The sequence below is a fragment of the Marinobacter alkalisoli genome, from assembly GCF_045449795.1.
Classification (GTDB): Bacteria; Pseudomonadota; Gammaproteobacteria; order Pseudomonadales; family Oleiphilaceae; genus Marinobacter.
Genome location: NZ_JBJJLB010000016.1, coordinates 401,950 through 459,620, shown reverse-complemented (window position 1 = coordinate 459,620; position 57,671 = coordinate 401,950). Strand labels below are relative to the sequence as shown.

At 54.7% G+C, this 57,671-nt stretch carries 50 protein-coding genes (1 of these 50 running past the window's edge); 18 read left to right on the top strand and 32 right to left on the bottom strand.

From position 1 onward, the window contains the following. Positions 1-118: 118 nt before the first annotated feature. The 8 genes from ACJO3M_RS06670 to ACJO3M_RS06635 all read right to left on the bottom strand — a co-directional run bounded on the left by ACJO3M_RS06670 (position 119) and on the right by ACJO3M_RS06635 (position 10,195). The gene (locus ACJO3M_RS06670; protein WP_407000590.1) at positions 119-850 is read right to left on the bottom strand and encodes a response regulator; all 732 of its coding nucleotides are present in this window, start codon (positions 848-850) and stop codon (positions 119-121) included. After that, the gene (locus tag ACJO3M_RS06665; protein ID WP_407000588.1) at positions 847-3,525 is read right to left on the bottom strand and encodes a DUF4118 domain-containing protein; all 2,679 of its coding nucleotides are present in this window, start codon (positions 3,523-3,525) and stop codon (positions 847-849) included. The genes ACJO3M_RS06670 and ACJO3M_RS06665 overlap by 4 nt, the downstream gene beginning before the upstream one ends. Then, the gene (gene kdpC, locus ACJO3M_RS06660) at positions 3,522-4,124 is read right to left on the bottom strand and encodes a potassium-transporting ATPase subunit KdpC (protein WP_407000587.1); all 603 of its coding nucleotides are present in this window, start codon (positions 4,122-4,124) and stop codon (positions 3,522-3,524) included. The genes ACJO3M_RS06665 and kdpC overlap by 4 nt, the downstream gene beginning before the upstream one ends. Before the next feature lie 11 nt (positions 4,125-4,135). Next, complete coding sequence (gene kdpB / locus ACJO3M_RS06655) at positions 4,136-6,154, bottom strand: potassium-transporting ATPase subunit KdpB (RefSeq protein ID WP_407000586.1); 2,019 nt, start codon at positions 6,152-6,154, stop codon at positions 4,136-4,138. A gap of 13 nt (positions 6,155-6,167) precedes the next feature. Continuing rightward, positions 6,168-7,880: a potassium-transporting ATPase subunit KdpA gene (kdpA, locus tag ACJO3M_RS06650; protein WP_407000584.1), complete on the bottom strand. Its 1,713-nt coding sequence runs from the start codon at positions 7,878-7,880 to the stop codon at positions 6,168-6,170. Between the two features lie 79 nt (positions 7,881-7,959). Beyond that, positions 7,960-8,046 carry a K(+)-transporting ATPase subunit F gene (gene kdpF / locus ACJO3M_RS06645; RefSeq protein ID WP_407000921.1) on the bottom strand — a complete coding sequence of 29 codons (87 nt, stop codon included), beginning with the start codon at positions 8,044-8,046 and terminating at the stop codon, positions 7,960-7,962. A gap of 128 nt (positions 8,047-8,174) precedes the next feature. Continuing rightward, positions 8,175-9,545, bottom strand: a complete 1,371-nt coding sequence (locus ACJO3M_RS06640; RefSeq protein ID WP_407000583.1) for a TrkH family potassium uptake protein — start codon at positions 9,543-9,545, stop codon at positions 8,175-8,177. Then, positions 9,542-10,195, bottom strand: coding sequence for a potassium channel family protein (locus ACJO3M_RS06635; protein ID WP_407000582.1), 654 nt, complete (start codon positions 10,193-10,195; stop codon positions 9,542-9,544). The genes ACJO3M_RS06640 and ACJO3M_RS06635 overlap by 4 nt, the downstream gene beginning before the upstream one ends. A 211-nt stretch (positions 10,196-10,406) precedes the next feature. On the opposite strand from ACJO3M_RS06635, the gene ACJO3M_RS06630 reads away from it, so the two are divergent. Both ACJO3M_RS06630 and ACJO3M_RS06625 read left to right on the top strand, forming a co-directional pair. Further along, positions 10,407-10,733 carry a hypothetical protein gene (locus ACJO3M_RS06630; protein ID WP_407000581.1) on the top strand — a complete coding sequence of 109 codons (327 nt, stop codon included), beginning with the start codon at positions 10,407-10,409 and terminating at the stop codon, positions 10,731-10,733. A gap of 2 nt (positions 10,734-10,735) precedes the next feature. Further along, positions 10,736-12,190 (top strand): TrkH family potassium uptake protein, encoded by a 1,455-nt coding sequence (locus ACJO3M_RS06625; RefSeq protein ID WP_407000580.1) that lies wholly within the window; start codon positions 10,736-10,738, stop codon positions 12,188-12,190. A gap of 129 nt (positions 12,191-12,319) precedes the next feature. Here ACJO3M_RS06625 and ACJO3M_RS06620 read toward each other — a convergent pair whose 3' ends face one another. Further along, complete coding sequence (locus tag ACJO3M_RS06620; RefSeq protein ID WP_407000579.1) at positions 12,320-13,207, bottom strand: LysR family transcriptional regulator; 888 nt, start codon at positions 13,205-13,207, stop codon at positions 12,320-12,322. A 116-nt stretch (positions 13,208-13,323) separates the two neighbouring features. On the opposite strand from ACJO3M_RS06620, the gene ACJO3M_RS06615 reads away from it, so the two are divergent. After that, positions 13,324-13,989, top strand: a complete 666-nt coding sequence (locus ACJO3M_RS06615) for a glutathione S-transferase family protein (protein WP_407000578.1) — start codon at positions 13,324-13,326, stop codon at positions 13,987-13,989. Here ACJO3M_RS06615 and ACJO3M_RS06610 read toward each other — a convergent pair. The 3 genes from ACJO3M_RS06610 to ACJO3M_RS06600 all read right to left on the bottom strand — a co-directional run bounded on the left by ACJO3M_RS06610 (position 13,986) and on the right by ACJO3M_RS06600 (position 16,005). After that, positions 13,986-14,255: a hypothetical protein gene (locus ACJO3M_RS06610; RefSeq protein WP_407000577.1), complete on the bottom strand. Its 270-nt coding sequence runs from the start codon at positions 14,253-14,255 to the stop codon at positions 13,986-13,988. The two genes, ACJO3M_RS06615 and ACJO3M_RS06610, sit on opposite strands and share 4 nt — an antisense overlap. Positions 14,256-14,406: 151 nt before the next feature. Further along, positions 14,407-15,564: a hypothetical protein gene (locus ACJO3M_RS06605; RefSeq protein ID WP_407000576.1), complete on the bottom strand. Its 1,158-nt coding sequence runs from the start codon at positions 15,562-15,564 to the stop codon at positions 14,407-14,409. A 189-nt stretch (positions 15,565-15,753) separates the two neighbouring features. Next, positions 15,754-16,005: a hypothetical protein gene (locus tag ACJO3M_RS06600; protein ID WP_407000575.1), complete on the bottom strand. Its 252-nt coding sequence runs from the start codon at positions 16,003-16,005 to the stop codon at positions 15,754-15,756. Positions 16,006-16,280: 275 nt separating this feature from the next. On the opposite strand from ACJO3M_RS06600, the gene trxA reads away from it, so the two are divergent. The 4 genes from trxA to ACJO3M_RS06580 all read left to right on the top strand — a co-directional run bounded on the left by trxA (position 16,281) and on the right by ACJO3M_RS06580 (position 19,983). Further along, the gene (trxA, locus tag ACJO3M_RS06595) at positions 16,281-16,604 is read left to right on the top strand and encodes a thioredoxin (RefSeq protein WP_406984583.1); all 324 of its coding nucleotides are present in this window, start codon (positions 16,281-16,283) and stop codon (positions 16,602-16,604) included. Positions 16,605-16,740: 136 nt separating this feature from the next. Beyond that, positions 16,741-17,694, top strand: coding sequence for a LysR family transcriptional regulator (locus ACJO3M_RS06590; protein WP_407000574.1), 954 nt, complete (start codon positions 16,741-16,743; stop codon positions 17,692-17,694). Positions 17,695-17,826: 132 nt separating this feature from the next. After that, the gene (locus tag ACJO3M_RS06585; RefSeq protein WP_407000573.1) at positions 17,827-18,246 is read left to right on the top strand and encodes an ACT domain-containing protein; all 420 of its coding nucleotides are present in this window, start codon (positions 17,827-17,829) and stop codon (positions 18,244-18,246) included. Positions 18,247-18,267: 21 nt separating this feature from the next. Continuing rightward, positions 18,268-19,983, top strand: a complete 1,716-nt coding sequence (locus tag ACJO3M_RS06580) for a protein adenylyltransferase SelO (protein ID WP_407000572.1) — start codon at positions 18,268-18,270, stop codon at positions 19,981-19,983. Positions 19,984-20,009: 26 nt separating this feature from the next. Here ACJO3M_RS06580 and ACJO3M_RS06575 read toward each other — a convergent pair whose 3' ends face one another. From ACJO3M_RS06575 to ACJO3M_RS06565, 3 genes are all read right to left on the bottom strand, one after another. Further along, the gene (locus ACJO3M_RS06575; protein WP_407000571.1) at positions 20,010-20,606 is read right to left on the bottom strand and encodes an NADPH-dependent FMN reductase; all 597 of its coding nucleotides are present in this window, start codon (positions 20,604-20,606) and stop codon (positions 20,010-20,012) included. A gap of 1,194 nt (positions 20,607-21,800) precedes the next feature. After that, the gene (locus ACJO3M_RS06570) at positions 21,801-22,451 is read right to left on the bottom strand and encodes a NirD/YgiW/YdeI family stress tolerance protein (RefSeq protein WP_407000570.1); all 651 of its coding nucleotides are present in this window, start codon (positions 22,449-22,451) and stop codon (positions 21,801-21,803) included. Positions 22,452-22,652: 201 nt separating this feature from the next. After that, entirely contained in the window at positions 22,653-23,615 is a 963-nt protein-coding gene (locus ACJO3M_RS06565; RefSeq protein WP_407000569.1) for a hypothetical protein, read from the bottom strand. A gap of 243 nt (positions 23,616-23,858) precedes the next feature. On the opposite strand from ACJO3M_RS06565, the gene ACJO3M_RS06560 reads away from it, so the two are divergent. Then, positions 23,859-25,814: an alkaline phosphatase D family protein gene (locus ACJO3M_RS06560; RefSeq protein WP_407000568.1), complete on the top strand. Its 1,956-nt coding sequence runs from the start codon at positions 23,859-23,861 to the stop codon at positions 25,812-25,814. 64 nt (positions 25,815-25,878) lie between these two features. Next, complete coding sequence (locus ACJO3M_RS06555) at positions 25,879-26,889, top strand: sodium:calcium antiporter (RefSeq protein ID WP_407000567.1); 1,011 nt, start codon at positions 25,879-25,881, stop codon at positions 26,887-26,889. 787 nt (positions 26,890-27,676) lie between these two features. On the opposite strand, the gene ACJO3M_RS06550 is transcribed toward ACJO3M_RS06555, so the two are convergent. After that, entirely contained in the window at positions 27,677-28,357 is a 681-nt protein-coding gene (locus ACJO3M_RS06550; RefSeq protein ID WP_407000566.1) for a site-specific integrase, read from the bottom strand. A gap of 168 nt (positions 28,358-28,525) precedes the next feature. After that, the gene (locus ACJO3M_RS06545) at positions 28,526-30,490 is read right to left on the bottom strand and encodes a hypothetical protein (RefSeq protein ID WP_407000920.1); all 1,965 of its coding nucleotides are present in this window, start codon (positions 30,488-30,490) and stop codon (positions 28,526-28,528) included. A 252-nt stretch (positions 30,491-30,742) separates the two neighbouring features. On the opposite strand from ACJO3M_RS06545, the gene ACJO3M_RS06540 reads away from it, so the two are divergent. Both ACJO3M_RS06540 and ACJO3M_RS06535 read left to right on the top strand, forming a co-directional pair. After that, positions 30,743-32,050, top strand: coding sequence for a carboxylate--amine ligase (locus tag ACJO3M_RS06540; RefSeq protein ID WP_407000565.1), 1,308 nt, complete (start codon positions 30,743-30,745; stop codon positions 32,048-32,050). A gap of 191 nt (positions 32,051-32,241) precedes the next feature. Beyond that, positions 32,242-34,371, top strand: a complete 2,130-nt coding sequence (locus tag ACJO3M_RS06535; RefSeq protein WP_407000564.1) for a TonB-dependent receptor plug domain-containing protein — start codon at positions 32,242-32,244, stop codon at positions 34,369-34,371. Positions 34,372-34,386: 15 nt separating this feature from the next. Here ACJO3M_RS06535 and ACJO3M_RS06530 read toward each other — a convergent pair whose 3' ends face one another. From ACJO3M_RS06530 to ACJO3M_RS06495, 8 genes are all read right to left on the bottom strand, one after another. Then, positions 34,387-35,184 carry a citrate synthase family protein gene (locus tag ACJO3M_RS06530; RefSeq protein ID WP_407000563.1) on the bottom strand — a complete coding sequence of 266 codons (798 nt, stop codon included), beginning with the start codon at positions 35,182-35,184 and terminating at the stop codon, positions 34,387-34,389. Beyond that, on the bottom strand, positions 35,181-36,011 hold the full coding sequence (locus ACJO3M_RS06525) for a citryl-CoA lyase (RefSeq protein ID WP_407000562.1): 831 nt from the start codon (positions 36,009-36,011) through the stop codon (positions 35,181-35,183). The genes ACJO3M_RS06530 and ACJO3M_RS06525 overlap by 4 nt, the downstream gene beginning before the upstream one ends. Before the next feature lie 15 nt (positions 36,012-36,026). Continuing rightward, complete coding sequence (locus ACJO3M_RS06520) at positions 36,027-37,763, bottom strand: thiamine pyrophosphate-binding protein (RefSeq protein ID WP_407000561.1); 1,737 nt, start codon at positions 37,761-37,763, stop codon at positions 36,027-36,029. 55 nt (positions 37,764-37,818) lie between these two features. Further along, a complete protein-coding gene (locus ACJO3M_RS06515) occupies positions 37,819-39,510 on the bottom strand; it encodes an EAL domain-containing protein (protein ID WP_407000560.1) in 1,692 nt (563 codons plus the stop codon). A 14-nt stretch (positions 39,511-39,524) separates the two neighbouring features. Next, the gene (locus ACJO3M_RS06510) at positions 39,525-39,971 is read right to left on the bottom strand and encodes a response regulator (RefSeq protein WP_407000559.1); all 447 of its coding nucleotides are present in this window, start codon (positions 39,969-39,971) and stop codon (positions 39,525-39,527) included. 56 nt (positions 39,972-40,027) lie between these two features. Continuing rightward, positions 40,028-41,482 (bottom strand): ATP-binding protein, encoded by a 1,455-nt coding sequence (locus ACJO3M_RS06505; RefSeq protein ID WP_407000558.1) that lies wholly within the window; start codon positions 41,480-41,482, stop codon positions 40,028-40,030. Then, positions 41,479-42,009: a TOL_0243 family YfiR-like periplasmic protein gene (locus tag ACJO3M_RS06500; RefSeq protein ID WP_407000557.1), complete on the bottom strand. Its 531-nt coding sequence runs from the start codon at positions 42,007-42,009 to the stop codon at positions 41,479-41,481. The genes ACJO3M_RS06505 and ACJO3M_RS06500 overlap by 4 nt, the downstream gene beginning before the upstream one ends. A gap of 120 nt (positions 42,010-42,129) precedes the next feature. After that, the gene (locus tag ACJO3M_RS06495; protein WP_407000556.1) at positions 42,130-43,047 is read right to left on the bottom strand and encodes a LysR substrate-binding domain-containing protein; all 918 of its coding nucleotides are present in this window, start codon (positions 43,045-43,047) and stop codon (positions 42,130-42,132) included. Between the two features lie 120 nt (positions 43,048-43,167). On the opposite strand from ACJO3M_RS06495, the gene ACJO3M_RS06490 reads away from it, so the two are divergent. Both ACJO3M_RS06490 and ycaC read left to right on the top strand, forming a co-directional pair. Beyond that, a complete protein-coding gene (locus tag ACJO3M_RS06490; RefSeq protein WP_407000555.1) occupies positions 43,168-44,037 on the top strand; it encodes a pirin family protein in 870 nt (289 codons plus the stop codon). Between the two features lie 87 nt (positions 44,038-44,124). Beyond that, on the top strand, positions 44,125-44,745 hold the full coding sequence (gene ycaC / locus ACJO3M_RS06485; RefSeq protein ID WP_407000554.1) for an isochorismate family cysteine hydrolase YcaC: 621 nt from the start codon (positions 44,125-44,127) through the stop codon (positions 44,743-44,745). Between the two features lie 51 nt (positions 44,746-44,796). Here the strand turns inward: ycaC and ACJO3M_RS06480 are convergent, their stop codons facing one another. Genes ACJO3M_RS06480 through ACJO3M_RS06470 form a run of 3 tightly spaced genes read right to left on the bottom strand, consistent with a single transcriptional unit; the run spans position 44,797 to position 46,568 of the window. Then, positions 44,797-45,396 (bottom strand): ATP-dependent zinc protease family protein, encoded by a 600-nt coding sequence (locus ACJO3M_RS06480; protein ID WP_407000553.1) that lies wholly within the window; start codon positions 45,394-45,396, stop codon positions 44,797-44,799. Then, positions 45,393-45,968: an acyl carrier protein phosphodiesterase gene (locus ACJO3M_RS06475; protein WP_407000552.1), complete on the bottom strand. Its 576-nt coding sequence runs from the start codon at positions 45,966-45,968 to the stop codon at positions 45,393-45,395. Before ACJO3M_RS06475 ends, ACJO3M_RS06480 begins: the two co-directional genes overlap by 4 nt. A 51-nt stretch (positions 45,969-46,019) precedes the next feature. Then, positions 46,020-46,568, bottom strand: coding sequence for a porin family protein (locus ACJO3M_RS06470; protein ID WP_407000551.1), 549 nt, complete (start codon positions 46,566-46,568; stop codon positions 46,020-46,022). A gap of 253 nt (positions 46,569-46,821) precedes the next feature. On the opposite strand from ACJO3M_RS06470, the gene ACJO3M_RS06465 reads away from it, so the two are divergent. Further along, entirely contained in the window at positions 46,822-48,237 is a 1,416-nt protein-coding gene (locus ACJO3M_RS06465; protein WP_407000550.1) for a TrkH family potassium uptake protein, read from the top strand. On the opposite strand, the gene ACJO3M_RS06460 is transcribed toward ACJO3M_RS06465, so the two are convergent. The 3 genes from ACJO3M_RS06460 to ACJO3M_RS06450 all read right to left on the bottom strand — a co-directional run bounded on the left by ACJO3M_RS06460 (position 48,234) and on the right by ACJO3M_RS06450 (position 50,566). Further along, complete coding sequence (locus ACJO3M_RS06460) at positions 48,234-48,584, bottom strand: PilZ domain-containing protein (protein WP_407000549.1); 351 nt, start codon at positions 48,582-48,584, stop codon at positions 48,234-48,236. The genes ACJO3M_RS06465 and ACJO3M_RS06460 overlap by 4 nt on opposite strands. Before the next feature lie 105 nt (positions 48,585-48,689). Next, the gene (locus tag ACJO3M_RS06455; RefSeq protein WP_407000548.1) at positions 48,690-49,352 is read right to left on the bottom strand and encodes an alpha/beta hydrolase; all 663 of its coding nucleotides are present in this window, start codon (positions 49,350-49,352) and stop codon (positions 48,690-48,692) included. Between the two features lie 8 nt (positions 49,353-49,360). Continuing rightward, the gene (locus tag ACJO3M_RS06450) at positions 49,361-50,566 is read right to left on the bottom strand and encodes a 1-acyl-sn-glycerol-3-phosphate acyltransferase (protein ID WP_407000547.1); all 1,206 of its coding nucleotides are present in this window, start codon (positions 50,564-50,566) and stop codon (positions 49,361-49,363) included. 170 nt (positions 50,567-50,736) lie between these two features. Between ACJO3M_RS06450 and recQ the strand changes: the two genes are divergently transcribed. Continuing rightward, complete coding sequence (recQ, locus tag ACJO3M_RS06445) at positions 50,737-52,593, top strand: DNA helicase RecQ (protein ID WP_407000918.1); 1,857 nt, start codon at positions 50,737-50,739, stop codon at positions 52,591-52,593. A 140-nt stretch (positions 52,594-52,733) separates the two neighbouring features. Beyond that, complete coding sequence (locus ACJO3M_RS06440) at positions 52,734-53,687, top strand: transporter substrate-binding domain-containing protein (protein ID WP_407000546.1); 954 nt, start codon at positions 52,734-52,736, stop codon at positions 53,685-53,687. On the opposite strand, the gene ACJO3M_RS06435 is transcribed toward ACJO3M_RS06440, so the two are convergent. Then, on the bottom strand, positions 53,684-55,570 hold the full coding sequence (locus ACJO3M_RS06435) for a methyl-accepting chemotaxis protein (protein ID WP_407000545.1): 1,887 nt from the start codon (positions 55,568-55,570) through the stop codon (positions 53,684-53,686). The two genes, ACJO3M_RS06440 and ACJO3M_RS06435, sit on opposite strands and share 4 nt — an antisense overlap. A gap of 171 nt (positions 55,571-55,741) precedes the next feature. On the opposite strand from ACJO3M_RS06435, the gene ACJO3M_RS06430 reads away from it, so the two are divergent. Both ACJO3M_RS06430 and ACJO3M_RS06425 read left to right on the top strand, forming a co-directional pair. Then, on the top strand, positions 55,742-57,262 hold the full coding sequence (locus tag ACJO3M_RS06430; RefSeq protein ID WP_407000544.1) for a GNAT family N-acetyltransferase: 1,521 nt from the start codon (positions 55,742-55,744) through the stop codon (positions 57,260-57,262). Between the two features lie 167 nt (positions 57,263-57,429). Continuing rightward, positions 57,430-57,671, top strand: the 5' portion of a protein-coding gene (locus ACJO3M_RS06425; protein ID WP_407000543.1) for a hypothetical protein. It continues 157 nt past the right edge of the window; 242 of the gene's 399 nt are visible here — the first part of the coding sequence; its start codon is at positions 57,430-57,432; the stop codon falls past the right edge of the window.

Here is a 57,671-nt window from a genome sequence, read left to right as displayed (position 1 = left end):
CACGAAATCCATTTAAAGCACCAAACTCTTCGTCCGAACCAGGAAAAAGGATAAGTGAGCTGAAAAGAGTTGAGCCATAGGGGAGCAAGCCGTCCTTTCTACCCTGATTGGACTCGCTTCAGGGCGTAGCGCTACTTTCTAGAAAACGGTAGCCAACACCAGGTTCCGTCTGGATATAATTCTGCTCTGTCGGGTCATCGCCGAGCTTTTGCCTGAGCCTGCCGATCAGAACGCGTAAGTAGTGGGTATCTTTTGTATGAGTCGGCCCCCAGATGTCTTTCAACAGTTGCGATTGGGTGACGATCTTGCCAGACGCGAGCATCAGAACCTTTAAAACCGCAAACTCTTTCGGAGTTAGCCTGACCGGCTCTCCATTCACCGTAATCTTTCGCATGGAAAGATCAATGTTCAGTGCGCCATCATCAAAAATAACCGATGTTTCCAGGGGCGAGACACCATTGCGCCCATAACCTCGTAACTGTGTTCTGACCCTGGCGAGTAACTCATCCACACCGAAAGGCTTGGTTACGAAGTCGTTAGCTCCCAGGTCGAGAGCTTTGACTTTTTCCAGTTCGCGGTCCCGCACTGACAGGATGATGACCGGAACTTCCGACCATTCACGTAGAGCCGCGAGTACATCGGAGCCATCCATATCGGGCAGCCCCAAGTCCAGAATGACAAGGTCCGGCGAGTTTCTGGCGCACTGAACCAGCCCGCTTTCGCCATTTTCAGCTTCCAGTAATTCGTATCCCTCGGTTTTCAGGCTGATACGCAAAAAATGCCGAATCTGGGACTCATCGTCGATGATCAGAATGCAGGGCTTGTCCCTATTTTGTGCTGTTACACTCATTCAGTGGGTTCCCGGTTGGACTCTTGTTCCGATGATTCTATCAGGGGAAGCTCTATTTCGATGGTCGCTCCCCGATTATCTGGACCTGGTAATGCCCGAATCTGACCTCCATGGGCAGAGATCATGCCGTTACAGATAGCCAGCCCAAGGCCACTGCCATGAGGGCCGCGATCACCTTCGCCGCCGGTGAAAAACATATCGAAAACCTGCTCCCGTTGCTCTTCGGGTATGCCTGGCCCCTCATCGGAAATGGCGATAATGAGTTCATCATCGATTCTGTGGGCACGAATTCTAAGGGTTGATCCATCAGGCGCAAATTTCGCTGCATTCTCCAGAACGTTTACCAGCGCTTGCTCGATCAATGCAGGATGCACAAAAAGCAAAGGCAGATCATCGGCGACATCCCGTTCTATGTGGACGTTCGTCATCAGGTTTCTGGTGCGCCTAAGAGCCGACGACAGGATGTCCGTCAATGCGATCCAGTCTCTCTCGATCTTGAGCGTTCCGTGGCCGAGTTTCGTCATGTCGAGCAGGTTGCGGATGTAGCGATCCAGCCGTTCACCCTCACCAAGAACGGAATCCAACAGACTATCCCGGTCTTCATCAGACAGCCGATTCGACATGGATTTCAGGGTGCTTGCCGACCCGATCATGGACGCAAGCGGCGTACGAAGATCGTGGGATATCGAAGAGAGCAGGGCTGAGCGCAGCCGCTCGGTTTCCTCGGCTACCTGTGAGGCGGAAAGGTTGGCCGCCAGTTTGGTTCGAAACCAAGCCAACCCAAGTTGGTGGACGTAGACGCCAATGGCAAGTCCTCGATAATACTCAGGCGTCATATCATCGATCCATAAACCAAGAACAGCGTAGATCTCCTCATCCGCCTCGATCGGTTCAAATCGCCACGACAAGCTGTTCAGCGTATCCGAGAAAGCACCACTGGGTTTTCCGTTGCGCATGGCCCAGTCGATCGCCGAGTAGGCAGCCTCATTGAGGGGATGTGCCGGTCCACCGCGAGTGACCACTTCGAGAACACCATTGTCCGGATTCTTTTGAACAATAATGAGTGGCATCTTCAATTGTGCGTAAAGCACTTCGATGGCTTCGTTCTGGACCGTTGTAATATCAGGGGCGGACGCAAGGCGACGAGTAAATTGGAGGTGCGCGTCTGTCAGGTCATTTGATGCACGTAGCATCTGAACCTGATCCCTGAGCCTTCCCGCCAGATTACCGCCACTGACCGCAATAACAAGAAAGAACACAACGGTAAGAATTTCATCCGTCTCCGTCATGTTGAAGGTGAGGCGTGGCTCGGTGAAGAAAAAATTGTAGGTCAGAAAGCTCAACAAGGCCGTGAACAACGCAGGCCGGATGCCTGTTCGCGCGGCTACCCATAGCACCGACGTCAAAAAGACCAGAGACAGGTTGCCGAGAGGCAGTACATCCTGAAGGCCCATAGACACAGCCGTCGCGGCACTAACGCTGGCTACTGCCCAGGCATAGTCGCTCCACGGCGCGCTCACGCCCGAGTCATCCATCAATTGCCGGCGCTGCTTGCGTGGCACCGGGATAAATGTGACCTCAAAGGCCTCGGCGTCTTTCAGAAGACGGCGACTGGTGGATTTACGGAAGTGCCACCAACGGTTGTGGGAGCGGCCCAGAACCAACGTGGTGACGTTCTGCTCCTTGGCGAAGGCGAGAATTTCCTGTGCCACGTCGTAACCGCGCAGCGTTCTTACCTCTGCTCCCAGCCTGGAGGCCAGATCAAATGCTTTTTCCAGGCGCTGCCGTTCTTCTGATCCCATCCGGCCATTGTCGACCGTGACTACCGTCCACGGTGATTTCCGTCGATCTGCGATGCGCCGGCCAGCCCGAACCAGTGTTTCACCCTGACCCGAGCCATCCACCGCGACCAACATCCGGGACCGAATGTGCCATGGTCCCTCGATACCCCGCGATTGCATGGTCTCGCGCACATCCGCATCCAGGCGTTCAGCGATGGCCTGAACCGCCAGTTCCCGCAGCGCCGACAGGTTCGATGGTGAGAAGTAGCCGTCCATGGCGGCGCGGGCCTGCTCGGGCACGTAGACCTTGCCCTGTCTCAGTCGCTCCAGCAATTCCGAAGGCGTGAGATCCACCAACACGATGTCCCTGGCCCGTTCCAGTATCGAATCGGGAACCGTTTCCCGCATTCGCACACCGGTTATACTGGCTACCACGTCCGAGAGGCTCTCCAGATGCTGTATGTTGATTGCGGTCCAGACGGTAACGCCCTGATCCAGTAATTCCTCAATATCCTGATAGCGGCGAGGATGACGGGTGCCCGGAATGTTCCGGTGAGCCAGTTCATCCACCAGTAGGACCTCAGGCTTGCGCTTGAGTGCTGCGTCCAGGTCGAATTCACGGAATTGTTTGTCGGAATAGTGAATCTCTTTGGCAGGCAACTGCTCAAGGCCCTCAGACAGGGCAATCGTCTCCTCGCGACCGTGGGTCTCGGCCACTCCGATAACAACATCAACACCCTGCCTACGTAGCTCGTGAGCGGCCTGAAGCATCTGGTAGGTTTTGCCGACCCCGGGTGCCGCCCCGAGAAATACCTTCAGCCCGCCGCCCGTTTCGCGCTCCTGAGTTTTCAGGAGCGCGTCGGGGTTGGGGCGATTGTGATCGCCTTGATTCAATCGGTAGTCTCCTTATCATCCAGTGCCAGGTTGATCCGCAGGACATTCACCCGGGGCTGGCCGAAAACACCCAGTGTGGGGCCTTCAGTGTGACGTTCAATCAGTTCGTCGACCTCAGTGACCGCAATATCCCGGGCGGTTGCCACGCGCTCTGCCTGCAATCGCGCCGACTCCGGAGATATGTGGGGATCGATGCCGGAACCGGAAGCCGCAAGCATGTCCACCGGGATAGAGCTTGGCTCAACTCCTTCTCTGGCGGCAACCTTGCGGGAATCTTCGGCGACGCGGTCTCCCAGGTTCGGGTTGCTGGCCGCGTAGTTAGAGCCACCGACGGAGAACGGATCGTAATCTGCTGCTGAAGGCCGACCGTGAAAGTATTCCGGGGCTTCGAACCGTTGTCCAACCAATTCTGACCCCACCACTTTTCCATCAATCTCGATCAGACTGCCAGTGGCTTGATGCGGGAAAAGTACTCCCCCTACGGTGGTGATGACCAGTGGGTAGAGGCCACCGCAAAGCAGGATGAATACGACGGCAGCCCTCGCGGCGGAAACCCACGATGCTGACCGGCTTGCAGTAACAGTGTTTGAATCAGCCATCTTCATTCTCCTTAGATTACTACCGTGAGCATGACATCCAGCGCCTTGATGGCGACGAAAGGAAGCAATAGCCCGCCCAACCCGAAAATCAGAAGGTTACGGCGCAGCAGCTGGGTCGCGCTGGCCGGCTTGAATTGAACACCCTTGAGCGCGAACGGAATCAAGGCAGGTATGATCAACGCGTTGAATATCGTGGCTGCCAGCACTGCACTCATCGGGTTCGAGAGGTTCAGTATGTTGAGCGCATCCAGTGCCGGAAGGCTGGTCACGAACAGCGCCGGCAGGATGGCGAAATACTTGGCCACATCATTAGCCAGGGAGAAGGTGGTCAGCGAGCCGCGGGTAATCAGAAGCTGCTTGCCGATCTCCACCACCTGCAGCAGTTTGCCGGGGTCTGAATCCAGATCCACCATGTTGCCGGCTTCACGGGCGGCCTGGGTACCGGAGTTCATGGCGAGCCCAAGGTCAGCTTGGGCCAGGGCAGGCGCATCGTTGGTGCCGTCACCCATCATGGCGACCATGCGCCCCTCCGCTTGCTCCTTACGGATGATATCCAGCTTCTGTTCTGGTGTGGCCTCAGCCTCGAAGTCGTCAACGCCTGCCTCTGCCGCAATTGCTGCGGCTGTCACAGGGTTGTCACCAGTGATCATCACCGTTTTGACGCCCATTTCCCGCAGTGTGGCGAACCGCTCCTTGATCCCGGATTTGATGACATCAGAAAGGGCAATAACGCCGAGTACGCGATTGCCTTCAGACACCACCAGTGGGGTGGCACCATTTTTGGCGACCCGGTCTACCAGGCGGTCGGTTTCTTGCGGATAGTGTCCGCCATTCTCGGTGACGAATTTGCGAATCGCATCTGTCGCGCCTTTGCGCAGCACCCGACCATCAGGCAAATCCACTCCGGACATGCGGGTGTTGGCGGAGAACTCGATGAACTCCGTACCTTCTGAAGCTTCAACATCTGAACCTTTGTCCCTGGCCAGAGCGACCACGGATTTTCCCTCAGGGGTAGGGTCCGCCAGGGAAGTCAGCAATGCCGCATCCCTTAATGTGCCAGGCGCAACGCCCTGCACGGTTTCAAAGGCGGTGGCTTTGCGATCACCCAGTGTGATGGTGCCGGTTTTGTCCAGCAGAAGGGTGTCGATGGAACCTGCCACCTCAACCGCTTTACCGGACTTGGCTATCACATTGGCACGCATGGCCCGATCCATGCCTGCAATACCGATGGCCGGAAGTAGCCCACCAATAGTGGTCGGAATCAGGCAAACGAGAAGCGCCACTAACACCGAGTAGGACGGTGTAGCACCGACAAATCCGCCAAAGGGCACCAGGGTGACCACCACAATCAGGAACACCAGGGTCATGGCGGCCAGCAGAACCGAGAGAGCCAGCTCGCTCGGTGTTTTCTGCCGTTTTGCACCTTCAACCAGGTCGATCATACGATCCAGCAGTGAGTTACCGGGGTCTACCGTAACTTCGACCACAACCTCATCCGAAAGCACCTTGGTACCGGCACTGACACCACTGTTATCCGTGCGTGCCTCCCGCAGCACAGGAGCCGATTCACCGGTGACAGCTGATTCGTTGATGGTTGCGGCGCCGCTGATAATTTCACCATCGGCAGGGATCAATTCGTTGGGTTTCACCAGTACCTGGTCGCCCCGGCGCAGGTCTGTCGCTGGCACTTCCTTGTGCTGGTGGCCATCCAGCTTGCGGGCTTTCAGATCTTTTCTTGTCGCCCTCAGTGCACCAGCCTGAGCCTTGCCACGCGCTTCGGCAACGGATTCTGCACCGTTAGCGAAGAGCACTGTAAATAACAAGATGGCACAGATGGCGAAATCAAGCCCAGCGGGCTCGCCCTGGGTCAGGTGGGTAAGGCCCAGAAGGAAGGTAATCAAGGTGCCGATACCGACGACCATCATGACCGGGTTGCGGGCCAGATCTTTCGGCGAAAGGCGCTTGATTGACTGGCCGACAACGCTACCGAGATCAAGCGTATCAGTCATTTTCGGGGTTTTATTGGACATCGTCGTTCTCCAATCAGGACATCAGTGCCAGGACTTCAGCGATCGGGCCAAGCATCAGCACCGGCATAAAGCTAAGCAAGGTAAACATCACAATCACCGCCAGGGTCATCAGCCCGAAGGTGGGCGTATCAATGCTCAGGCTACCGCGACCTTCAGGAGCGGACCGTTTCGCCGCGAGCGAGGCTGCAACCGCCAGGGGCGCCAGGATTGGAATGAAACGACCGAGAGCGAGGTTGACCGCGCAGGTAACGTTCCACCAGATGCTGTCATCGCCAAGACCCTCATAACCGGAGCCATTATTGGCAAACGCTGAGGTGTACTCGTAAATGACCTGACTGATGCCATGGAAGCCAGGATTGGAGTTACCGGTCAGTGCCGGGAAGGCCATCGTGATGGCACTGAAACCCAGGATCAGCAGAGGCTGGATCAACAAGGCGATACACACCAACTTCATTTCGCGGGTTTCCAGAGCCTTACCGGCAATTTCCGGAGCCCGCCCGATCATCAGTGAGCCAAGGAACGCGGCCAGTAACAGGAACAAAAGGAAGCCAATCAACCCGACCCCAATGCCGCCAAAGGTGACGTTGATGAACATGTCGATCATCGGGATCATTCCGCCAATGGGGTTGAAGCTGTCGTGCATGCCGTTCACGGAGCCGTTAGACGTCTGGGTGGTCCAACTGCCCCACAGTGCAGTAGCGGACGCTCCGAAACGCACTTCCTTACCTTCCAGGTTGGGCCCATCTGCAGCCAGGCCAGAGAAGGCTGCGTTTGGCTGGTTTTCCGACCAGATGGCCACACAGGTAAGCGAGACAGACATCACGACCATCACGCCCATAACCACCATGGCCAGGCGGCGACGACCGGTCAGAAAGCCAAGGGCAAAGACCAGGGCAGCGGGAATCAGGACAAGGGAAACCGTCTGAACGAAGTTGCTCACAGGCGTCGGGTTTTCCAGTGGCACGCTGGAGTTAGGGCCATACCAGCCACCGCCATTGGTACCGACCTGCTTGATGGCGACCATCGGAGCGACTGGCCCGATGGGGATATTCTGTTCAGCCATCTCCGTTGTCTGGTCCAGCGGAATAGCAGTGCGGGCACCTTCATAGCTATTGGGAACTCCCTGAGATGCTATGATCAAGGCAACCACAACAGCAACCGGGAGCATGACCCGGACGACAGCACGGGTTATGTCCTCATAGAAGTTGCCCACCGAAACTGGACTACCTGTAGAGACCTGCGATTTTTTGTCACCGGGACCAAGCAACGTACGAACAATGGCAACCAGGGCCGCCATGCCAGCTGCCGGCGTAACCACCTGAAGCGTGACAATACCGAAGGTATGGGCCAGGTAACTCAACTGTGCCTGGCCGGAATAGTGCTGCTGGTTGGTGTTGGTCAGGAACGAGACCGCAGTGTGCAGGGCAAGATCCCAACTCATGGCATCGATATCGTCAGGGTTCATGAACAGAAAACCCTGGGCTATCAACAGTCCGAACACGATCAGCACCAAGACCAGATGCAGTTTGAGCAGGGCCTTTCCGTAGCCTTGCCAACTCATGGGTTGTGATGGATCAACTCCAAATAGACGGTACAGTCCGCTCTCAACTGGAAGAAAGACAGCACCTGCTGTTCCCTTTACACCGCTGAAAACTCCAGCAATGTACTTGCCCAATGGCCACGCCAACAGGAGCGTGACCGCATAGATGATAATGACCTCGTTCACAGCCGTTCCTCCAGGTCAATGAACAGGAAACACAGGCCAAAAAGCCCCAGAATGATGCCGATACCGATCAGTGCCATGGTCAGAACCTCTCGGGCCAGAGCAGGGCGGCGACCAGATAGGCGCCAACTGCAAGGGATACAATTAAAAGGAAAGTAGACACGCTCATACTCCTTCAGTGAGTGTGTCTCTATGGTGCTGGGGCGGGGCGTAAAAATTCGATGACCAAATCGGGGGCTGGCCGTAAAAAGAGCGTTAAAAAAAGGGTGAAGGGTCGGGCCGGTTTCCCGTCGGTGATCAGCCTACAGGAAACTCGGTTTTGGCGTAGCGCACATGGGACTTGCGCCTTACGGTCAGGGTGTAACCCAAAGTGAGAGGGCCAAGGCGACCGATCAGCATAACGGCCATGATCAGCAATTGGCCGGTAGTGCCAAGTTCCCCGGTTGTACCGCGGGAAAGGCCAACAGTGCCGAATGCGGAGACCACTTCGAAGGCGATATTCAAGAAGTCATCTTCCACCAGAGTACTCAGGGTCAGCACCGCGACAAACACAACAGCCATGCCGATGGTCGTGGTGGCCAGAACTTTGAGAACTGTCTCGTTACTCAAAGAGCGCCTGAAAAAACTCACATTCAGGTTGCCCCGCAAAAAGGAGCGGGTTGCCGCGATCAGAATGACGAACGTGGAGATCTTGATGCCACTCGCCGTAGAGTTTGGGGCGCCACCGATGAACATTAGTAGAAGCATCAACACACTGGTTCCGGCGGTTAACGCGCCGATATCGAGTGTGTTGAAGCCAGCTGTTCGTGGTGTTACCCCTTGAAACCACGCCGCCATGAGTTTGTCCCAGAAGTTATCCAGGGCGCCTAGAGTTGCCGGGTTGCCAAACTCAAGAAGTAGAATGGCGGCGGTGGCAACCAGGTTCAGGAGCAGAGTGGCCAGCAATATCACCTTTACGTAAACAGATAACCGGGACCAGCAGCGTTTATCCGCCAGCTCCATGATCACGATATAACCCAGGCCACCGGTTATAAACAGGGCAGTGACAGACAGGCTGATGCCCGGATGATCGACATAGGCTGAGAGGCTGTCCGGTGATAACGCAAAGCCCGCGTTGTTGAACGCGGATATCGTGTAGAACAGCGCCTGATAAAGCCCTTTAGCCCAGCCGAGTTCGGGCACAAAAAACAGTCCCAGAAGAACGATGCCGATGGCCTCAGCCGTCAGGGCAAAGAGCGCGATGGAGCCGCCGGCTCGTCGAGCGGTCTGGAGTGAGATCTCATTGAACGCCTCCTGGGCGACCAGCTGATGTTGCAGGCGAAGTTTGAAGCCCAGGGCGAGGGCGGTCAGCACTGCAAACGTCATCAACCCCAGGCCACCAAGTTGAATCAGCGTCAGAATCACCAGTTGTCCGAACAAGGTAAACTGACTGCCGGTATCGACAACCACCAGACCCGTCACGGTGACAGCAGAAGTTGCTGTAAACGCAGCCTCCATCCAGGTCACGGGTTCCACCGCGGCGAAGGGCAGTTTCAATAAACACGCACCGATACCAATGAGTACCAGAAACGCTTCAAGCAGGAGCCGGGGAGGGTTGATGCGCTCCTCACGATTAAACCCGGTGCCTTTTTTCCCATGCGACACCAGATCCAGAAAATGCACTTTCATAGGTGGTTGACGAGCTCTCTCAGATCCTCAAGATGACCGCCCAGCACAACCCGGTCTCCACTGCGAATCTTCCAGGTGCGATCCGGGTGAGGGTGGGCTTCGTTCATCCGCTTCACGACCAGTGCTTCAACTGGCGCTTTGCCAATGAGTTCACCGATCGTTTTGTCGATAAGATCATCGGTAGTATGAAAATCCACTATGAAGTAATCATCGTCCAGACCCAGGTAGTCATGCACCATCGGGTAATTCAATTCCTGGGAAATTCGGACGCCCATCTCGAACTCCGGTGCGATGATACGCGATGCACCGAGACGCTCAAGAATCCGGTGGTGCTGGTTTGTCAGAGCTTTTGCCCACACTTTTTTCAGACCCAGCTCTTGAAGTTGCAGCGTTGCCAGCATGGTGGCCTCAACGTTTCTGCCAATCGCCACTACCGCAGCGTCGTAAGTGCCAGCATTCAATTCTATAAGGGCGTTTTCATCGGTTACGTCGGCAATAACGGCGTGGGTTATTTCCTCAGCCAGTCGGTCGACACACTGTTCATCCGAGTCGATACCAAGAACTTCATGACCCAGACGGGTAAGCTCCCGAGCGATTGTTGCTCCAAAAACACCAAGGCCAATGACGATGAATTGCCGTTTTCCTACCATGAGCGAGGATGACTCCCTAGCGAGTGGTTATGAAGAAGCATAATCGAAGCAAATCCTCTCACAGACCAGGCGAGGGTTCTCTTTCAGCCCCGTAAAAATACCGTAAAAATTCATCGACAACCGTCCTAAATCTGCCACGGATATGGTTTGCTTACATTTTTGAAGCAAAGCTAACTTAATGAGGAACTTATCGGCGATGGGGCCACTTCGATTGAATCAAGGTTTAATTGGCCACGCCCTCATTGCCCTTGGGTGGCTTGGATTTTTGGCAGTGGCAAACCGACAGGCCGCTCAGCCGGTTACCTCCATTTTTCCGTACCTCGCGCCAGTCGTTTTCTTTGCCTGGGTTCATGGCGCCACCTGGGGTTTTTTGTTTGCCGGCTTGGCAACGCTGGCTGCTATTCCGGGCGATTACTTTTATACGCATACGAAAACAGACTTATTCTACGCCGGTTTCTCGACATACGCACAGTTGACCGGGGCCGCAATTGGCGTTGCGTTGGCCAAAATGATTCGTGAAAGGTCCGGACGATCCTGATCATGGCACTCTTCAATTTACTGCCTGTGGTACAAATTCTTGGGTTTCTGCTGATTCTGCTCAGCTTTCTGATGACGCTGCCAGTGAATTTGTTAATGTTTGGTGACACGCCGGATTGGTTGGCGTTCGTGAAGTCCGCAAGTATCTGTTTTGGTGTTGGTTTGTTGTGTTTTGTCAGTGCGGGTCGAAAACGACATGCGCTCAAACAGCGACAGATGTTTATCCTTACCGTATCGGCGTGGATTGTCATCCCATTGTTCTCGAGTCTGCCGCTGCTGTTGAGTGACCTGGAACTCAGCATTACCGATGCCTTTTTTGAAAGTATTTCCGGTGTGACAACAACGGGCTCCACTGTTATGAGTGGCCTTGATCATCTCCCGGACGATATTTTGCTCTGGCGTTCCATAATGCAGTGGATGGGGGGAATCGGGATCATCGGAATGGCCGTCGCAATCCTCCCATTCTTGAGGATTGGTGGCATGCGATTATTCGCAACGGAATCTTCCGAATGGACCGAAAAGGCAGTTCCACGAACCAACCGGCTGGCCAGGGGGCTTGTTGTCAGTTATCTGGTTCTGACAGTCAGTTGTATTTCTGTGTATTGGCTGCTTGGAATGGATTCGTTCAACGCGCTCAACCATGCGCTTACTACAGTGTCGACCGGCGGCTATTCCACGTCAGACAGTTCGATGGGGCAGTTTGATCAGCTATCCATACTGTTTGCGTCCACCATCTTTATGATGCTGGGAGGCATTCCATTTTTTCTTTTTGTCCGACTCTTGAGTGGTCAGGGCCAGCCCTTGCTACGAGATCGCCAGGTTCAATTTTTTCTGTGGTTTTTGTTCGTTGTTGCAAGCCTCGTTGCTTTTTATCGGGTGGTGAAGGACGGAACGTTTCCGCTGGATGCCTTTGTGCATGCCTTATTTAATGTGACATCCGTAGTGACCACCACAGGATACGCCTCTCAGGATTACTCGCTATGGGGACCTTTCGTGGTGGTGTTGTTCTTTTTCCTGACGTTTGTAGGAGGTTGTTCAGGCTCCACAAGCGGTGGCATGAAGATTTTTCGCTTTCAGTTATCAATGCTGCTGTTGCGGGAGCAGGTATTAAGACTTCTGCATCCGAGCGCGGTGATTGCGAGACATTACAATGGTCGAATTATAAGTGATGAAATTGTCGCGTCCAGCGTTGCGTTTTCCTTCATATTTCTGGCGACCCTGGCCGTTGTCGCTTCAATTCTGGCGTTGCTAGGGCTTGATCTGACAACGAGCCTGAGCGGTGCTGCCACTGCACTGGCAAACGTTGGACCGGGCTTGGGTGAAATTATCGGTCCGGCAGGAAATTTCCAGCCATTACCTGATGCCGCAAAATGGGTGTTGATGCTTGCAATGCTGTTGGGGCGGTTGGAACTCCTGAGTGTGTTCGTGATGTTTTCTCGTCATTTCTGGCGTAGTTGAAAACAAGGAGAATCGCGAACTTTCTGGACCGAACATGGGGCAGGGTCATTTCAATGCATCATCCAGATCGGTATCTTGGCGTGACCAACTATATGGCGCGTCACCCCGCCAAAGATTTTGCATGACTAACTACCGGAAACCCAAGCCACCAAGACGCTGATCTTCGGAAAAAGCCTTCGAAAGGTATCGCATAACCAGTTTGATACGTTCAACGTGCCGCAGATCGGGGTGGGTCAGTAGCCACAGATTTGATGTCTTCCCCGGCGGGAAAGTAAACAAGGCTTCCAGTTCCGGTCGCTGCTGGTCGTCCGGTAGGAGGGCCAGGCCATGACCGCTCTGGGCTAGCCAGGACATGGCCACCAGGTCGTCGCTGCGGGCAGCGATGCATTGCGCCAGTGTGCGCTCCAGCCAGGAAAATGCCGGTAGTCCCTGCATGCTGCCACTAGCGCCGATCAGTAGATGGTGCTGCAAGTCGTCCAATCCTGTCGGGAAGCCATGTTTTTCCCGGTAGGTGGGGCTGCCATAAACACTCCAGCCGATGGAACACACTTGCCGGCCAACCAGATGTTCAGGCGGCACATCCGTTACCCTGACGGCGATATCTGCCTGGCGGCTGTTCATGTTGACTTCCAGATTGCTGACCAGCAATTCGACCGTGATCTCCGGATAATCCTGGTTCAACCTGGCCAGATAGTCGGGCAGGTATCGATAAGCAAGGTTGTTGGGCGCAGTAATCCGGACCTTGCCCTTTGGCTGCACATCACGACCTGCGATTCGACGCTCCATATCGTTAAAGGCGCCGTCAACGCGATTGGCGATGTCCTTCAACTCCTCGCCCAGGGGCGTTAGCGCGTAACCGCCAGGCAGGCGTTCAAATAGGCGGGCACCCAAATCTTTCTCGAAGGCGTTCAACCGCCGAAACACAGTTGAGTGGTTCACACCCAGTATTCGGGCCGCGCCAGCCAGGGAGCCACTTTGTTCGATGGCGAGAAAGACTTTGAGTGAGTTCCAGTCCACTTGATGTTCCCTGTATTTGCAAAATTGCAATTTTATCTTTCCAATTTTGCGAATGTTGCTCGCTGAGTGCAAGCGCGATACTGAACCCGATCAGAATCCAATAAGGAGAACCGTCTATGAATAACGAGTTCGAGCTAATCACTCATGTACTGTGTCCATACGTTCAACGCTCGGTCATTGTCCTGAGTGAAAAACGAATTCCCTACCGGCGCACGGACATTGACCTGGCAAACAAACCAAAGTGGTTTCAGGATATTTCCCCGTTGGGCAAGGTGCCGGTGCTCGTGGTGGGGAAACGACAATCCCTTTTTGAGTCAGCTGTGATCTGCGAATACCTCAATGAGGTGACACCAGGCACGCTGCATCCGGAGGACCCATTGGAGCGCGCCGATCACCGCGCCTGGATAGAATTCGGGTCTGGTCTGTTGAATGGCATTGCCCAATTGTATAACGCACCAACACAGGAAGAGTTTGATGCCTCACGTAACAGGTTACGGGTACGATTCGGGCAATTAGAGAATCGGCTGGGCGGCGGTCCTTATTTCTCCGGGGAGAACTTTCAGATCATTGATGCTGTCTACGGTCCGATTTTCAGGTATTTCGATGTGTTTGAGTCTGTGGTGGACCTGGGCATTCTGGAGAATGTGGAAAAGGTTCATATGTGGCGGGACCGCTTGCGGACTCGGGAGTCGGTTCGCAAGGCGGTCTCCCTTGACTATCCGGATCGTCTGTTGGCCTTTGTTCGGGGAAGGGGGAGTTTTATGTCCCTACTGATGGCTTAGGCACATCGTTCAGGTTCGGCAACCGGCAGACGTCTGGCCCTGCCGGCAATCAGGGAACCCACCACGATGAGAACACTTGCCGCGATCACGGCGCTGGTGGCTTCTCCATAACCCGCCGCGATCAGCAAAACCACGGAAATGAGGGGAGCACTGTATGCCAGGGTACCAAGCAACTGGATGTTGCCGTGCTTCACGCCATAATCCCAGGTGAAAAAGGCAATACCAACCGGGACAGAACAGAGTATGACGACCAGATCAACGCACAACTGAAGGCCACCAGATAACCGTCCAGATTACTCGCCGCAAAACCACTGCTATTCCGCCCGATCAGGTAGTGGTGGGGTGTCATCATTGGATGAGTATATTTCCACTGAATATTTTGAGACGCCAGAAAGCTTTGGAGTTTATGGAACAGTATCAGAGCTTATTATCTCGGTAGAAGGCACGGCTTTTCTCGTAAACTGTGGACATATCTATCAGTACAAATCCCAGCCCCGATTCATGTAAGAAGAAGGTGTAAGCCTCCTCTGGGGGAAGACTTTGCCAATATTCAGGGATGCTGCTTTCCCGTTGGTTGATCGCAGGATAACGGGAATGCTCAAAGTAGCCGGCTTCAGTACTGTCGTAGGCGACGGCAAGTGGTTCGGGGGAGGTTATCAATGTGTACCGCAGCAGGCCAGGATAGGTAGCCGTTATGGCGATGACGCAAAGCAGGGCAGCAAGCCCCAGGCGCTCCGCCAGGGGAGCACCTTTCCCAAGCCGGATCCCCAAGGCACCTGCCAGCAGCCCCGTAGAAACAAATGGCCAGAGTGGCAGGTCACCAGCAACGAGGTAATTGGTGAGCATCATGTAGTCAACAAGGGCATAGGTGCCAAGGCCGGCAAGAAGAATTAACTGCACGACCATGCCTTTGTGTTTCAATAAGTTGAAGTGGTTTGCCAATGGCCCGGTTCGCTCGACCGGGGTTGATGTAAAATCCGCGTTGCCTGTTATCACAGTAAGCGCTTTGACAAGAGGAGCCTCGTGGATGAGGGCTTCCACCCTCGTCTTGGGTTTCCCCAAGGCGCTGCCAAAGCTTATGCGATGATCCGGGTGGCCCTCCCTTAAAAAAAGGTAGGGCTGAAGCCGGTAGGTTCGCCTGTCAGTTACGAGGCTGAGTCTTGATTGCTGAAGAGCCTGAGCCATGTTCCGGAATCCGGTAACGGGGGTCAGTTCAATTTTCCGGATGGTGTTTAACGGAATGCGGTGGTCTCCGGTGGTGAGCCCCATGAGCCCGAGGCCGGTCAACCGCGGGATGTGAATGGTGAGGTTCTCGCTGTCCAGTTCCAACCAGACCTGGCGATTGACATACGCCACGGCGCAACCCAGCAGCAGACACAAAGCGAACAGGTACAGTTCGAAAGGCACGTTACCCTGTTCGTCCAGCAAAAGCTGGCTGAAATCCAGATCATCAACGTTAGGCAGCTCCAGTAGCAGCAGACTTCCGAGCAGAAATGTCAGCAATGCTCCGAGGACTGCAAACAAGTGGCTTGTCTTGAGGATGCTGGAGGAGTAACGAAAGCGCTGTTTACCCATGGTTCAATGTCGTCCCTGAATCTGTAAGTTAGGCGTCTATATTCTTCCTTGTCCGGTTTTGTCCTTTGGTCCTGATACAGCGCTTGAAATGCTATTGGGTGATCGGCGGGATGGCAAGCGGTTCAATTCACACCTTTCAGATAAAACGCACCGTCCCTGGTGCCAAGACGCAGATGAAACATCTAAAGATCAACCGCTGTTTTTGGAACGTACTTCACCACGGATAACGATCTGACCGCTGTACGGGGCCGGTTCGGCAGGATCATTCTTTGCGTCGCGATCCTGAATTTCACCGCGAATCACGATCTGACCGCTATAGAGAGCGGGCTGAGCCTGTTCGGAGCGGGGCTCGTCTGATTTGCGGTCTGCCAGGGTAGCGTGTGCGGGCAGGGCAGCGACGGTAACAAGTGACGCGAGGGTAAACAGTGCAATTTTGCGCATTTTAGTTTCTCCTGGGTTCGAATGATTTCAGCTGAGACCGATGTCGCCAATCGACTCGATATCAGATGAACGAAGTATGGAACCGGAGAATGGCGAGGAATAATTCTCAAACAGTATGGGGTACATCATTCCCTATGATGGGCCTTTCGCCTCTGAACGGTATGTAAAAGCACTCATCATTCTGGGAAATAGGACTTATATGGCCCCGCAATTGGTTTTTGAGCGTTCAGCGTCGCAATGTGTCACCGAGGCAATCCAGTTAAGGAGACAATGTTATGAGCAACATTATTAATGTGACAGACGCAAACTTTGAGCAAGCGGTGGTTCAGAGCGATCGGGCAGTGCTGGTGGATTTCTGGGCACCGTGGTGTGGCCCCTGTAAGACAGTCGCCCCCATGTTGGAGGAAATCGCCGATGAGTTTGGTGACGAGCTGACCATTGCCAAAGTGAACGTGGACGACAGCCCGGACATCACTGCAAAAATGCGTATTCGGGGGATTCCGACGCTGGCCCTGTTTCAGGACGGAGGGGTTATTGCCCAAAAAACTGGAGCTGGCAGCCTGGGTGAATTGAGGACCTTCGTAAAAGGGCACTTGTAACGCAGATCCAAAGCCTCCTTAACAGGAGGCTTCCTGGTATAGAAGCTCGCAAACCACACCTTTTCCGGAATTTCGTCATTGCGATCAAACTACTTGCCAGCCAGACTGATCAGGGTCCCATTTCCAGGAATGCCAAATGAAAACGCAAGAGCTTCAGTTGCTGTACATCTTCGATGCCATAATGACCGAGCGCTCAGTTACCCGCGCAGCGGATCGGCTCGCGATGACCCAGCCTGCGGTATCCAACGCGATTTCAAGAATGCGTCAGATCTGGAACGATCCACTTTTTGTCCGTAAAGGGCGGAACATTGAACCAACTTCCTATGCGGTGAGTCTTTGGCATCAGGTGGGGGATCACATATACGCTCTCACCAACGCGGTCAGCGCCACACAGTTTGAGCCGGCAACATCAAAGCGGAAATTTCGCATCGCGGTAACGGATGTAACGGTTGAGATGATCTGGCGTCAGCTGCTTGAACTGCTGGAAAGTGAGGCTCCTGGTGTGGATGTCCATGCCGTTCCGTACACCCCCGAGGGAACCTACGACGACTTGCGGGAAGCACATGTGGATCTGGCCGTGGGCATGCTGAATCAACACGACCACAGCCTGCGAAGCACATGGCTGTTCGAAGGTGGGTATGTACTGGCGATGCGTGCGGACCATCCGCTTGCGGGCCGCCAGATTACAATGGAAGAATTTCTTGATGCCCGGCACCTGCTTGTGACGATGTCCGGGGATGCTCACGGTTTCGTGGATAGCTATCTCGACCAGAAAGGCCAGAGTAGACGGATCGCCGCGACAGTGAACCATTTTTCAATTGTTCCCCGGATACTCCGGGAATCAAACCTGATTGCGTCTGTTCCCGAGTTGATCAGTCAGGATTGTGGCTTCGTGGACGGATTATGGATGGGAGAGCTTCCGTTTGAAGTGGACCCAACCAGCTTGTACCTCATCTGGCACACCCGCCATGACCGCGATCCCGGGATTGTCTGGCTCCGAAATCATGTGGAACGGCTTCTACGGGAACGCTGGCACGACATCATGACCAACTCTCCGTGCGGCTATTCGGCTACCAGAGCCATCGCTTAAGCTCTGACTCGAATCCAGACCATTACTCGAAGAAAAACTTCTGCCGGTATGTCACAGTAGTATGAGCGCTAGTTCCGACAACCAGGGGCGGAAAACAATATTTGTTCATAATAGGCCGAAGGATAGCTAGAGATGATGCGACCACAGTTTCTCCAGGATTTGATAAAACAGCTCTCGCCAAAACTGGATTCGACGTCCTATGTCTACTGCACAGTGCCAAAGGCAAAATACGGCGAATTGGAACACCTCAAGCCCATCGTCAGCATTGCCGAACTGGAAGGCCTTACCCTGGTTATTCCTCTTGAGGAGGCCAAAGCCGAGGGCCTGGACTATTACCGGGTTTTTCGTCGCATCACCCTGGAGGGCCACTCCAGCCTGGAAGCCCTGGGCCTCACATCTGTGGTAACCAGCCTGCTGGCCGAGCGGGGCATTACCACCAATGTCATCGCAGGGTTTTATCACGACCACATGTTCGTACCCAGCGATCGCATTGATGAGGCGATGGAAGCACTGAAGGAGCTCGCCAGCCAGCCGAATGTTGGCAATGATTAAACCAACGCATGAGGAGTCCCAATGATAGAGCGACGTCACCGGCAAATGCCCACAAGTGTCGCGACCCTCGACGATCTCGCACCGTTGGCAGACTATTCATTCATGGACACGCTCAACTGCGATCCTGAGGGGAAAGCAAACGGAGCTGACCACGCGCCACGACAGGTCTTCTCGGGGCACTATGTTCCGGTCAAACCCACGCCAATCGAAAACCCCGAATACGTCGCGCATGGGAAAAATCTGTTTCGCGAACTGGGTTTTGCCGACAGCATGGCGCAGTCCAGCGACTTCGTCCGCATGTTCTCCGGCGACTTATCCCGGGTTCCGGAGCCTCTGCGCAATGTCGGGTGGGCGTGTGGCTACGCACTTTCCATCTACGGCACCGAATTCTACCAGCAATGCCCGTTCCAGACCGGCAATGGCTACGGCGACGGTCGCGCTATTTCGGTGCTTGAGGCCGCCATCAACGGGCAGCGCTGGGAAATGCAGTTGAAAGGGGCAGGGCGCACACCCTACTGCCGCGGCGCGGACGGCAGGGCCGTTCTGAGATCCAGTGTGCGGGAGTTCCTGGCCCAGGAGCATATGCACGCACTCGGTGTACCTACGTCACGGTCTCTGAGTCTGTACGTGTCAAAGACCGAGCAAGTCAGGCGACCGTGGTATTCAGAGGGCTCACGCTCAATAGACCCCGATATCCTTATACTCGAGCCAGTTGCCATCTCCACGCGTGTTGCGCCGTCGTTCATTCGGGTAGGGCAGCTCGAGCTTTTTAGTCGTCGAGCCCGCAAGCAGGAACACCCGCAGGCGATGGAGGAGCTCGAGAAAATCATCCTGCACCTGATCGATCGTGAGTACGGTGACGTTATCGACCAGACACTGGCCACCGCCGAAAAAGTGGTGTTGCTTGCACGTGAGTTCCGCAGCCGACTGACGTCGCTTGTTGCGAACTGGATCCGTGTTGGCTACTGCCAGGGAAACTTCAACAGCGACAACTGTGCGGCGGGCGGCTTTACGCTCGACTATGGACCCTTTGGATTCTGCGATGTGTTTGATCCGCAGTACCAACCATGGACCGGTGGCGGACATCACTTCGCGTTCCTCAACCAACCAGCAGCGGCCGAACGCAACTTTCACTCGTTTTGTTCGGCGGTTCGGCCGTTGCTGGCAGGGCATCCAGACTGTCTGCGGCAGCTGGAAGAGATTCAAAGTGATTTCCCGAAAGTGATGCAAGCGCAAATGGAGAAGATGTGGGCTGCCAAGCTTGGACTTGACGTTTTTGAGGCGGATTTGTTCCGCGAGTTGGCAACGCTGATGATGCAAACGCCTGTTGATTACACCCTATTCTTCCGGGAACTCTCGTCGTTGCCAGATGACATTGAGCCACTCAAGAAGAGCTTCTACAAGGGCCCGACCAATGCTGCAGACCCCGAAGGGATAGACAAGCGCTGGTCAGCGTGGCTCACAAAATGGCAATCGCTCACTCAATCTCGCTCTCCTGAGGAGCTTTCGAGTCAGATGAAGCTCGTCAATCCAAAGTACAGTTTGAGGGAGTGGTTCGTTGTGCCTGCTTATCAGCAAGCGGCAGCGGGGAATTACGCTTTGCTGCGAGAACTGCAGGACGTGATGACGCAGCCATACGCCGAGCAATCGGAGGACGCAGAGAAGAAATACTACAGGCTGAAGCCGCCGGAGCTCTTTGAGGTTGGAGGGTCGTCACACTATAGCTGCTCGTCGTGACCGGGTATCACCAGCCTCAGATTGCCTCACTCGTGGCGCTCTCCCATCTGTCGGAGGACTTCTTCCAGGCTAACTTTCGCACACACCGTATCCTTTACGTACTCTATCAAGTTGGTCGCGGAGCTTCGGATCAGCTTTTCCATATCCGCATCCAGGCAAGCGCTGTCGGGATCAAAAATCTGCTGAACCTTGGCAACCGAAACCACGGCTGGCAACGGAATGGCACCCACATGCGCACAGATGGCCCTCAACTGCTCTGTGGATTTGATCGCGCCGATCACTCCGGCAGCCACGCCCAGCAATGAAACAGGCTTGTTTGCCAACATACTTGGAAAGCCCAGATTATCAATTGCCAGTTTCATTGGGCTGCTGATTCCCCCGTGATACTCCGGCGAGGCCAGCAACACAGCCGTGGAATCCTTTACTGTGTTCTGGAACTGTTCGATGGCATCGGGATTTTTCGCAGGCAGCCCTGGCAACGGCAAATCCAGGTGCTCCAGGTAGATCGGTGTCACTTCCACATCCGGGTATTTGGCCAATTCGTCCAGCGCCAGATTTAACGCCAGTGATGTATAGTTGCCTGGGCGGACACTGCCGCAGATAGTTGCGATCTTGATGGGCATGGTCATATTCCTATGGATTCGTGACGTGTCGAAAACCCGGTACCAACTCAACGTGGATATCGGTCAGAGAGTTGAGAGGGACTGAGCCCTAACTCGAGTTTTCCAACGGTTTGCAAAATATAACCGTAGTTCATGGCTGTTATCTCTACCAGATGGGAATCGTTTGAGATTCGCTGATAGTTCGTCCACCGAATAGTTTCTTTTTATTTTCCAGGCACCTGCCATACTGGACGGGTCGCGGAAGAGGGCGCTTTCACGGCCCCCTTTGGCTTCGAGGAGCGGCCGACGCCATTGCTGCACCCAATGCACCGGATTCTCCTGAAGGCAGGACATAAAGCAAAATGGTAAAAGTTCTATTGAAGGGGTTCGATGAAATTTTGGATTTTTGCTTCCAGCGTTGACTTGCTTGTCTTTAAGTGGCGGCAACAGAGAGAAGGGCATCCGATCTGGGCATCGCCAACGACCGGAGTTAAACAAAAGCGAACATTGGTAAGCCATCCGCAAAGATGCACGTTTCTGATGGGTACCGGCCCTGGAATATCGGCATCTGCCTGAGGCCAAAAAAGGTGTTGGTGGCTATCTGATGGACTACTACAACCGGCAAAGACCTCATACGTTCAACGGTGGCATTTCTCCTGTTGCAGCAGAGGAAAACCTTAAAATACTGTCCGGGATTAGTTGACCACTACATTTCGCGGACCGTGACGAGAGCAAGCAAAATCGCCAATCCAAATACGACTGCGCCCAATACGAACATTCCCATTCGAGGTCCAAGTCAGTCGGCGAGACCGCTGACGGTGATGGCCGCGATAGCACTTAAATATCCGTTACCGCACGGAGATTTGGCTTCCCTACCGTGGTGTCATGCCCTGGTGGATTGCAATGTGGTTTCCAAGCTGCTTTCGCTTCGGTGGAATTTTACTGATAGTTGGTGAGGGAGCGTTCAAGCCTCACGTCGCCAGCATTTGTAGAGCGTCAACGATCATGTCCGGTCCACCGTTAATTTTGTTGGCCGGTCGTTAGTGCCTGCCGACTCAGAACAACAACGCCATTGACGAGTTATTGCCCCACAATTGGAAGCAGCCTATAGCTGACAAAGTGTGATGGCCGGACGCTTGCTGTGGTCTAACACATAGCCGTTAATGCAAAAACCCCGCTTTGGGAGCGAGGTTTTCTCTGATCGGCGAAAAGTACTTAAGAGCTTTCGTCATCTAGTGTGACTACGGTCTCCGCCATCAGTTCCTGGTTTTCGAAGGTCCCATAATCAATGTTGCCGGTGACCGTTACGAGGTCGCCCTCATTGATTTTCTGGTACCCCTCGTCATCCATCGGATTGTAGGGCATGAGGGCGGTATCCACCTTCATTGCCTGTGAAGCGGAATCAATGGTGAATTCACGCCCGTCGACAGAGTCCACAGTACCCGTAAGGATCAAATCTCCAACATCAATGGGTACGGTGGGTGCTACGTCGAGATCCGAGAAGCTCTCTTCATCTGCGGCACTGGCAAAGAAGTAAGTGCCGAGATTTTCGACATAGACACTGCTGGCTTCAATCTTCGTGTTTTCAAAAGTGTCATCGTCTACTTCTCCATAGACTGTCACTTTATCTCCGGATAGGACTTCACCGTCCTCTTCGTACCAGTCCCAATCGTCCATCTCGACAGTAACGAGTCCGCTACCGTAGTCTAGCGTGAAATTATCAGCTGCCGTGCTGGTTACGGTGCCGCTCAGGGTAATCCAGGAGCCATCCGATCTCAGGTATGGAGAGTCGGTGGCAGCAAACACCGCTGTTGGTGCTGCAATCAACGTTGATGCAATGGCAATGGAAAGTGCAGTGCGTTTCATAATCAAACCTCCTTGAGGTTCACTTTGGTGTCCGAGACATATGTGAATACGGTAGTAACCGAACACCTTCACCGTATCCGTTGTTCTACTCTCACGATGCACTCAAAGATTTGAAAAAAAAGGTCATTTAAGTCTTTGTAAGGTTCCGGAAATTACCTATCTTACCAAATGCTGTTCGTAAAAAATTGGAAAAACAGGGATTTAAATTATTTCAACCCCTTCGCATTTGTATCGGCCTATTAATGTATCCTCTTGAAGAACGTTGCCATCGAGGTCAAAGCAGAACAGCCAGGTTTCAGTGCGCTCACCGACTTCCACACTTTTCAGGCCCACACATTCATTGGGGTAGCCGGGGATAATCTTGAACGAGGATATGCCCCGTTCCGGTACGCGCTCGCCAACGGTTAGGGTGCGTATGTTGCTGAAATCCTCATCCGCTATGACCAGCGTATTGGCTCCTCTTTCTCGTTCGTCGATTGGCTCATCGAAGGGTTCGGTTGAGATTTTGCGTGGGAAAAAAAGCCACTCCCTGCGATAGGGATGCCATTCTGCGGCCTCATGAATTACATAACCGTCCGGACCGACGGCCAGTGCGTCCCGGATGCGCTGGTAGTTTTCCCGCCAGTCGATGCTGTTTAGCCCGTATTTGCGGTCTAATATTTTGATCCACTCTTCCCGGGGCTTTTTGCCGTGGCTACCGACAACCATGTCGTCACCCTTGAGAGTGGCCCACTCGCTTTTGAAGCCCTTGAACTTTTCATCACCGCTTCCCGTCATCAGAATGTGGCGAGGCACCAACTGGTTCTCATTGCGGATTTCGCACACCAGGCCGGTACGGTCATCAAAAGTGATCAAGTGCTTGCCGAACTTGACGAGTTCGGAAAATTCCGCACCACGGCCCCCTTCAGCGATCAGGCTGATCAGGTGGTGTTCACCGCCCTGGTCTTCCGGAATTTCCTCCAGACGATAGCTGACTTTGCCAGTGTCCGGATTTACGTCGCGGTAGAGTTTGTCGTATCGAAGTGTTGATTGCCAGGCGGTCTGGCCGTCATCCAGCTCAACCTGTGATGCGTGATCTTCATCGGTAATGATGGCGAGGGTATATTCACGGGTTTCTGGCCCGTAGCGTTCAAGACGTACAATATCTGCAGTTTCGTGGGTCATGATAATCCTTACGGCGTTAAAGTTTTTTACCTTGGACGACTGCATCGGATATTGCCAGCCGCGGCAGCCGGTTGTCGTAAGTTATCCTGAGCTTTATGGTAGCTTTCAGTCAGGTGAATTTTGCGATTGGATAATTGCATTTTGTCACCTAACGTCGCATGGGAAGCCCCTGCAGTCACTGGGTAAGGTACAAGGAAATATCGAGGGAATAATAAAGACCATAAAGTGTGTCGGGGATATTAAATGAGCGAACAGACTTTGCAGTCACCTCCGCCGGTGTTGGCTGGGCCGCTTCTCAGGCACACGACCGTTGACAGGCTTACATTCTGGCTAGTGGGATCCTGTTCGCTGATCCTGCGGCTGCAACTTTATAGAGAAGGTTCAGGCGAGCCATGTTTTGATCGGGTATTGACTGAGCAGGAAGTCACCCGAATACGAGTCGGTGCTTCCGCCTATCTGCATTTGATCGACATTCAACCTGATGATGCGTTACCCGTGAACACCCGCATCGGGTACGACCTCGGCGTATGCGTTTCGGAATCTGGTGAAGATGGCGGAGATAACGAGTCCTGGATACAAGAGTGGGCGACTCATCTGTGTATGCCTGGAACCAGCAGACCAGATTTTGTTATTAAGGATCGACTGGACCGTCTGGTCCATGGGTCATGTCGTCGGCCACACTCCTCGGCAGCCGACGGCCTGGTGAGGTTGGACGAAAAGCTTCAGGAAGCTGGGTCTGACATTGAGAAACGACCCGCCTTGATGTTGATGACCGGGGACCAGATCTACGCCGACGATGTCGCCGGTCCGATGCTTCGGGCCATACACAGCCTGGTCGATTGTCTGGGCCTCTATGATGAAGTGCTCACCGGGAGTTCAGTCAGCGATAGCAAGGCGTTGAGGGACAACCCGGACACCTACTTTCACCGGGAGAAGTTGCTACCGGATATCCGCAGTAACGAGGCGCTGGTCGAGCGTTTCTTTGGTGGTGTCAGAAAACCGGTTTTCACCACCACCAGTGCCCACAACCACCTGATCTCCCTGAACGAAGTCCTGGCCATGTACCTGCTGGTCTGGTCGCCGGTTTGCTGGCGTCTGATTACAATGGAGCAACCCGCTCTGTCCTCGAAAAATGCTGAGATTTATCAGCAACAACAAGTCGCTATCGATAACTTTGTCGCAGGATTGCCCCGCGCGTCACGGGCATTGGCACATCTTCCCACCTACATGATTTTCGATGACCATGACGTGACGGATGACTGGAATCTGTCCGCTCTCTGGGAAGCTACTACCTACGAACATCCGTTTTCCCGCCGCATCGTCGGCAATGCCGTGATTGCCTACCTGCTATGCCAGGGCTGGGGCAACAACCCCGATGCCTTCGATGGCATCATGCCGTCAATCAAAGAACTGGCGAGGTCAGCCGAACGGAGCGGTGAATTTGATCCATCCCGGCAGGATCATCTCATTGATAACCTGTTGCAGTTCGAACACTGGCACTACAAGCTGCCTACTTCGCCCCGCATTGTGGTGCTGGACACCCGCACCCACCGATGGCGCAGTGAGCTTAATCGTGCCAGGCCCTCGGGCCTGCTTGACTGGGAGGCGCTGACCGAATTCCAGCAGGACATAATGGATGAAAAGGCCGTGATCGTTGTCTCTCCTGCGCCCATGTTTGGCGTCAAACTGATTGAAGCGATCCAGAGCGCGTTCACTTTCTTTGGCAAACCACTAGTGGTGGATGCCGAAAACTGGATGGCCCACCGCGGTGCGGCCAGTGTATTGCTAAACATCTTCCGCCACTCACGCACGCCGGAAACCTTCGTGATCCTTTCCGGCGACGTGCACTACTCCTTCGCCTACGACGTTCGCCTTCGCCACAGGCCGGACCGGCCCCGAATCTGGCAGATCACCAGTAGCGGCATCAAGAACGAGTTCCCTCACACACTCATGGAGTGGCTGGACCGTATCAACCGTTGGCTTTACGCGCCCTGGTCGCCACTGAACTGGTTTACCAAGCGACGGCGTATGCGGGTAACACCCCGGGAACCGGAGGGCCGTGAAGCCGGTGAACGGCTATGGAATGCCGCGGGTATCGGCCTGGTGGAACTGGACGATGGGGGCGCACCGATTTCAATAGAGCAACTAAATTCCGGCTCGGGCGGCACAAGGTTCCCGCAGCCAGAGCCCTATCGATGAACCTCAAAATGGCCCTGGGAGCCAACGAACGGGAGGATTTATTCTACAATTACTAATCTGGACAGTGGTCGCTGTCATCGGCACAGCGGTAGTGTGGAAGGGCAGCGGCCTGCTCGAATCTGCCAGTGAACGCCTATCTCTTTATTATCGGCTGCCCGAAATTGTTCAGGGCGCGATTGTTGTCGCTATTGGTTCCAGTTTTCCCGAGCTGGCGACAGTGGTGGTATCGACGTTGGTGCACGGGGAATTCGAGCTGGGTGTTGCGGCCATCGTAGGCTCGGCTCTATTCAATATCATGGTCATACCCGCACTGTGCGGGCTGGTCGCCAAAGATCAGTTAATGACGAATCGGGACCTGGTTTATAAAGAAGCGCAGTTTTACATGATCGCAGTCGCGGCGCTGCTGCTGATGTTCTCGTTTGCGGTGATTTACAACCCAATGGAATCCAATGGGGACGGCCTTCGGGGTGAACTCACTCGTTGGCTCGCCATCATGCCGCTGGTGCTTTACGGGATCTACGTCTTTGTCCAGTACCAGGACACAATGGACTATCAGTCCGATGAAGACGTGTCCCACGTTCAGCCCGGAAAAGAATGGGCTCGTCTGGCCGGTGGTCTGGCTCTGATTCTCATAGGTGTGGAAGGGCTCGTTCGGGCGGCCGTTAACTTTGGCGATATTCTGGGCACCCCAAGCTTTCTGTGGGGTATTACTATCGTAGCGGCGGGCACCTCAATTCCGGATGCCTTTGTCTCAGTTCGAGCCGCCCGCAATGGCAAAGGCATCACCAGTACGGCCAACGTACTGGGGAGTAACATCTTTGATTTACTCTGCTGTATTCCGATCGGGGTGCTGATTGCCGGCACAGCGGTCATCAATTACTCAGTAGCAGCCCCGATGATGGCGGTTCTGACATTCGCGACACTGGTACTGTTTCTGATGATGCGAACGGACATGATTTTGAGCCGCAAAGAGTCCTGGAGCCTACTGACGATGTATGGCCTATTTGTGGTCTGGATGGGGCTGGAGTCGGTTAATCTGACCAATCTGATCGTCAACTTTCCGCCCGGTGCCTAACGATTCAGTGAACTTAGGCCGGTCTGTGGGAGCTGGCCAGTAACTGATTCAAAACTTGAAGTTTAACCAAGCTGATTCTCCTCAGTTTTCTGATGACCTTGTCTGTGAACCTTCTTATGCTTGGCGATACGCCAGATTGGCTGGCGTTCGTGAAACCTGCAAGTATCTGTTTTTGTGTCGTCCTAGTGTGCTTTTAAACGTGCCGGTCGTAAATGCCATACCCTGAAAAAAACGCCAGATGTTCATACTCACTGTGTCGGCGTGGATAGTCATTCCTTTGTTCTCGAACAGCCCGTACTACTGAGCGACCTTGGGCTGAGTGTTACCGACACTTTTTCCGAGAGCTTCGCCGAGGCGAGGCAACAACCACGTGCTCCACCGTAATGAGTGGTCTTGATAAGTGACGGGGTCATTCGGCCCGGCAAAAAGGTCCGTTTTGTGGTCGATCTGAATGTCCGCTTTGCGACCACACTGAACTTCACGCTTCAGTTGACCAAACCATCTCTAATGCAATGAAGCACACGTTTGGTGGGGCAGGGCAGCTATGGGTCGCCGCTATCAACAAGACTCATGGCAAGTGGGCTGAAATCCGCTAAGCAAACCTGTGGCATTCCAGGGGCGTTTGAACTGTGATAATGAATGCGCTCAAAAGTTTATTCGTTTGCTGGACTAACCAACATATTTGTATCCGGCATCCTGCAACGCTTCCTTCAGTGACTCCTCGGGAGGTTCTTCGTAAATGAGCGTTGTTGATGGGGAAACATGGCCAGCGATTTTTTGAGCGACTTTAACTGACTTTTTTTTGTTCATGAATGATATTGGTTATTAAAGTCCTCCGGCCACTGTGGGAGCTGGCTCTCTCAATGCCTGCCCAATGCCTCTGCATGAGAGCGAAGTGTTCCTGGAGAGTATTGGGAGAATAGGGGCCTCCTTTTTGAGTCAGGAATAGAGGATCCGTCTTTTTTACTGAGGGGTGCGCTGCCAGGCGGATCGTAAGGTAATTTTTTATAGCCGTTCTCAGTGCAGCGTCATTCATTGGAAGATCGCGCGATTTACCACGATGTTTTTTGACATCAGGATAAAAATCCTCCGGTTTGATCTCGGCGCCGGCCTTGGCCATGGCTTCAATTCGCTGAACAAGCTGGTGGAAATCGTGAACACTAAAACTTACCCGACGCCGCTGGTACGTGGATTTGGACCGCTTTAACGCATCGGCACCTTTAGTGTAAGCCGCAGGCAACGCCAGGATTTCTTTCAGTTTGAAAGAGCGCTGGCCAGAGCTTTCAGGGCCGAGCTCGGCAACGTCCTTGATCTGGAGAAGCGCGATTTCCTGGACTCGCAATCCGAGCTTGAAGCTGATCTGAACCAGCGCTGTGTTCTTTTCCGGGTAGCGATGCTCTTGGATCACATGCAAGAGGTGGGCGAACTGTTCGGGCGTGAGAACACGTGCCTGGCCGGTTTTGCTCATCTTGGAAGCTCTTTGTAAAACGCTCAAATGCAAGGATAGGGCAAACACAAAATCCGTAATAATGTTATTTGAACGCATACTGTACTGCGCATAATGTATATTATGTTAAATACGGTATGTGATGCGTGCAGCTGAGTTCGTAATCTCCCTCCTTCAGAACCAACCCACTTACTCATAACTCGCGGCCCAACTGGTACGCCCAAGCTCAATGGCACGATAAACATCTGCCTCAGGAACCACCAACACATCCCCCAGTTCCCTCGGGTCGTAATGAAAGACACACAAACGCGAAGCAAACTCAGCGAACGGCAGCGATGCTTCGCCATAGCGCTCACCATTACTCTCTGTTGAGCAGTTGATACCCTGGCCCCAATCCTGGCCGCTGTCATTGTTGGGATTAAAGAAGTAGATGCGCATCTCGCCAACGCGATCAAGATTGGCACGGATGATGGTTATGGCGTGGCGTCCAACGAGGCGTCCGCCACTGTCGGTGACAGCGATACCCGCAGGTTGCGGATGGATGACGGGTATGTTGCCGTTGTAATAAGGGTGATAGCTGGCATAAAAGTGGCGGATGAAGCTCTCATAATCATGGATCTTTCCTGTTGTCCGGCTAATGACACTGAGAAAACCGTGCCCTACCCACCAGCCATACATTTCAGGATTGATCCAGCGGTGCAGGTCGTCGTCGCGTACTCCGCACAGTCGCCCCATCTCGCCATAAATGCGGTCAAGGTGCGGTGCCAGAATCAATGAAACCGGATCCACATCGGTTGGAGGTTCTTTTGCAAGGCCTGCCTCCAGGTGCTGCGATGTGATGTGTTGGCCCTCAAAACGCATGATGACATCGTCATCGCGAGCACCCCAGGCCACCAGCTGCAACAGATAGTCAACATCGTTGAAGGACCACATGGAAAGGCCGATGACCGACTGGCAAGTCGGGTTATTACCCTGGCCAACACCCAGCGGCTGCCCCAGAAGGCTCAGTACACCGGCCAGCAAAAACACCCGCGGAGGGTGCGCATTACCGAAAACCGTGCTCAGTTTATCGGATGCAGCTTGGCTCAATTTCAGTTCCAGTTGCCGCCACAGGGCTGAAGCCACGGGCGGTGTGAAGAGAGAGCCACGCTCAAGAAACATGGCCAGGCCATAAACGGCCTGACTGGTTTCCGGATGAACAACCTGGTCAATCAGCTCAAACACAATCTGGCGGTAACACTGGAGCACATCGTTGCCGGTAATACTCAGGCCCAGAGCCAGAGGTATCAGATCATCCCGGTGTCCACGCAGGTGCCGTATCAGCATGGGGTGATACGGTGAAACCATGCCCGTTTCGTGCATCCCAATGGCAAAGCCTTGCGCCTCTTCGGTTAGCGCGACTTCGTCCATGGCGGCCAGGCGCTCGCCGTAAACGGTAAAGCCCGGATCATCTCGGCAGCCTGTCGTTGGACCGAACAAAGCGCTGACAAGGCGCGCTGCTTTGTCCATGCCCGAAGTTTCGATTTCCGGATCAAACAGGCATTTGGCAATCTGGCTGACCATCTGCTTGATACTGTCCGTTTGTATCGGGCGCTGCGCCAGCAAACGGTGCACTTCCTCCACCAGGCTGTCGAGAATACTCTCGTAGCCCAGTCTGCTGAGCAGGTACTGATAGAGTGAAGTGACTATGTGCCCTAGCCCTTGCGGCCGCTCCCTATCCGCTTCGCTCATCTGGCCTGATAACAGGTCCAGATTCAGTGCAGTCACCTGGGTCAGAAAATGTCTGGCCTGCTCCGCTGAAACTCCGGGATGAAGATAATCGCCCATGGCCACGGCAAGCAGTCGAAGCTCACTCAGGGCCTCAATGGCCGCGTAAGCCGGGGTTCCCTGGCGTAACGTTCGCACGGCCAGTGCAGGCCGAAGAATGGCAGGCCGGTCCCAGTCACTGTTGGTGAAGACGCCCTTGGCTTCTATAGCCGGTACCCGGGCGTACAACGCGTCCAGTCCGTCGGGGGCGACCATAACGTGAAGTACCGCTTCCAGTACCTCTGTGTTTGGGGCTACAGGGTCGCTCAGGCGAGCAAACGCAAGCTGTTCCAGGGCCTCGTCAAACGTCGCAACAGAGGCGGTGGTATCTGAATCAGAGCCGGGAATAGTCACAATATCATCCTTGCTTGCCTTGATGTGCCATTTGATATCACCCAAACCCAAAGATGCTCTTAAGGCAATCCAGAAGCAAACGATTCCGGGGCTTTCGTTTCCATTTGAAACCTGAGCGACTATATTGAGGTTGATGGTTGGGATGTATTGATCCCCTTTAAACGACATTGCCTCAACGCTCAGTTTGTCTGGTGCGCTCCAATGTCGGCGCAGTTTGTCCGGGTAAACCAGCAAGGAGAAGATCAAATGTCTATGGCATCGGAGAAAGAGTTACCCAAAGAGGTAGCAGCCTGGCTTGACCCCGATATGGACTCGGTTAAAGGGACCGAGACCCCTAAGGATCCAAAGAAAGGTTACATCGCCCTGCTTGGCTGGAGCGTTAATGCGATCAAGGCTGCGCAGAAGTTTGACCGCCGCTATATCGTTGTTGCTCCGGATTGGGCTGCGGATTTCTGTACCGCAAACAAGATTCCTTTCATTCCATGGGATTTTATCCGTCTGAATGATCGGTCTCTGGAGATAGCCGAAAAGCTGAAAGCGGAAGGCGTTGATGTCGCCATACCGCTGTTCGAGGAAACCGTTGAGTGGTCAGGGGCGATCAACTCTGTCCTCCTTAACAACCCCCGCATGTACGGGCAGTCCATTCTGTTCCGTGACAAGGCTTTGATGAAGCGCCGTGCTCAGCTTGGCGGTATTCGTGTCGGGATCTTCGAAGAGGCGCACGAGAAAGAAGACATCATCCGCTTCATGAAGCGCGTCAACCAGACGCTGCTCAAACTGGATGGTGACCCGGATGACCCGATTCACGTCAAGGCATTCGACAAGGCCGGTTGCCTCGGCCACCGAATGATCCGCACGATAGAAGAAATTGACAACATCCCGACGGAAGAATATCCCCTGCTGATGGAAAGTCACCTGGATGGCTGGGAGTTTGCCGTTGAGGCCTGGATCCACGATGGCAAGATCAAGTTCCTGAACATTTCTGAATATGTAACGCTTGGCTACTCGGTTTTCGTTCCTGCTACCGAGCAACTTGAGAGCTGGCGTAACGCGATCACCAAGCAGATCGAGTTGCTGATCAAAACGTTCGATATCCAGTTCGGCCTGATTCATCCCGAGTACTTCGTCACTGCTGATGGCGAAATGTACTTTGGGGAAGTCGCCTATCGCCCGCCCGGGTTCAAGGCTTTTGAGCTTATCGAGAGGGCCTACGGATTCAATGCGTACCAGGCTTCCATGCTGGTGTTTGACCCTAAAAGCACCAAAGAGGAAGTCGATAAGTTCTTCCCTCGTCCGGTGGTCGACGCGAAAGGTTACGCAGGTTGCTTCGGTGTGTATCCAAGACGTCGTGTGGTCAGCAAGCTGGAGATGCCCAAAGAAACGATTGAGCACCCCTACTTCGAGTCACACGAACTGGTTGCGCCCACCGAAGAGACCGTTCCTGACCGGTCGGCGTTCGGTACTCACTGGGGGCTGGTCTTCTTCTTTGGTGACGATCCGATCAAGATGCGGGATCTGCTGAAGGCTCAGGAGGAGCTGGACTTCTACGTCTAGCGGCCTGCCAAAGCCATTCAGTTGTCGCAAATGAGGTGTCCATGATTCTGGTTATCGCAACTCCAGAATCATGGATAGTCCTGAGCCCGCCCTGCCCCGGTACACCCCTTTTAAACTTGCTTATACGACGAATGCGGCTAAACTCTTATTCAGCTTGAAATTTTATCAATTTATCAAGTAATAAACTCAACATGCTGCAGCCCCTGTCATCCCTGAGCCGACCCTCGCTTCCCTTCACGATTGCCAGGGTATATATCAGTGCCGGGTTTATCGCCTTTGCCAGCGCCGTTTCTGCGGATGATAGCTCGCTCTGGGACATCCCCCTGGAAGAGCTCGGGCAGATACGAGTCGTTTCGATTGCTTCGGGGACTGAAACGCCTTTGGATAAAGCCGCCGCCGTAACTTCGGTAATTGATGTTGACGACATTGCCGCGATGGGCGCAACGGACCTCGACCAGGTGCTGGAATCCGTGCCCGGGCTGCACGTAAATCACTCCGATCAGGCGTTCTCTCCCAAGTATGTGTTCCGGGGCATTACGTCCAGCAATAATCCGCAGGCTCTTCTGCTCATCAATGGCATTCCCGTTACGACCATGATGTATGGGAACCGGGGTAATGCCTGGGGTGGTATGCCGGTGAAAGCCATTGAGAGAATTGAAGTCATCAGGGGCCCTGGCTCGGCACTGTATGGCGCCGATGCTTATTCGGGCGTTATCAATATCACGACGAAGAATCATGAAAGTATTGACGGACAAACCGTCGGCGGAAGGATCGGGAGCTTCGATACCCGCGGTGCCTGGCTGGAGTCAGGTCGTCAGTTGGGAGATATCGGCGTCAGCTTGGTCCTGGAGTATCAGACCACTGATGGCTGGGATGAAACCATTGAACGCGACGCGCAAACGAACTTTGATGAGACGTTTGGCACATCGGCCTCTCTGGCGCCCGGCCCAGTCAATACCGGTGTTGATCAATTGGATGCCCGGTTTGAAATAGGCGGCGAGCGGTGGACATTCCGGGCAGGCATACAGGACCGTAGCAACCTGGGTACGGGCCCCGGTATCGCCCAGGCCCTGGATCCAGAAGGTGAGTTTTCATCTCGCAGATTGAACGCGGATTACAGCTATCGATGGTCCGATCTGGCCGATGGCCTGGATGTGGAAGCCAGAGTGTCCTACTTCAATATTACCCAGGAGCCCGAAAACGATATCGTACTTTATCCGCCTGGCGCTTTTGGTGGGGCCTTCCCCAACGGTTTGATCGGCAGCCCTGGCTACGAGGAAAACCAGGCCAGGTTCGACCTGAGCGCTATTTACCGCGGCATTCAGGATCACCGTATACACACGGGCGTCGGTACGTTTTGGGCTGACCTTTACAAGGTGACCGAACGAAAGAACTTCAATCCGGATTTCAGCCCAAAAGGCAGCGTGGTTGACGTGTCCGACGACCCGAGTGAGGTCTGGATGCCGGAGGAAGACCGCACGAATTACTATGTGTTCGTGCAGGATGAGTGGCAGTTCGCACAGAACTGGCAGTTGGTCAGCGGTATTCGTTTTGACGATTATTCAGATTTTGGCAGTACGATAAACCCACGAGCTGCACTGGTATGGGCCACAACCGACTCCATCACGACGAAGTTCCTGTACGGCCGGGCTTTTCGTGCACCGTCATTGAATGAGCTTTATGTGGCGAATAACCCGGTCTTCCTGGGCAACGATGAACTCGACGCCGAGACCATCGATACCTTCGAGATTGGTGTATCCCATCAGGTTACGCCGAGCTTGTTGTATGGCGTGAATCTGTTCTACTACGAGATTGATGACCTGATTAATGCGGTTCCAACTGCCGGTCTTATCGCGACGGAGTATCGAAATGCGGGCCAACGGACGGGGCATGGCGGTGAATTTGAACTGACGTATCAGGCTCTCGAAACCCTGTCTCTACAAGCCAATTATGCGTATCAAACCGCAGAGGATGAAGGTACAGGGCGATCCGTCGGTGAGGCGCCCAATCATCAGGTCTATGCCCGTGCCGACTGGAGCGTATCGCCAGGTTGGCTAGTGAGCTCGCAGGTCAACTGGGTAGGTGAACAGAAGCGAACGGCTGCAGATCAGCGAGACCCCGTGCCTGACGCCACCACCGTGGATATGACCATTAGAACCAAAGGGTTATGGCAGGGGCTGGATATTTCTCTGGCCGTTCGAAACATCTTCAATGAAGATGTGCGAGACCCCAGCCCCTTCGCCGCCCCTGCCCCGCCGATTCCAAACGACTTCCCCATGCCCGGGCGACGTGTCGTCGGCGAGCTCTCCTATAGTTTCTGACAGGGCCGCGGTCGGTTAGTCTTCCCAGTCCCGCTTTTCTACGCCGTGATAGACAATGCTTTCACACCGAATCGGAAAGAAGCTGCCTTCGGGGCGCTCTCTTGTATCCCGGAAACACGGCGCCATACCGGCCACGAAGCAAGGTGTCAGGATAAGTTGATATTCCTCACAGCTGAATCCCATGTCTGCAGCCAAAGCGGCATGCACGGCTGCTACGTTCATTGAGTATCCGTATACACTATTCAGGTGTTCGTACACGGCAAAGGCCATCTTCAAATAGTGGCCATCGGAGAAACCATAGTCTTTTGCTTTATCCAGTGTGAAGGCAATGCGTTCGTCTGTGGTGGCAAGGGGGCGGCCATAACCATAAAGGATGCGGCCCAGGGATTTCTCATGATCGACAAACTCCTCCAGTTTACCGCCTTCATCGCACCACTTACCGGCCCTGTAGAAAAAGTCGAGCGCCCGGACCTCCGGTCGACGACCGTATATGGATGCTTCCGAGATGCTTAATCCAGCCATCAGGCCCAGAGAGGGCGTGGTACGCACGGAACCGGCCAAGGCGGCCACATGGTTTGGCCAGATGGAGGGATCCGGATAGCTTGTACCGACCCAGTAAGAGTTCAACATCTTTGCGACGTTCTCCCCCGGATCTCTTCCAAGAATGCAATACAGGTACAAATGGAGCCATTCAAGATGGTCGAGTTCATGGTGAAGATCCTTACCGTGCATAACGACGCGTTCGGTAAGAAAGGCTTTCCCAATTCGCGTCAACCAGTGGCTTTCCGTTTCAAGCAGTTGTTCATGATTCATTGATTGCCCTCCCCTTCACGCTTTTTGTAGGGTCCCGGGTCGTCTTCCAGTTCAATGGCAGAGCTGTAGAAAGGAAATTTTTTCCAGCCCATTTTCCGCTGCTCCAGCGCATGGACGGCGGCACCGGGCAATCTCAGTATCAGGTAGAGCATGCTGCCCTGATCCTGATCAAGACCAAGATCAACGAACGCTGCAGCCGCTACAGCGCTGATGGAAATTGGATACCCGAAGAATGCCTCAAGGGCGTTGCGGTGGCTTTCCAGCCAATGCAAAGCGCCTGCTTCTGGTGCGAACTGGACCAAAAGGTCCAACGACTGCCGAAGTGTCGTGGGCATGTCATCGCCGTTGGGGTCAAAACCCGGTGGATGCTCAATCGCCGGCCATATGTCCGCCCTTTCGTCTTCCTGGGGAGCCTGAAGTCGGGATTTCCAAAGTTCGATGTCCTGACCACATTCCCCCCACAAGCGAATGCAGATCTCAAGTTCCTGAGAGCCGCCATAGAGGCCAGAACCCAAGGCAAGGGAGGACATGAGCGCAGAGCTGTGATTGGTGCCGGCAACGCCTCCGTTCATGGCTGCACGAATGCTGGCCTCCTTGGGGCCCTGGTTGGCGAGGATCATCGCCAGCTTCTCCAGGAGGGCCGCTTCAGCGGGTTGCGGTCGATCACCTTTGAACATCAGCAACAGATATTCAAACCAGCTTGCCCTGGCGATGACCTGGCCATACACATCGTAGCCATGGCAGTAGCTGGCCTTTGCGGCGAACGGGTTTGAATCTTCAGGTTCTTCAAACCAGAAATTGGAGTGATAAACGTAGTCTGAGGGCACGCGCTTTCCCCTAATCTATTGGTCGGTCTGTATCGAGCTGGTTAGCACCTTCATTCTCGATCCCAATGGAGGGACCTGGTCGCCGTCAACAATGATATCTATCAGGCAAGGTCCTGGGCGGGAGAGAATCCCGGGTATGTCCAGATCCATCAATTGCGCCATGGTTTCCACCCGGTAGGATTCTACGCCCAATGCCCGGGCCATCATGGCAAAATCCACGCTCGGTAACCGGGTTCCAACCTGTTCCCCGCCACTCAGTTTCTGTCCATGGCTGACCATGCCCAGTGAGGCGTCATTGAGGACCAGCATCAGAACATTCAGGTTTTCCTGGAGCGCTACCGTCAATTCCTGGCCGGACATCAGATAACTGCCGTCGCCGGTGAAGCAGACAACCGGATTCTGACGGTTGGCGGTGGCCATCCCCATCGAGGTTCCGATTGCCCAGCCCATAGCGGCAAATCCAAGCCCGATACTGAACTGATTCTTCTCCGGAGACATGCCGTCCGGGCGACGGATATTCCAGTAGTGGATCCCCCACAAAAAGCTGTTCCCGGTATCCATGAGAACCCGGGTATCCGGTGGGCATATCCGGCTCATATAAGTCATCAAAGCCTGGGGTTTGACGCGCCCGGATCTGTCAAAACACTTTTCGGGCTCATCAAAACGGGTATTCTCCGGCACGCGATCATAGTCTGTGAGTGGCTGTGCGTAGCTTCCACTCTGTTTGGCTTTAAACGCATCAGCCAGGGATTCGAACAGGAGCTTTGGCGAGCCGAGAACGACGAGCCGGGCCATGGTTGAGCGGCTGAGGTGCGCCGGATTGCTGGAAACATGAATCAATCGGTCAGACAGTATTGTCGTGGGGTCCCACCCACAGGTTGAGACTTCGTCCAGAGCTGTGCCGATGGCCACAACACGTTCGGCGTTTTCAACCTTTAGCGCGTCCGTCGCGCTGTTGTGGCCGGCAAAGCCAAATACACCCCGGTATAGCGGGTGGAAACTGTCGATGAGGCCCTTTCCACGTGGCGTCGTAACCATTAACCAGTTCCGGGATTCCGCCTGGGCCACCAGCATGTCGTTTGCCCCGGCTGCGCCCTCACCCAGTACCAGTGTGACCTTGGACGCGGTCTCCAGCTCTTTCAGTAATGACTGGGCAGCAGGCTTGTTGGGTGCGACTTCGTGGTTGGTAAAGGCGTGGAGCGTTCCGTCTTTCACGTCATCGGGGATCCGGCGGCGCATCACGTCCAGTGGTATCGCCAGGTGGGCGGGCCCGGGCTGGTTGCTCATGGCGTGACTGACAGCCTGAAGCACTTTGGTTTCAAGTTGTGCCGGATGCGATACCAGGGTGTTGTAGCGCGTACATCTGGCAAACATCTCTACCGTATGAATGCCCGTGCATGAGGTCTCCTGCAATGAGCCCTGCCCAAACTTGTCGAGCGCTGTTTGCGCTGTTATCACGAGCATCGGAATCCCATCGGCGTAAGCGGATGCAACGCCAGTCAGCAGGTTCGTGGCTCCTGGACCGGCTGTGGAGCAACAAACGCCTATCTTTCCTGTTTCCCGGGCATAACCCTCTGCCATAAATGCCGCGCCGGACTCGTGACGGGCGGTAATGGTCCGGATACCACCCCGGCGCTCACTTCTTGCCAATGCATCATAAAACGGTTCAATGCTCCCGCCAGGAACGCCAAACACATACTCCACACCGAGGCGTTCCAGGTAGCGTAATAACAAGTCACCATTTTCGAGCATGACAAATCCTATGGGGAAGGCATCAAAGTTGTATTTGAGTCAGGGGGAAAACCAATCAATCAAGCGGCCGCGGCATGGAGATCCCGTATCCCTGCGCATAATCAATGCCGAGCTCAACCAGTCGTGATTTGACCCTGTCGTTCTCCACAAACTCGGCAACAGTCTTGAGACCGGTGGCATGGCCAATCCGGTTGCAGGCGTCAACAATGGCAAGATCGATTGGGTCTTCCAGCAAATTACGGACGAAGCCACCATCGATCTTGAGATAATCCACGGGCAAGGCCTTGAGATAGGAAAACGAACTCATGCCTGCGCCAAAGTCGTCCAGTGCAAATTTAAAGCCTCTTCGTCTGGCAGAGCTGATGAATCGCTGGGTGACATTCAGGTTGGCGATAGCGGAGGTTTCAGTGATTTCAAAACAGATACGCTCCGGCTTTAATTTATATCGCTCCGCCAATTGGCTAATGTAAAGAAAGAGTTCCGGTTCATTAAAGGAGCTCCCGGACAGGTTGATGAAAAACGTCCCGGTTTCCTCCCGGCCGAGGCCAGTGCGGTCAAGGTACCGGAACGCCATTTCAATAACTTTCCGGTCGATCCTGGTCATCAGGTTGAAGCGCTCGGCAGCGGGAATAAAGGCGCCCGGAGGGATTGTTTCGCCCCCTTCCCTCAACCGAACCAGAAATTCCGTGCGATAGCCATCGACGGCATCCGGCTGCAGTGCGGTCATCTCCTGTTGCCAAAGGCAAAAGCTGTCATTCTGCAACGCTTGCTGGATGCGGCTGGTCCAGTTCATATCACTCTGGCGCTGCTGCATCTCAACGTCGCTTGTTTCATAGAGCTGGACGTTGTTGCGGCCCCTGTCCTTCGCGGCATAGCAGGCCAGATCAGCATGACTGAGGAGCTCGCTGGCACTGCAGTAGTGCTTATCGACCAGCACCATGCCGATACTCAGGGAGACGGAAAACGGTCTGTCATGCCAGACAAACCGATACTCGCTGACCTCTTCACACAGTTTTTCGGCCACTCTCTGCGCATGGACGATGTCGCAGCCACGCAGGAGCACCCCGAACTCGTCACCGCCGAGCCTGGCAAGGGTGTCGTCTGAACGGATGTGATGGGACAGCAGCGCGGCAATCTGCTTAAGCAGGTGATCGCCGGCGACGTGACCGCAGGTGTCGTTGACGATCTTGAACTGATCAAGATCAAGGTACAGGAGCACGTGTTGCCGTCCGGTTTTGTAAGTGTCTTCCAGGGCCTGTACCAGCCGTTGCTCAAACTCGCGGCGATTCACGAGATCGGTCAGGCTGTCATAGTAAGCCATGTGCTCCAGGGTGGTTTCCGCCACGCGCTTGGCCTGGCGTACGGAGCCTTCACGCACTTCACGGTCAATGGCGGGAATCAGCCGCGACAGGTTGTCCTTCATGATGTAATCCTGAGCGCCGGCTTTCATGGCCGTGACCGCAACGCCTTCCCCAATCGTTCCGGAAACAATAATCACAGGTACATCCATGCAGTACTGTTTAGTCAGTTCCAGCACCCGAAAAGAAGAAAAGCCGGGCATGTTGTGATCGGTTATCACGATGTCCCACTTGCCACGGCGGAGGGCATAGGTCAGGCGATCCTCGCTATCCACCAATTCATGATAGGGGGAAATACCTCCTTTACGCATCTCTCGTAAAAGAAGCATGGCGTCGTCTTCGGAATCCTCGACGATCAACATCCGTAATGGGGTGCTTGCATCAATCAATGAACTTACCTTTATCAGTACGAGCGAACTGAGCCGGCTTTGGGCACCTTGTTGACAACGAGCCAGTAGCGGGCAAGCAATTTCATTTGTTCCGTAAATTCCCGATAGTTAATCGGCTTGGTGATAAAACTGTTGGCTCCCAGACGATAGGCCTCCAGCAGGTCTGCCGGTTCATCAGAGGAGGTCACCATCACCACGGGCAGCCAGTTGGTGAGCGGTGAAGACCGAATGCTTTTTAGTACCTCCAGCCCACTGACCCTGGGAAGCTTTACATCCAGCAAAACAACTCCGAGCGTATCCAGCTCCTTGGACGGGGTATCGCCAAACAGGAAGTCCAGCGCCTGCTGCCCGTCTTCCAGCACGATCACAGGGCTGCCCTCGCTCGCGGCCTTGAGGGAGCGTATCGTCAGAACCTGATCATCCGGATTGTCTTCAACCACAAGGATTGAATAGCCGTCCATGTTTTTAGCTGCCCTTTCAATGGATTGCATTTAAAGCGTGAGCGTATGGTTGCAGTCTAGTCACGATCTCCCGAAACAGGCAACTTCACAATAAAACTTGCGCCCTCGCCTACTTTGGACGTGGCGGAAATCTCGCCATGATGCCTGCGAACCACCCGATACACCGTCGCCAGGCCAATGCCTGTGCCGCCAAACTCCGAGGGTGTGTGAAGCCGGTTAAAAGCGACGAAAAGTTTGTCGATATACCGCATATCAAAGCCGACCCCATTGTCCCGGACTTCAATGGCTGTCCAGCGGCCCGCTGTTCGTGCAGACACGTCTATGATCCGTTTCTCCTCCCTGGCACTGTATTTCCAGGCGTTTGCAAGCAGGTTCTGGAAAGCAACACGCAGCATTCGGCTATCACCCACAACCCGGACGCCCTGCTGAATGTGTACTTCCGAGGGGACATCGTCACTGATGTCTTTCAGCTCATCAGTGATTTCCTGCAACAGTTGGCTCAAATCGACAGTCTGGTTCTCAATCGGCTGGCGGCTGACGCGGGAAAGGATCAACAGTCCGTCGATCAGGCCCGCCATTCGCACACTGGCCGCACGAATGCGCCGCAGGTAATCCTTGCCGGTCTCATTCAGCTGGTCACCGCAATCCTCCTCAAGTGCCTGCCCAAACCCTTCCACGGCTCTCAATGGCTGCCTGAGATCGTGGGAGACTGAGTAACTGAACGCCTCCAGTTCCCGGTTTGCCATGCTCAGTTCCGAGGTTCTGGCTTCGACAATCCGCTCCAGGCTGTCGCGACTTTCCAGAATACGGCGATTCTGCTGCTGAATAGTGCCGATCATCTCGTTAAAGGTGTTCCCCAGCCGCCCCAGCTCGTCGGTTCCGGAGACCGGTGCGCGAATGGAGTAGTCATGGTCCTGGGCAATGCGCTCAGCGGTTTCCGAGAGCTTGAGGATGGGGTCAGACACAATTCTCTGTAGCCGGAGCGCGAGGAACACCAGAGCCACCAGAATGACGGCGCCAATACCAATGGCTACGAACACAAAAGTGCGGATATGGCCATGTAATACCTCAAGGTGGGATGTGAGGAAAAGCTGCCCGACCGTTTCGTTATCAAGGGTTACCGGTATCGCTAGCCGATAGACTTCATCGACAAACCCTACTTCCAGTTGTCGGTTAACAGGGGGGCATTCCCGTTTATCCATGCTGGCCAGGGAAGCCATGACGGTCCCTTGTTGGTCATAGACACAAGCCTGCTGGATAGTCTCAATGCGCTCAAGGCTGGAAATGATGCTGCTCAGCTGATTATTATCCTCAAACACCAGGGCGGCGGCCGACTGTTCAGCGAGGATGCCTGCAATGACATGCAGTTCGGACTCAAGCTGTTTACGGTAATTCCGGTTCTCAACAAAGATGAGGCTGGCGCAGACCAGGGTAATCCCCAGTGCACTGGTGAACAGTGTTAGGAAAAGCAGTTTGGTTTTAAGTCGCCAGTATCGCCATTGTCCGATCATCGCACGACCCTCACCGCCAGCTCCAGAAGTCGGGAGTTAATAGTAAGCCCCGCTTCGGTCGCAGCTTTCAGGCTGATTTCAAAGCGAATGACATTGCCCTTTTTGACGTAACCGACCATTCCCCCCTTGCGGACAAACTCCGGCAGGTCGCTGACTGTCAGCATGCCCTGGTGTTGGGCGAGATCAAGCAGCTCGTTGAGGTTGCGGGATTGCGACTGGGCGATATACAGAACATTGCACCCAGTAAGGTGCGCGGCATTGTCAGGGTATCGAAGCTGAAGTTCCCTGCCCTGGGATTTGCGACCAGTGAGAGGGTCGAGCAGGTCGCCAAACGGATCATCGCCAAAAATACATACCTCAAGGGGGGCGGAATTGCTCCCGTTATGGGGCCAACTGACAAAGCGTGTGAAGTTGTAGAGAAAGGCGGCTTTGACTTCGTACTCGGAACGTATGGAGGCGTGCCCGGGTACCGTGCCAAGACACAGGCTGAGAGTCAGTGAGATAAGGTATTTCAGGTGATCCCTCACGAGTCGGCCACGAAGCAAATAGTCATATTTGGATCAAGCAAATGGGCGTACGGCACCTACCGAAGGTTAGCATCAGTCCGGCTGCCGTCAACTGCATGCCAGATCTGTGCTACCCCAATATCAACTTTCCGGCACCGGAAAATCCACCTCATCCACCTGCTCTGACAGGTAATCCAGAAATGCGCGGATCGACGGAAGAAGGCCTCGGCGTGATGGAAAGACGGCGTGGAAAATACCGCCGCGTGGCTGCCAGCCAGGCAGTACATTGATCAGGCGCCCCTCGATCAGGTCACGTCCGCCTACAATCAACGGCATTTTGACCACGCCCAGACCGGCGATCGCGGCCTGCCGGAGGGTGAAAACATCGTCCGTAACCAGGCGTGGTTTGTGGTGTACCTGCACCGATACGCCGTCCGGGCCATCCAGACACCAGATGTGCTGGCCATCGGTCTGTTCGAAGTCGATGCTGGGCAGGCGAGTCAGGTCCTCCGGCGATTCGATGTTGGGGGAACGTTCCAGTAAAGCCCGCGCCCCCATCAGGCATTGGGGGCTCCTGGACAGGACCTTCATGGTCAGGCCGCTGTCTTCAATCGGCGGGTACCGGACCCGGAGTGCCAGATCGACGCCCTCTTTAATCACATCGACCCGACGACTGGTAGCCACCAGCTCAATCCTGACTTCCGGATACATCTCCATGAACTTCACCACCAGTGGTGCAACCAGGAAATAGATCAATCCTGGTGGGCAGGTCATCCGGATGCACCCACGGGGTTCCGAGCGGGAACGATCGATCAACTCCTGCGCCGCCTCGGCTTCAACCAGCATGGCAACGCAGTGGCGATAATACTCCTTGCCCAGCTCCGTTACGCTGAACCGGCGTGTTGACCGGTTAATCAACCGGGTATCAAGGCGCTCTTCCAGAAGTGCTGTGCGCCGGCTCAGTTTGGATTTGGGGACGCCCAATGCCCGCCCGGCCGGTGCAAAGCCACCATGCTCCACTACCTGCACGAAGTAATAGAGATCGTTCAAGTCCTGCATAGTTCAGAGTCCTATATATAGAACGCAGATTATAAATTTTGGCACCTACTCAGACCAGCTTCCGTGCCCTATCTTCACTGTATTGATCATTAATATCCAAACCAGTGTAAGGGGGAGCACATGAAACAGATACTGACCACCTACAGCGCGCCCCATGGCCACTGGGTTGGTGATGGTTTCCCGGTCCGCTCACTGTTGTCCTACGACCGTATGGGCGCCAACAATATCAGCCCTTTCCTGCTACTGGACTACGCCGGCCCCGCGCAGTTTCCGCCGGGAACGCGCCGCCGGGGCGTCGGCCAGCACCCGCACCGTGGTTTTGAGACCGTCACCCTGGTCCTGCAGGGCGAACTTGAGCACCGGGACTCCACTGGCAGCGGCGGATTGATCGGTGAAGGCGATGTCCAGTGGATGACGGCCGGTGCCGGTATTGTCCACGAGGAGTTCCATTCGCCAGCGTTTACCCATCGTGGCGGCACGCTTGAGATGGTCCAGCTATGGGTGAACCTTCCAGCCAGGGACAAGAATGCACCAGCGGCTTATCAGACCCTGCTGAAAAAGGACATTCCGGTGGTTTCCCTGGGCGACCATATCGGCGAACTCCGGGTTGTTGCGGGTGAGTTCCACGGACACCCGGGGCCGGCCAGCACCTTCACCCCGATGAATGTATGGAACCTGAAGCTTGAGCCGGGCGCGGATGTGGTCCTGCCCGTCCCGGAAGGACAGACCGCCATTGTAGTGGTGCTCAAGGGAACGGTGCAGGCAAATGGGGCCGAAGTATTGCATGACGCGGAAGTTGCCAGCTTTGATCGCCAGGGCCAGGAACTGCAGCTTGAATCCAACAACGATGCCCGGTTGCTGGTACTCACCGGTGAGCCGATTAATGAGCCTGTAGTCGGTCATGGTCCCTTTGTCATGAACTCAGAGGCTGAGATCCATCAGGCAATCGCGGACTTCCAGAACGGAGAGTTCGGCATGCTTCACCGTTAGCCAGAACAGGTGATGGCCAGCGGTAGGAACCGGTCCCTCCGATGGGGCCCGGTCAATAAAACCCACCTGAAACGAAGGAGAAGGAACATGGCTTTTAAATACAATCGACTGGACAAGGACGATGTTGCTCTGCTGATGGTTGACCACCAGTCAGGGCTGCTCTCTCTCGTACGGGACTTCTCACCGGACGATTTCAAGAACAACGTACTGGCGCTGGCGGACATCGCCAAGTTTTTCGACATTCCGACCATTTTGACCACCAGCTTTGAGGATGGCCCCAACGGCCCAATGGTGCCGGAACTCAAGGAAATGTTCCCGGATGCGCCCTACTTCCCCCGTCCCGGCCAGATCAACTGCTGGGACAACGAGGATTTCCTCAAGGCCGTGAAGGCCACGGGTAAGAAGCAACTGTTGATTGCCGGTGTGGTGACCGATGTATGCGTGGCTTTCCCGACGCTGTCAGCGCTTGAAGAAGGCTATGAGGTCTTTGTTGTAACGGATGCGTCCGGCACCTTCAACCAGACCACCCGCGACGCTTCCTGGAGCCGCATGGAACAGGCCGGGGCACAACTGATGAACTGGTTCAGCGTTGGCTGCGAGTTGCACCGTGACTGGCGCAACGATATTGAAGGCTTTGGCGGCATCCTTGCCAAGCACCTGCCACATTATGCAAACCTGATGCAGAGCTTTACTGCCCAGAAAGGGTAAGCTTTAGCGGGCGCCACACCCACAACCCTTGTGGGTGTGGTCTCGATTGAACTATTTCGGAAGGTTATTCCTGCTCTGAGCGAGTTGCTCCAGGGTGTTATGTTCGCATTCTTTTTCAGCCATAAAGCTCTCTGATGACGTAACCAGAATGTTGTCATCACTCATGAATCGACGGCCCAGCAAGGCCGGATAGGAAAACCGTCCCCGGTCAGCCAGGGAAAATTCGGTTTCATGGGTGGAACCGGCAATACAGAACTCCATACGCACCACATACCGCCTTTGGGACGGCGCACCCTTTCGTTTTATCCGGACAGTCCGGTCCACCGGGCGTTCAAACTCCAGGATGACGTCCTCAACCTCAGTACCGTTCTCGCCGGTTTCCTGGTCGCGGTGATCCGCAAGGGGCACCTGGAAGCTCACCCACTTCTCATCCCCCTTTTCGAAGGGTTCGATATTAACCGCATGAAGCGAAGAGGTTTTTGCTCCCGTATCCAGCCGTGCCTTCAGGCGCAAGCCGGTGTCCTGAAGAACAATCCATTCCACAAAACCGAGGGATTCCGGTGGGCGCTCCTGGCTTTGCTTTTCCTCTGCCTGAACAGGTGCGGCTGCGGCCAGAATGGCTGCGAAAGTGAGTCCAACAGCTAACTTCATGAAACATCTCCGGCAAACGTGATCAGATCCGGGAAGAATGTCAGGAATCGGCGTTCCAGCTCCCGGTCGTTCTCTTTGATTTCTTCGATGATATCGAAAAACTGATGCTTGAAACGGATACGCTGGGCGACCCGGTTCAGTGCAAAGCCCACGCTATCCAGGTCTGCGTAAGATCCGAACCAGTCATTCTCCGCCATGTTTTGGGTAACCCGCTTCATTTTTTCGGGCATCAGGTGTTCGTTGTCCCGAAACTCCTGGTAAACAATGTCGATAAAGGTACCAGAATCGACATTGCTGAATCGTTGCCAGTGTCTTAACAGGTAGTGATCATAAAGGATATCGAGTGCAACGCCTGCAAAGCGGCGCCGTTGCTGTGAAAACAGTCGTTTGCTGGCGAGTACTTCCGGGTGGCTGTCCGTGTATGTGTCGACAGCCCGATGATGGTACAGGCCGGCCCGGACGGTTGGCGGGAGTTCCCGGACTTGCAGTCCCCTGGCGAAATCCCCCATCACGCTGCCAATGCGGGCCTGGGGCGAATCCGGTGCGAGGAAAAGATGGGCCAGATGATTCAAACAGCCTCCCGGGATAGCGAGTAAGCCCGTAATCCCGGGAGGCTTACCCGATCAGAAATTAAAGGTCACGCCGAGGCCAAGGCCATCAATAGTGACGTTGTCCTTGTCATAATAACGCATATATTCAAGGTTGCCGGACACTTGTGGCGCCATTTCAACGTTGACGCCAATGCCGTAGGAAAAATCGGAGTCATCATCGGTAACCGTGGTGAAAGGCCCCTCGGCTTCCAGCTCTACCCGGGTGAAACCAAATATAACATAGGGCGTTGCCGGTGATTCGTTGGCAAGGTTCAATGTGGCGTAACCCCCAAAGAAGTTATCCACGGAGTAATCGATGCCATTGACGCGATCGTCGTCAACGCCAAAGCCTGCCCTCGCCTCCACGCCGAAGTAGGGTGTCGCCAGCGCGCCCACCTTGGCGGACAGCGCGCCAACATCCGCATCGTCAGAGTCGTCCTCGAGATTAAAGAAGGTGTAGTTCAGGCCTGCGTACAAGCTCCCCATTCCTGACTTGTACATATCACTCGCAATGGCAGGGGCTGCTGCCAGGCTGCCTGCGAGAGTGGCAAATCCAAATACCAAAGAACGTGTGGTTTTCATTGTCTTCGATGCTCCTTCCTGGTTTTCACCGTCAGTTTTACGAAATTGCACTACACCAACGATTTAATCCAGCACAAGGATCCGGATTTACCCGATATTTACAGTGATTTAATTCCCCGTTCACGCGCGTGGCAAGGGCCGGAGTTGCCTTGCGAAAGCGGCAGGCCGCATGTATTCTGACGCCGTCTCTCTGTTCGGCCAACTTGAGCTTCCTTTGAGAAACCTGAACCCTGTAATCTTCATTGTTAGCGTCATGTTTGTACTTTTGAGTATTTTCATGACGTTACCGGTAATACTTCTATCAGGCTCTGAAGCGCCCAATGCCATGGCGTTTGCGGAATCTGCCGCTATTGTATGCAGTATCGGGGTTTTCGGGATTGTGGCCACCTACCGGAAACCGCGGGACCTTAAGCCCCGCTTCATGTTTGTACTGACGGTTTCAAGCTGGCTCATTATTGCCCTCCTCTCTTCACTGCCGTTCTACCTGAGTGATAACGGTATCTCCATGACGGACGCCCTGTTCGAGGGGACTTCCGGCATTACCACCACCGGCGCAACGGTACTGACAGGCCTGGATACCATGGACCGGGATCTTCTGCTGTGGCGCTCCATCCTGCAATGGATCGGAGGCATCGGAATCATCGGCATGTTCGTTGCCGTACTGCCGTTCCTGCGGGTAGGCGGGATGCGCCTGTTTGCCACGGAATCCTCGGAGTGGACCGACAAGGCCCTGCCCCGCATGAAGACGCTGAGCCGCGGCCTGCTGCTTGTGTACGTGATATTTTCGGTAATCGCCGTGGTGACCTACTGGCTATCAGGCATGTCACTGTTTGATGCCTTTAACCATGGCCTCACCAGCATAGCGACCGGTGGCTTCTCGACGTCGGATTCGTCCATGGGCAAATTCGACTCCGACCTGATTCTGCTCCAGGGCAGCCTGTTCATGATGATTGGCAGTATGCCGTTCTTCCTTTTTGTCCGGGAAATGCACGGACAGCACGGTGTGCTTTTCCGGGATCAGCAGGTACGACTGTTTGTCACCATCCTGCTGGTGATCCCGGCCTTGCTGACTCTTTATCGCTGGCATGTCTCGGTCGGGGACTTCGACCCCATCCACGGCTATGTCGCCACGCTGTTCAACGTTACGTCTGTGGTAACCACCACCGGATACGCCTCCGAAGACTATTCCGCCTGGGGGCCCCTGGCGTTTGTGCTGTTCTTCTTCCTGATGTTTGTCGGCGGCTGTTCCGGGTCGACCGCTGGTGGCATGAAAATTTTCCGTTTCCAGCTGTCGCTGATTGTGCTGCGGGAACAGCTCATGCGCTTGTTGCATCCACGTGCGGTACTGACCAGGAACTACAATGGCCGCGCCGTCAGTGATGAAATCATCTCATCAATGATTGCCTATACCTTCATTTTCCTGCTTTGCCTGCTTGTCATTACGGTGGCGCTGGCAGCGCTGCAACTGGACTTCATTACCAGCCTTTCCGGGGCTCTCACGGCCCTGACCAACGTTGGCCCCGGCCTGGGCGCAATCATTGGCCCGGCAGGGACATTTGAGCCCCTGCCGGATGCAGCCAAATGGATACTGTCGGTGGGTATGCTGATGGGGCGCCTGGAAATCCTCAGCGTAGTGATTGTGCTATCACCCGCGTTCTGGCGCAGTTAAAAAGAGGCCCGGCGTATCGGGGGGAAATAACTGACGTTGTGATGGTGATTCTGCAACCAGGACAGCAATGCCGAAATTGTAACCCCGTCGTTCTCCACACCCTTGAAATCCACACCCAGACCCCGGTCCGATTTGCGAACCACCAGACCTCTTAACTTCAGGAATGAGTTTTCGTACTTGTCGGGAAAGCGGAACTCCAGTTCCAGGGTCTGGTTGAGTTGAACGTCCGTGTAGCTGGTCGCAATAAACAGGCCGCGCTCACTGGCATCACGAATCTGCCCCGTGGCCACCGGCATGTTGCGCTTGTAGAGCAGAAGCCCCAGTTTCCCGGTTATACGTTTGCTCAAACGGTACTCCATGAAACCTCCTCGAGCCGACAGGCAAAAGCCATGGGTAGGACAGTTATTCATGGAATGATATCCCGGATTTGTCAAATTATCTTTTGACGCTGATCAAAAATTGACCTTCTCTGACAGGAACCGGCCGATGTCCTGAATTTCCTCCAGGCAGACGCTGTGCTCCATCGGATACGTTTCATAACGGGGGTTGTAGCCCATGGCACGAAGCTTTTCCGTGCTTTTCTGCCCCAGGGATTCCGGTACAACGGGATCAAACGTGCCGTGATAGGTATTGATTGAAATATTCCGGTTCGCTTCTGACGGTTTGATGGTCTCAGCCGTGGCAAAGTAGGTCGATAGCGCCAGCAGCCCAGCCAGTGGCTTGGGATAGGTCAGGCCCACTTCATACGCTACTGCCCCACCCTGCGAGAAACCGGCGATGACGATGTTTTCGCTGGGGATGCCGCGCTCAATCTCCCGGTCCACCATACGCGCAACCGCATCAGCGGAAGCCAGCAACTGCTCGGTGTCGATAACGCGATCGACATCCATGGCCTTGATGTCGTACCAGGCGGGCATGCTCATACCACCATTAACGGTGACCGGCATGACCGGTGCGTGGGGAAACAGAAAGCGCACGGCAGCGTTAGCGGGCAATCCCAGCTCCGGGACCACCGGTTCAAAGTCGTGGCCGCTCGCACCCAGTCCGTGCAGCCAGATAACGGCAGCGGTCGGGTTGGGGTTGGTTTCCAGTTCGATATACTCAAGTTCCTGCACAAAATACCTCAATCGTCGGTGCCGGGTTCGGAAGCGTCGGGATCATTCGCCTGTAAGGCGGTGACCACCGGATTGGCATACATATCCAGCAAATAAGGACGGATGGCCTCGTCACAGCTTTCCAGTCGCCGCTCCATTTCAGCCTCGGCGGCTTCGAGTTCTGCGGGTGACCAGGTTTCTGCGGTCACCACGGAATCACTCACGGTATCCGGCGTGGTGTGCGCCTGCGGGTGGATACCCCGTTGCCGGTACGCTACCAGATTGGAAGCATGCAGGTGATAGTTGGCATGCATTTCCCGGTCAATGCGGGCGGAGAGATCCTTGGGGTTACCGGGAGCGTCGGCGATCGGCGTGCCAAAATGCACATGTACATGGCCCTTGAATCCCGTCAGGCCTTTCATGATCTGATCCGTGTCCTCGCCAGCGGTCTTGGTGTAGCTTCCGGTGCGGGCGCGGGTTTCCAGCTCGCGGGCCTTGTCAGCGTCACAGGGATCGTACTCATAAGCGATAGAGACCGGAACGATATGAAGCCTGTTCATGGCTTCAGCGAAATCCAGTCCGCTCTTTTTCTTGCTCATGTAGAACATTTTGATGATAGCCGGATCCGTAAAATCCAGGCCATCCTTCGCACGGCCTTCCCGTTGGGCAATCCAGATGCTGTGGTTGGTATCAATGCTGTGATTGATAAAGCTGGACAGCGTGATGTAGGCGTCCCGCATTTCGCGGGGGCTGGTGATGTTCCGGCGTACCACGAAGCTCTTGTTCAGGCGCATCATCTCGGCGAATACCCGGTTTGCAAGCAGGTTGTCACCAATCGCAATGCGGGTCGTATTAAAGCCGTTGGCGAACAACAGGTAATTCACCACCATGGGATCAAACACGATGTCCCGATGGTTGGATATAAACAGGTGCGCGGAATGCTTGTTGAGATTTTCAAGGCCGCTCTGGGTCACCCGGGTGGTGGTGTGGTCCACCAGATCCCCTGCGTACTCCGACACCTTGGCCTGAAGGTCGTCGACCCGATCCAGGTGACCAAAGTTCTTCACCAGCCAGCGTCTGATCCAGATGCGCACTACCCCTGGTGCCCAGCGCGCCAGTGTGGGGGATTTGAAGCGGGCGATCATGTCCAGAAATTCCGGATCATTCACCAGGCGCTTGATAGCGGCACCGGTTTCGTCGTCCGAATAGGGACGGATGGCATCAAATTCCTGCATGGAGTTCCTGTTGTTTTCAGAGTCAGTCATTGGCGGTGATGACGATAAAAATCGCGGTATTGTAGCGTTAATCAAGGTGTTTTGCCTCTACTGTGCCCGCGAATCTGGTATGATTTCGACCCTTGAACAACATGACACCGACCATTCCCGCATCCTGGCACCGGCAATCCATGGACTTTGATCAGCTGAGCACAGAACGCCCGACCCTCTCCCGGAAAGACCCCGAACAGGTCCTGCATGAGGTTTTTGGTTACGAAACCTTCCGCCCCCTGCAGGGGGACATCATCCACGAAGTGGTCAATGGCGGGGACGCCCTGGTCCTGATGCCGACCGGCGGGGGTAAATCCCTGTGCTATCAGGTGCCGGCACTGGTACGCCCCGGTACCGCCGTGGTCATCTCTCCGCTGATAGCGTTGATGCAGGACCAGGTGGCAGCCCTGAACGAACTGGGTGTGCGTGCCGCGTTTCTGAATTCAACGATGGATTTCGCCCAGGCCAGGGATACTGAAAACGCGCTGATGACCGGTGAACTGGATCTGCTTTATTGCGCACCGGAGCGTTTGATACAGCCACGGACCATCGATCTTCTCCACAACGCGTCGATTTCCCTGTTTGCCATCGACGAAGCCCACTGCGTATCCCAGTGGGGGCATGACTTCCGCTCCGATTACCTGGAGCTGAGCCTGCTGGCGGAGCAGTTCCCGGGGATTCCCCGAATTGCGCTGACCGCGACGGCGGATGAACGGACCCGAAAGGAAATCGCAGAACGTCTGTCACTGACCCACGCCCGTCACTTCGTGAGTGGCTTCGATCGCCCGAATATTCAGTATCGAATTTCACCAAAAACAAATGCAAACAAGCAGTTGCTGGACTTTATTAAAGCTGAACATGATGGCGATTGTGGCATCGTCTATTGCCTGTCCCGTAACAAGGTGGATGCCACCGCGCGTATGCTGGCGGATAAGGGGTACACCGCTCTCCCCTACCACGCCGGGTTAAGCGGTCCGGAGCGCGCCCGCAATCAGGAGCGCTTTCTGCGGGAAGATGGCGTCATTGTCGTCGCCACCATCGCATTCGGCATGGGCATCGATAAGCCGGACGTGCGCTTTGTTGCCCACCTCGATCTTCCCAAGAGCCTGGAAGCCTATTATCAGGAAACCGGGCGTGCAGGGCGCGATGGCAAACCCTCTACCGCCTGGATGGTCTACGGCCTGCAGGATGTGATCAAGCTTCGGCAGATGCTGGAAGCGTCGATGGGGAACGACCATTTCAAACGGGTCGAGCGACAAAAACTCGATGCCATGCTCGGGCTGTGTGAAGTCACCAGCTGCCGTCGGCAGGTTCTGCTGCGGTATTTTGGAGACGTGCTTGAAGAACCCTGCGGGAACTGCGATACCTGCCTGAACCCGCCGGATACCTGGGACGGCACCATAGCGGTTCAGAAAGCATTGTCCTGCGTGTTCAGGACAGGCCAGCGTTATGGCGTCACCTACCTGATTGACGTGCTGAGGGGCTCCGAAAACGAGCGTATCCGCCAGTTTGGCCATGACAAGGTCTCGACCTATGGCATTGGCACGGAACTATCCGTCAGTGAATGGAAATCGGTGTTTCGGCAGCTGGTTGCCAATGGCTATCTCCGGGCTGATCCGGAAGGCTACGGCTCTCTCCAGCTCACGGAACAATGCCGCCCTCTTCTGAAAGGCAAAGAGCCGATTCAGTTGCGTAAGGATCCCGCACCGGTCAAGTCGTCCGGTCGCGCCAGCTCGGGCAGCGCTCGCGCAAAAATAAGCGATCAGATTACCGACCAGGCTGGATGGGATGCATTAAGAGCCTGCCGCAAGACGCTGGCAGAACAGCAGGGCGTCCCGCCTTATGTGATATTCCATGACACCACTCTGTTCGACATGCTGGAGCGGCGACCCGCAAGCCTCTCCGAGCTGGCCGAAGTCAACGGTGTGGGGGCCGCCAAGCTGGAAAAATACGGCGAGATCTTCCTGCAGACCCTGAGTGAGCTCAGCCAGGGCTGACCGCCCCGATGTTCTCATACAGTTTCGCGTAAGATTCTTTTACAGTTTTTTAGAATCAAGTACAGCCTTGCCAGTCGGTTTTGCTCTAAACTGGTTGCGAACCTACTTTCCCGCAACACGGACGCACGGAGAGAGACTGAATGGCAAGCAGCACCCGACAGCCTCCAACAAGGAGATTTCAGCCACTGAGGCTTGTACTCGGGGTGCTTCTGATTGCCCTCACCTTGACCACCCAGAGCCTGGCAGAGATCCGCAATGCCGCCTACGAGCCCCCGATGGAAAGGGAGTACAAACTCTGGTACCGGAACTACGACAACCCGGCGATTCGCGAACTGCTGGAGCTGGCTCTTAATAAAACCCCGGAGTACGGGGATTTCCGGATCATCCGCAGCGAAGAAATGGGCCAGGGCCGGGTGTTGAGAGAGTTGTCCCGCGCCCGCACCAGCCTGATAGACATTGCCAACGTTGCCAGCAGCAGTCAGCGGGAATCGGAACTCCTGGCGATTCCCATCCCGATTGACGGCGGCCTGCTGGGGTTCCGGGTTTGCGTGGTACTGCCCCACTCCCTGCCGTTGTTTGAAGGGGTCAATTCGATTGACGATCTGAAGGAGCGGGGCATTCGTATCGGTCAGGGAATGCACTGGCCGGACACTGACATCCTTGAGGCGAACGACATTTCGGTGGTCACCCACACCCGCTACGAAATCCTCTTTCGGATGTTGCGTAATGACCGGTTTGACTGTTTTGCCCGTGGGGTCAGCGAAGTCATGTTTGACCTGGAAATCGAGGACGATCCGAATCTGGTCATTGAGCCCTCGCTGATGCTCGCCTATCCCATGCCTTCTTACTTCTTTACTGCACCGCACGACTATCTGACGGCTCACCGCGTTCAACTGGGTATGGAGCGGGCTATTCTGGATGGCAGCTTTGCCCGGTACCTGGCGGATTACTATAGCAAGCCGATTGAAAAGCTGGCGCTGGATCGCCGCAAGGTGATTGTGCTCAGGAATCCCTTCCTGAGCGAGGAATCACGAATGGTGGGGCGTCACACCCTGGACAACCTCCACCGTCGTCTTAAAGTTCTGAGCCGTTAGACCCGGAACCGGGACACGTTCTGGCTCAGTGTATTGCCAATGGATTCGATCTGGCCGCTGTATACATCGTTTTCACTGGCGGCGGTGGCGGCTTCCTGCCCCTGGTCCGCAATGCGGGTGATAGAGGAATTCAGCTCTTCGGTCACCGACGTCTGTTCTTCCGAGGCCGTGGCGATCTGCGACGTCATCTGGCTGATCGACGTAATCGCCTCGGCGATCCGGTTCAGCGCTTCCATCGCGTCCTGGGCTTTTTCCATGCTGACATTGGAAACCGCGGTGGATGCTTTCATGACATCAACGGCGTTGTTGGCGCCTTTCTGCAGCCGCTCGATCATGTTGTTAATTTCTTCCGTGCTGTCCTGGGTCCGGCTGGCGAGGTTCCGGACCTCATCCGCCACCACGGCGAATCCCCGTCCTGCGTCACCCGCACGCGCAGCCTCAATGGCGGCATTCAGGGCAAGCAGGTTGGTTTGCTCGGCAATACCCTGAATGACTTCCAGCACCGAGGTGATATCGCTGACATCCCGCCCCAGGGTGTCGATCACCTCAGCGGCAGAGGCAATTTCCCGCGACAACTTCTGCACCGCGTCCCGGGAAGCCTCAACCGTTTCCAGTGAGGCACGGCTGTCGCTATCCGCCGTGTTGGCGGCGTCAGCGGTCTGCTGGGCAGACTGGGCAATTTCACCGGCCGCGGCAGACATTTCATTGATCGCCGTTGCCACCATGTCGATCTCACCCTGCTGACTTTCCACGCTGCTGCGACTGGTGCTGGCCGTCTGGCGCAGGGATGTCACGTTGTTCTTGAGCTCACTGGTGCCCTTCTGGACATCACGGACCACATTCTGAATGTTGCCGACAAAACTGTTAAAGCTGCGGGCCAGAAGACCAAACTCATCCTTTGCGCTGTCATCCAGTCTCTGGGTCAGGTCGGCATCACCGCTGGCGATGTCCTCCATGGCCCGGTTCAGCCGGTGAACTGGCGCCATCAACACGCGAACGCCGAAGTGCAGCACCAGCAATGAAATCACCAGGCCAGCCAGTGCGATGATAATACCTGTCACCCGGGCTGCTGCCACAGGCTCATGGATCATGTCTTCGTTTACGAAAGTCCCGAGGTACCAGTCAACGCCCCGCGCACCGCTGATGGCATGAAAGCTGGCGCTCCAGTTCTCGTCGTTCACTTCATAATTGTGTTCGTTGCCGTCCAGGTTCGGGGACTGGCCGATCAGGTTTTTGATGCTCTCACCGATCAGTTCCTCGTTTGGATGGAACAGCACCGTGCCGTCGGCGCTGATCAGAGAGGCGTATCCGGTACCCGCAAGCGTGACCTCGGAAAGAGTTTCTTCTACGGTCTTAAGAGCGATATCACCGCCGACAACCCCCCGGTAGCTACCGGATTTAACCGGCGCCAGCGTAGTAATAATCGTATTGCCGGTAATCACATCCCTGTACGGCTCGGTGAATGAAGCGCGGCCCAGGTCCATTGCAATCTGGTACCAGGGGCGGGTTCTGGGGTCAAAGTCGGACGGCAGGCCGGCGCTGTCCTTCTCGGTTTTCATCAGCATGTAACCGTCTTCGCGGCCGACATAGACGTCCTTGAAACCACCACCTGTGGTGGTGGATTGCAGTAGCACCCTTGCCTGCCGGTCGGTGCGCATGTCTTCCATGGACTTGGCGACAGCCTCTGTCATAGTCAGCCGGGTGTTGAGCCAATCGGCGATACTTGACGTACTTTGCGCCACTGCATCGTCAATCAAGGCGTCCACATAGGTTTCGGTGGTGTCCTGCAGCCGGACGTTTCCGGACCAGGTGAAAGCGACCATCACCAGAATGAGCAGGACGCCGAAAGCGGCGAGCAGTTTTTGACCAAACGTCAGTTGCACGGATAAATCTCCAAAGGAAGTGGCTGAGGCGTTATTCAGGGGTTCTTAAGTCTTTCGGCGGGAAATGCGAAGTCTTTAATGCCTTCTGATAAAATCACTTGAATAGCTTGGTTTATTGTAAGCAGAGCTTGAGCTAAATTCCTTTAATAAATGTAACGGGAGCCTCCCTGTATGGCCCACGAAGAGCTGCACCTTAACCTCCGCAATCTCACCCTGGATGATTACGAAGAGCTCCAGCAGCTGATGGATCGGATTTACGATGATATCGGCGGGGCCTGGCCAAGGGAGACCATCAAGGCGCTGGTGGAGCAATTCCCCGACGGGCAGATCTGCATTGAGGATTCCGGGGAGCTGATCGCAGTGGCGCTCACGGTGTGCGTAAAGTATGAGCGTTTCAGTAACCCCCACACCTACGACGACCTCATCCTCCGGAACGAAAAGATCTGGCACAACCCGAAGGGCGATTCCCTGTATGGCCTGGATGTGTTTATTCATCCGGATTACCGCGGTTACCGGCTCGGCCGGCGTCTATACGAAGCCCGCAAGGAACTTTGCAGGTCCATGAACCTGCGCGCCATTCTGGCTGGCGGCCGGATTCCCAGTTACTACAAGTACGCCGATCAGTACTCCCCTGAGGAATACATTCAGCGGGTGGACCGCAAGGAAATCTTCGATCCGATCCTCACCTTCCAGCTCTCCAATGATTTCCAGGTTACCCGGCTGATGCACAAATACCTGCCGGAAGACGAAAAGTCCCTGGGATACGCCACCCTGCTAGAATGGCGGAACATTCTTTATACGCCTCCTTCGGCGGTACTGAACGTCAAGAAAACCCAGGTTCGCCTGGGCGCCGTGCAATGGCAGATGCGTGAGTTCACTTCCGTTGAAGAAGTGCTCAAGCAGGTGGAGTACTTCGTTGACGCGTTGTCTGATTACAAAAGTGATATCGCGCTGTTTCCCGAGTTCTTCAACGCGCCATTGATGGGGCTGACGGATCAGATGGACCAGACCAGGGCGATCCGGTTCCTGGCCGGATTTACCGAGCAGTTCCGCAATGAAATGTCCGAAATGGCGGTGAGTTACAACATCAACATCGTGACCGGCTCCATGCCGCTGCTGGAGAATGACCGGGTTTATAACGTGTCCTACCTGTGCCATCGGGACGGACGGGTTGATGAGCAACGGAAAATCCACATTACACCCCACGAACGCCGTGACTGGGTCATTGAAGGTGGGAACCAGTTCGAGGTATTTGATACCGACGCTGGTCGTGTCGCCATCATGATCTGTTATGACATCGAATTCCCGGAGCTGGGACGCATCGCCGCCAGTCAGGATGTCGATATCATCTGCGTGCCCTTCTGGACCGATACCAAGAATGGCTATCTGAGGGTTCGCCATTGTGCCCAGGCGCGAGCCATTGAGAACGAATGCTACGTTGTCATCACCGGCAGCGTTGGCAACCTGCCCAAGGTGGAGAACCTGGACGTCCAATATGCCCAGTCATCCGTATTCTCACCCTCTGACTTTGCGTTTCCCCACGATGCGGTAATGGCGGAAACCACGCCAAACACGGAAATGATCATGTTTTCCGATATGGACCTGGAGAAGCTCAAACTGGTTCGCAATGAGGGCTCGGTCACCAACCTCAAGGACCGGCGTACAGATATGTATGACATTAAAACCCGTTGATTTGGCCCGGATAGACTCCTCAGGCAGTTGATGAACTGCCTGAGGGGGTTATCGTATAACGCTGACGCCGTTGCCAAATCTGTCAAGTGTGGCTATTGTTTAATCATTCAACTACGGTTTATTTATACCGGATGCGGTCCGGACCCGGAAAATCCGAGAGCTTTTTCATGAACGAAGCGCTACCAGATCTGATTGCTCGCTTTCGCATCAAGCGCGGCCTGTTTCGCAAGGAAACGGTTGAAGCATCGATATTCGAGCTTGATAACTACGGTTGTGTGATGAAAACCGACAAGGTGTTTAACCCGGGCGATACCGTCATCCTGGACCTGATCATGGACATGCCGTTCGAGAACATCGAGGCGGAAGGCATATCAGGGCTCGTCACAGAACGCAGAAAACACTGCAGCAA

Excerpts from the sequence above, each read along its gene's own strand:
- ACJO3M_RS06480 (WP_407000553.1), bottom strand. The coding sequence starts at position 45,396 with ATGAAGTTAGCTGTTGGACTCACTTTCGCAGCCATTCTGGCCGCAGCC.
- ycaC (WP_407000554.1), top strand. The coding sequence starts at position 44,125 with ATGGCTTTTAAATACAATCGACTGGACAAGGACGATGTTGCTCTGCTG.
- ACJO3M_RS06585 (WP_407000573.1), top strand. The coding sequence starts at position 17,827 with ATGATGCGACCACAGTTTCTCCAGGATTTGATAAAACAGCTCTCGCCA.
- ACJO3M_RS06510 (WP_407000559.1), bottom strand. The coding sequence starts at position 39,971 with ATGGACGGCTATTCAATCCTTGTGGTTGAAGACAATCCGGATGATCAG.
- trxA (WP_406984583.1), top strand. The coding sequence starts at position 16,281 with ATGAGCAACATTATTAATGTGACAGACGCAAACTTTGAGCAAGCGGTG.
- ACJO3M_RS06450 (WP_407000547.1), bottom strand. The coding sequence starts at position 50,566 with ATGCAGGAATTTGATGCCATCCGTCCCTATTCGGACGACGAAACCGGT.
- ACJO3M_RS06640 (WP_407000583.1), bottom strand. The coding sequence starts at position 9,545 with ATGAAAGTGCATTTTCTGGATCTGGTGTCGCATGGGAAAAAAGGCACC.
- ACJO3M_RS06440 (WP_407000546.1), top strand. The coding sequence starts at position 52,734 with ATGGCAAGCAGCACCCGACAGCCTCCAACAAGGAGATTTCAGCCACTG.
- ACJO3M_RS06505 (WP_407000558.1), bottom strand. The coding sequence starts at position 41,482 with ATGATCGGACAATGGCGATACTGGCGACTTAAAACCAAACTGCTTTTC.
- ACJO3M_RS06430 (WP_407000544.1), top strand. The coding sequence starts at position 55,742 with ATGGCCCACGAAGAGCTGCACCTTAACCTCCGCAATCTCACCCTGGAT.
- ACJO3M_RS06580 (WP_407000572.1), top strand. The coding sequence starts at position 18,268 with ATGATAGAGCGACGTCACCGGCAAATGCCCACAAGTGTCGCGACCCTC.
- ACJO3M_RS06530 (WP_407000563.1), bottom strand. The coding sequence starts at position 35,184 with ATGAATCATGAACAACTGCTTGAAACGGAAAGCCACTGGTTGACGCGA.
- ACJO3M_RS06550 (WP_407000566.1), bottom strand. The coding sequence starts at position 28,357 with ATGAGCAAAACCGGCCAGGCACGTGTTCTCACGCCCGAACAGTTCGCC.
- ACJO3M_RS06495 (WP_407000556.1), bottom strand. The coding sequence starts at position 43,047 with ATGCAGGACTTGAACGATCTCTATTACTTCGTGCAGGTAGTGGAGCAT.
- ACJO3M_RS06625 (WP_407000580.1), top strand. The coding sequence starts at position 10,736 with ATGGCACTCTTCAATTTACTGCCTGTGGTACAAATTCTTGGGTTTCTG.
- ACJO3M_RS06670 (WP_407000590.1), bottom strand. The coding sequence starts at position 850 with ATGAGTGTAACAGCACAAAATAGGGACAAGCCCTGCATTCTGATCATC.
- ACJO3M_RS06565 (WP_407000569.1), bottom strand. The coding sequence starts at position 23,615 with ATGACCCACGAAACTGCAGATATTGTACGTCTTGAACGCTACGGGCCA.
- ACJO3M_RS06465 (WP_407000550.1), top strand. The coding sequence starts at position 46,822 with ATGTTTGTACTTTTGAGTATTTTCATGACGTTACCGGTAATACTTCTA.
- ACJO3M_RS06520 (WP_407000561.1), bottom strand. The coding sequence starts at position 37,763 with ATGCTCGAAAATGGTGACTTGTTATTACGCTACCTGGAACGCCTCGGT.
- ACJO3M_RS06540 (WP_407000565.1), top strand. The coding sequence starts at position 30,743 with ATGTCTATGGCATCGGAGAAAGAGTTACCCAAAGAGGTAGCAGCCTGG.
- ACJO3M_RS06470 (WP_407000551.1), bottom strand. The coding sequence starts at position 46,568 with ATGAAAACCACACGTTCTTTGGTATTTGGATTTGCCACTCTCGCAGGC.
- ACJO3M_RS06635 (WP_407000582.1), bottom strand. The coding sequence starts at position 10,195 with ATGGTAGGAAAACGGCAATTCATCGTCATTGGCCTTGGTGTTTTTGGA.
- kdpC (WP_407000587.1), bottom strand. The coding sequence starts at position 4,124 with ATGGCTGATTCAAACACTGTTACTGCAAGCCGGTCAGCATCGTGGGTT.
- ACJO3M_RS06605 (WP_407000576.1), bottom strand. The coding sequence starts at position 15,564 with ATGGGTAAACAGCGCTTTCGTTACTCCTCCAGCATCCTCAAGACAAGC.
- ACJO3M_RS06560 (WP_407000568.1), top strand. The coding sequence starts at position 23,859 with ATGAGCGAACAGACTTTGCAGTCACCTCCGCCGGTGTTGGCTGGGCCG.
- ACJO3M_RS06600 (WP_407000575.1), bottom strand. The coding sequence starts at position 16,005 with ATGCGCAAAATTGCACTGTTTACCCTCGCGTCACTTGTTACCGTCGCT.
- ACJO3M_RS06575 (WP_407000571.1), bottom strand. The coding sequence starts at position 20,606 with ATGCCCATCAAGATCGCAACTATCTGCGGCAGTGTCCGCCCAGGCAAC.
- kdpF (WP_407000921.1), bottom strand. The coding sequence starts at position 8,046 with ATGAGCGTGTCTACTTTCCTTTTAATTGTATCCCTTGCAGTTGGCGCC.
- ACJO3M_RS06490 (WP_407000555.1), top strand. The coding sequence starts at position 43,168 with ATGAAACAGATACTGACCACCTACAGCGCGCCCCATGGCCACTGGGTT.
- ACJO3M_RS06535 (WP_407000564.1), top strand. The coding sequence starts at position 32,242 with ATGCTGCAGCCCCTGTCATCCCTGAGCCGACCCTCGCTTCCCTTCACG.
- ACJO3M_RS06570 (WP_407000570.1), bottom strand. The coding sequence starts at position 22,451 with ATGAAACGCACTGCACTTTCCATTGCCATTGCATCAACGTTGATTGCA.
- kdpB (WP_407000586.1), bottom strand. The coding sequence starts at position 6,154 with ATGTCCAATAAAACCCCGAAAATGACTGATACGCTTGATCTCGGTAGC.
- ACJO3M_RS06615 (WP_407000578.1), top strand. The coding sequence starts at position 13,324 with ATGAATAACGAGTTCGAGCTAATCACTCATGTACTGTGTCCATACGTT.
- recQ (WP_407000918.1), top strand. The coding sequence starts at position 50,737 with ATGGACTTTGATCAGCTGAGCACAGAACGCCCGACCCTCTCCCGGAAA.
- ACJO3M_RS06590 (WP_407000574.1), top strand. The coding sequence starts at position 16,741 with ATGAAAACGCAAGAGCTTCAGTTGCTGTACATCTTCGATGCCATAATG.